General features: G+C 50.3%; 56 protein-coding genes and 3 pseudogenes (1 of these 59 running past the window's edge). 27 read left to right on the forward strand and 32 right to left on the reverse strand.

The features are described from left to right. Positions 1–187: 187 nt before the first annotated feature. The 8 genes from PI91_RS00370 to parM form a co-directional block, all read right to left on the reverse strand. The gene (locus PI91_RS00370; RefSeq protein ID WP_039265204.1) at positions 188–610 is read right to left on the reverse strand and encodes a DUF1380 family protein; all 423 of its coding nucleotides are present in this window, start codon (positions 608–610) and stop codon (positions 188–190) included. A 56-nt stretch (positions 611–666) separates the two neighbouring features. Beyond that, positions 667–888 (reverse strand): hypothetical protein, encoded by a 222-nt coding sequence (locus PI91_RS00375; RefSeq protein WP_039265205.1) that lies wholly within the window; start codon positions 886–888, stop codon positions 667–669. Next, complete coding sequence (locus PI91_RS00380; RefSeq protein WP_039265206.1) at positions 885–1,577, reverse strand: DNA methylase; 693 nt, start codon at positions 1,575–1,577, stop codon at positions 885–887. Before PI91_RS00380 ends, PI91_RS00375 begins: the two co-directional genes overlap by 4 nt. Positions 1,578–1,973: 396 nt before the next feature. Next, positions 1,974–2,441 (reverse strand): hypothetical protein, encoded by a 468-nt coding sequence (locus PI91_RS25255; RefSeq protein WP_039265207.1) that lies wholly within the window; start codon positions 2,439–2,441, stop codon positions 1,974–1,976. A gap of 384 nt (positions 2,442–2,825) precedes the next feature. Then, positions 2,826–3,029, reverse strand: a complete 204-nt coding sequence (locus PI91_RS00390; RefSeq protein WP_039265208.1) for a hypothetical protein — start codon at positions 3,027–3,029, stop codon at positions 2,826–2,828. 28 nt (positions 3,030–3,057) lie between these two features. Continuing rightward, positions 3,058–3,321 (reverse strand): hypothetical protein, encoded by a 264-nt coding sequence (locus tag PI91_RS00395; RefSeq protein WP_039265209.1) that lies wholly within the window; start codon positions 3,319–3,321, stop codon positions 3,058–3,060. Between the two features lie 3 nt (positions 3,322–3,324). Further along, positions 3,325–3,990: a plasmid partitioning/stability family protein gene (locus tag PI91_RS00400; protein ID WP_039265210.1), complete on the reverse strand. Its 666-nt coding sequence runs from the start codon at positions 3,988–3,990 to the stop codon at positions 3,325–3,327. A gap of 2 nt (positions 3,991–3,992) precedes the next feature. Next, entirely contained in the window at positions 3,993–4,964 is a 972-nt protein-coding gene (parM, locus tag PI91_RS00405) for a plasmid segregation protein ParM domain-containing protein (RefSeq protein ID WP_084635667.1), read from the reverse strand. Between the two features lie 229 nt (positions 4,965–5,193). Between parM and umuD the strand changes: the two genes are divergently transcribed. The 3 genes from umuD to repE all read left to right on the forward strand — a co-directional run bounded on the left by umuD (position 5,194) and on the right by repE (position 8,095). Beyond that, on the forward strand, positions 5,194–5,625 hold the full coding sequence (gene umuD / locus PI91_RS00410) for a translesion error-prone DNA polymerase V autoproteolytic subunit (protein ID WP_039265212.1): 432 nt from the start codon (positions 5,194–5,196) through the stop codon (positions 5,623–5,625). Continuing rightward, positions 5,625–6,896, forward strand: a complete 1,272-nt coding sequence (locus PI91_RS00415; protein ID WP_039265213.1) for a Y-family DNA polymerase — start codon at positions 5,625–5,627, stop codon at positions 6,894–6,896. The genes umuD and PI91_RS00415 overlap by 1 nt, the downstream gene beginning before the upstream one ends. A gap of 443 nt (positions 6,897–7,339) precedes the next feature. Continuing rightward, entirely contained in the window at positions 7,340–8,095 is a 756-nt protein-coding gene (gene repE, locus PI91_RS00420; protein ID WP_039265214.1) for a replication initiation protein RepE, read from the forward strand. Positions 8,096–8,369: 274 nt separating this feature from the next. Here the strand turns inward: repE and PI91_RS00425 are convergent, their stop codons facing one another. Beyond that, positions 8,370–9,722, reverse strand: coding sequence for a hypothetical protein (locus tag PI91_RS00425; RefSeq protein WP_039265215.1), 1,353 nt, complete (start codon positions 9,720–9,722; stop codon positions 8,370–8,372). A 266-nt stretch (positions 9,723–9,988) separates the two neighbouring features. On the opposite strand from PI91_RS00425, the gene PI91_RS00430 reads away from it, so the two are divergent. The 3 genes and pseudogenes from PI91_RS00430 to PI91_RS00440 all read left to right on the forward strand — a co-directional run. Then, positions 9,989–10,615, forward strand: coding sequence for a ParA family plasmid-partitioning AAA ATPase (locus tag PI91_RS00430; protein ID WP_039265216.1), 627 nt, complete (start codon positions 9,989–9,991; stop codon positions 10,613–10,615). Then, positions 10,612–10,914: a hypothetical protein gene (locus PI91_RS00435; protein ID WP_039265217.1), complete on the forward strand. Its 303-nt coding sequence runs from the start codon at positions 10,612–10,614 to the stop codon at positions 10,912–10,914. Before PI91_RS00430 ends, PI91_RS00435 begins: the two co-directional genes overlap by 4 nt. A 273-nt stretch (positions 10,915–11,187) precedes the next feature. Then, positions 11,188–11,925 (forward strand): annotated as a pseudogene (locus tag PI91_RS00440) (IS5-like element ISKpn26 family transposase); the annotation flags it as partial. Between the two features lie 67 nt (positions 11,926–11,992). Here PI91_RS00440 and istB read toward each other — a convergent pair. Next, a complete protein-coding gene (gene istB, locus PI91_RS00445; protein ID WP_001531258.1) occupies positions 11,993–12,775 on the reverse strand; it encodes an IS21-like element ISSen3 family helper ATPase IstB in 783 nt (260 codons plus the stop codon). Then, positions 12,772–13,794, reverse strand: coding sequence for an IS21-like element ISSen3 family transposase (gene istA / locus PI91_RS00450; RefSeq protein WP_000627495.1), 1,023 nt, complete (start codon positions 13,792–13,794; stop codon positions 12,772–12,774). The genes istB and istA overlap by 4 nt, the downstream gene beginning before the upstream one ends. 86 nt (positions 13,795–13,880) lie before the next feature. On the opposite strand from istA, the pseudogene PI91_RS00455 reads away from it, so the two are divergent. After that, positions 13,881–14,129 (forward strand): annotated as a pseudogene (locus tag PI91_RS00455) (IS5/IS1182 family transposase); the annotation flags it as partial. Positions 14,130–14,317: 188 nt separating this feature from the next. Here the strand turns inward: PI91_RS00455 and PI91_RS00460 are convergent. From PI91_RS00460 to PI91_RS00470, 3 genes are all read right to left on the reverse strand, one after another. Next, complete coding sequence (locus PI91_RS00460; protein ID WP_039265218.1) at positions 14,318–14,608, reverse strand: hypothetical protein; 291 nt, start codon at positions 14,606–14,608, stop codon at positions 14,318–14,320. 37 nt (positions 14,609–14,645) lie between these two features. Next, a complete protein-coding gene (locus PI91_RS00465; protein WP_039265219.1) occupies positions 14,646–15,017 on the reverse strand; it encodes a hypothetical protein in 372 nt (123 codons plus the stop codon). Positions 15,018–15,512: 495 nt separating this feature from the next. After that, on the reverse strand, positions 15,513–16,046 hold the full coding sequence (locus tag PI91_RS00470) for a carboxymuconolactone decarboxylase family protein (protein WP_039265220.1): 534 nt from the start codon (positions 16,044–16,046) through the stop codon (positions 15,513–15,515). A 121-nt stretch (positions 16,047–16,167) separates the two neighbouring features. On the opposite strand from PI91_RS00470, the gene PI91_RS00475 reads away from it, so the two are divergent. Continuing rightward, the gene (locus PI91_RS00475; RefSeq protein WP_231591592.1) at positions 16,168–17,145 is read left to right on the forward strand and encodes an AraC family transcriptional regulator; all 978 of its coding nucleotides are present in this window, start codon (positions 16,168–16,170) and stop codon (positions 17,143–17,145) included. A 144-nt stretch (positions 17,146–17,289) separates the two neighbouring features. On the opposite strand, the gene PI91_RS26315 is transcribed toward PI91_RS00475, so the two are convergent. From PI91_RS26315 to PI91_RS00500, 6 genes are all read right to left on the reverse strand, one after another. Continuing rightward, positions 17,290–17,433: a hypothetical protein gene (locus PI91_RS26315; RefSeq protein ID WP_232764368.1), complete on the reverse strand. Its 144-nt coding sequence runs from the start codon at positions 17,431–17,433 to the stop codon at positions 17,290–17,292. A gap of 116 nt (positions 17,434–17,549) precedes the next feature. Then, on the reverse strand, positions 17,550–18,485 hold the full coding sequence (locus PI91_RS00480) for a GlxA family transcriptional regulator (protein WP_039265221.1): 936 nt from the start codon (positions 18,483–18,485) through the stop codon (positions 17,550–17,552). Between the two features lie 10 nt (positions 18,486–18,495). After that, positions 18,496–19,695, reverse strand: coding sequence for an MFS transporter (locus PI91_RS00485; RefSeq protein ID WP_039265222.1), 1,200 nt, complete (start codon positions 19,693–19,695; stop codon positions 18,496–18,498). Positions 19,696–19,737: 42 nt separating this feature from the next. Beyond that, positions 19,738–20,499 (reverse strand): SDR family oxidoreductase, encoded by a 762-nt coding sequence (locus tag PI91_RS00490; RefSeq protein ID WP_039265223.1) that lies wholly within the window; start codon positions 20,497–20,499, stop codon positions 19,738–19,740. 28 nt (positions 20,500–20,527) lie between these two features. Continuing rightward, positions 20,528–21,343: an SDR family oxidoreductase gene (locus PI91_RS00495; protein ID WP_039265224.1), complete on the reverse strand. Its 816-nt coding sequence runs from the start codon at positions 21,341–21,343 to the stop codon at positions 20,528–20,530. A 304-nt stretch (positions 21,344–21,647) separates the two neighbouring features. Next, entirely contained in the window at positions 21,648–22,289 is a 642-nt protein-coding gene (locus PI91_RS00500; protein WP_039265225.1) for a recombinase family protein, read from the reverse strand. 167 nt (positions 22,290–22,456) lie between these two features. On the opposite strand from PI91_RS00500, the pseudogene PI91_RS00505 reads away from it, so the two are divergent. The 3 genes and pseudogenes from PI91_RS00505 to PI91_RS00515 all read left to right on the forward strand — a co-directional run bounded on the left by PI91_RS00505 (position 22,457) and on the right by PI91_RS00515 (position 26,226). Continuing rightward, positions 22,457–25,434: pseudogene (locus PI91_RS00505) on the forward strand (Tn3 family transposase). Between the two features lie 34 nt (positions 25,435–25,468). After that, positions 25,469–25,822 carry a hypothetical protein gene (locus PI91_RS00510; protein WP_039265227.1) on the forward strand — a complete coding sequence of 118 codons (354 nt, stop codon included), beginning with the start codon at positions 25,469–25,471 and terminating at the stop codon, positions 25,820–25,822. A gap of 86 nt (positions 25,823–25,908) precedes the next feature. Then, the gene (locus tag PI91_RS00515; protein ID WP_039265228.1) at positions 25,909–26,226 is read left to right on the forward strand and encodes a hypothetical protein; all 318 of its coding nucleotides are present in this window, start codon (positions 25,909–25,911) and stop codon (positions 26,224–26,226) included. Positions 26,227–26,454: 228 nt separating this feature from the next. On the opposite strand, the gene PI91_RS00520 is transcribed toward PI91_RS00515, so the two are convergent. Next, positions 26,455–27,252: a hypothetical protein gene (locus PI91_RS00520; RefSeq protein WP_039265229.1), complete on the reverse strand. Its 798-nt coding sequence runs from the start codon at positions 27,250–27,252 to the stop codon at positions 26,455–26,457. A gap of 486 nt (positions 27,253–27,738) precedes the next feature. Here PI91_RS00520 and PI91_RS25980 point away from each other — a divergent pair, with 486 nt between their 5' ends. Continuing rightward, positions 27,739–27,978 (forward strand): hypothetical protein, encoded by a 240-nt coding sequence (locus PI91_RS25980; protein WP_141227227.1) that lies wholly within the window; start codon positions 27,739–27,741, stop codon positions 27,976–27,978. A gap of 80 nt (positions 27,979–28,058) precedes the next feature. On the opposite strand, the gene PI91_RS00530 is transcribed toward PI91_RS25980, so the two are convergent. From PI91_RS00530 to PI91_RS00545, 4 genes are all read right to left on the reverse strand, one after another. After that, positions 28,059–28,589, reverse strand: a complete 531-nt coding sequence (locus PI91_RS00530; RefSeq protein ID WP_039265231.1) for a hypothetical protein — start codon at positions 28,587–28,589, stop codon at positions 28,059–28,061. Positions 28,590–28,923: 334 nt separating this feature from the next. Then, on the reverse strand, positions 28,924–29,703 hold the full coding sequence (locus PI91_RS00535; protein WP_039265232.1) for a site-specific integrase: 780 nt from the start codon (positions 29,701–29,703) through the stop codon (positions 28,924–28,926). Then, positions 29,700–30,266 carry a hypothetical protein gene (locus tag PI91_RS00540; RefSeq protein WP_048213826.1) on the reverse strand — a complete coding sequence of 189 codons (567 nt, stop codon included), beginning with the start codon at positions 30,264–30,266 and terminating at the stop codon, positions 29,700–29,702. Before PI91_RS00540 ends, PI91_RS00535 begins: the two co-directional genes overlap by 4 nt. Positions 30,267–30,328: 62 nt before the next feature. After that, positions 30,329–30,691 carry a hypothetical protein gene (locus tag PI91_RS00545; RefSeq protein ID WP_039265233.1) on the reverse strand — a complete coding sequence of 121 codons (363 nt, stop codon included), beginning with the start codon at positions 30,689–30,691 and terminating at the stop codon, positions 30,329–30,331. 661 nt (positions 30,692–31,352) lie between these two features. On the opposite strand from PI91_RS00545, the gene PI91_RS00550 reads away from it, so the two are divergent. Then, positions 31,353–33,563 (forward strand): AAA family ATPase, encoded by a 2,211-nt coding sequence (locus PI91_RS00550; protein ID WP_008322826.1) that lies wholly within the window; start codon positions 31,353–31,355, stop codon positions 33,561–33,563. A 631-nt stretch (positions 33,564–34,194) separates the two neighbouring features. Here the strand turns inward: PI91_RS00550 and PI91_RS00555 are convergent. After that, positions 34,195–35,169, reverse strand: coding sequence for a diguanylate cyclase (locus PI91_RS00555; RefSeq protein WP_039265234.1), 975 nt, complete (start codon positions 35,167–35,169; stop codon positions 34,195–34,197). Positions 35,170–35,805: 636 nt separating this feature from the next. On the opposite strand from PI91_RS00555, the gene PI91_RS00560 reads away from it, so the two are divergent. After that, positions 35,806–36,714: an HNH endonuclease gene (locus tag PI91_RS00560; RefSeq protein ID WP_001372261.1), complete on the forward strand. Its 909-nt coding sequence runs from the start codon at positions 35,806–35,808 to the stop codon at positions 36,712–36,714. Positions 36,715–37,101: 387 nt separating this feature from the next. On the opposite strand, the gene PI91_RS00565 is transcribed toward PI91_RS00560, so the two are convergent. From PI91_RS00565 to silR, 4 genes are all read right to left on the reverse strand, one after another. Next, on the reverse strand, positions 37,102–37,452 hold the full coding sequence (locus tag PI91_RS00565; RefSeq protein WP_000694953.1) for a DUF305 domain-containing protein: 351 nt from the start codon (positions 37,450–37,452) through the stop codon (positions 37,102–37,104). A 143-nt stretch (positions 37,453–37,595) separates the two neighbouring features. Continuing rightward, a complete protein-coding gene (gene silE / locus PI91_RS00570; protein WP_000790483.1) occupies positions 37,596–38,027 on the reverse strand; it encodes a silver-binding protein SilE in 432 nt (143 codons plus the stop codon). A 250-nt stretch (positions 38,028–38,277) separates the two neighbouring features. Continuing rightward, positions 38,278–39,753 (reverse strand): copper/silver sensor histidine kinase SilS, encoded by a 1,476-nt coding sequence (gene silS, locus PI91_RS00575; RefSeq protein WP_032638115.1) that lies wholly within the window; start codon positions 39,751–39,753, stop codon positions 38,278–38,280. Further along, on the reverse strand, positions 39,746–40,426 hold the full coding sequence (silR, locus tag PI91_RS00580) for a copper/silver response regulator transcription factor SilR (RefSeq protein ID WP_039265235.1): 681 nt from the start codon (positions 40,424–40,426) through the stop codon (positions 39,746–39,748). The genes silS and silR overlap by 8 nt, the downstream gene beginning before the upstream one ends. 189 nt (positions 40,427–40,615) lie before the next feature. Here silR and silC point away from each other — a divergent pair, with 189 nt between their 5' ends. The 7 genes from silC (at position 40,616) to PI91_RS00620 (ending at position 50,285) form a co-directional block, all read left to right on the forward strand. Beyond that, positions 40,616–42,001, forward strand: a complete 1,386-nt coding sequence (silC, locus tag PI91_RS00590; RefSeq protein ID WP_039265236.1) for a Cu(+)/Ag(+) efflux RND transporter outer membrane channel SilC — start codon at positions 40,616–40,618, stop codon at positions 41,999–42,001. A 28-nt stretch (positions 42,002–42,029) separates the two neighbouring features. Beyond that, on the forward strand, positions 42,030–42,383 hold the full coding sequence (gene cusF / locus PI91_RS00595; RefSeq protein ID WP_001246153.1) for a cation efflux system protein CusF: 354 nt from the start codon (positions 42,030–42,032) through the stop codon (positions 42,381–42,383). Between the two features lie 113 nt (positions 42,384–42,496). Next, the gene (silB, locus tag PI91_RS00600) at positions 42,497–43,789 is read left to right on the forward strand and encodes a Cu(+)/Ag(+) efflux RND transporter periplasmic adaptor subunit SilB (protein WP_001485328.1); all 1,293 of its coding nucleotides are present in this window, start codon (positions 42,497–42,499) and stop codon (positions 43,787–43,789) included. A 10-nt stretch (positions 43,790–43,799) separates the two neighbouring features. Next, positions 43,800–46,946, forward strand: a complete 3,147-nt coding sequence (gene silA / locus PI91_RS00605; protein WP_000574021.1) for a Cu(+)/Ag(+) efflux RND transporter permease subunit SilA — start codon at positions 43,800–43,802, stop codon at positions 46,944–46,946. Between the two features lie 86 nt (positions 46,947–47,032). Further along, positions 47,033–47,473 carry a DUF411 domain-containing protein gene (locus PI91_RS00610; protein WP_008322815.1) on the forward strand — a complete coding sequence of 147 codons (441 nt, stop codon included), beginning with the start codon at positions 47,033–47,035 and terminating at the stop codon, positions 47,471–47,473. A gap of 126 nt (positions 47,474–47,599) precedes the next feature. Continuing rightward, entirely contained in the window at positions 47,600–50,047 is a 2,448-nt protein-coding gene (gene silP, locus PI91_RS00615; protein ID WP_023327683.1) for an Ag(+)-translocating P-type ATPase SilP, read from the forward strand. Between the two features lie 40 nt (positions 50,048–50,087). Further along, entirely contained in the window at positions 50,088–50,285 is a 198-nt protein-coding gene (locus tag PI91_RS00620; protein ID WP_004388331.1) for a DUF2933 domain-containing protein, read from the forward strand. Between the two features lie 33 nt (positions 50,286–50,318). Here the strand turns inward: PI91_RS00620 and PI91_RS00625 are convergent, their stop codons facing one another. Together PI91_RS00625 and PI91_RS00630 are read right to left on the reverse strand one after the other, a co-directional pair. Then, positions 50,319–51,056, reverse strand: coding sequence for a peptidoglycan DD-metalloendopeptidase family protein (locus tag PI91_RS00625; RefSeq protein WP_039265237.1), 738 nt, complete (start codon positions 51,054–51,056; stop codon positions 50,319–50,321). A gap of 288 nt (positions 51,057–51,344) precedes the next feature. After that, complete coding sequence (locus PI91_RS00630) at positions 51,345–51,794, reverse strand: hypothetical protein (protein ID WP_039265238.1); 450 nt, start codon at positions 51,792–51,794, stop codon at positions 51,345–51,347. Between the two features lie 234 nt (positions 51,795–52,028). Between PI91_RS00630 and pcoA the strand changes: the two genes are divergently transcribed. The 6 genes in view from pcoA to pcoS are tightly spaced (at most 55 nt apart) and all read left to right on the forward strand, a layout consistent with a single transcriptional unit that may run on beyond the window. Continuing rightward, positions 52,029–53,846 (forward strand): multicopper oxidase PcoA, encoded by a 1,818-nt coding sequence (gene pcoA, locus PI91_RS00635; protein ID WP_000925242.1) that lies wholly within the window; start codon positions 52,029–52,031, stop codon positions 53,844–53,846. Between the two features lie 5 nt (positions 53,847–53,851). Next, positions 53,852–54,742 carry a copper resistance outer membrane transporter PcoB gene (gene pcoB / locus PI91_RS00640; RefSeq protein WP_198527850.1) on the forward strand — a complete coding sequence of 297 codons (891 nt, stop codon included), beginning with the start codon at positions 53,852–53,854 and terminating at the stop codon, positions 54,740–54,742. A 39-nt stretch (positions 54,743–54,781) separates the two neighbouring features. Further along, positions 54,782–55,162: a copper resistance system metallochaperone PcoC gene (gene pcoC, locus PI91_RS00645; protein ID WP_000025662.1), complete on the forward strand. Its 381-nt coding sequence runs from the start codon at positions 54,782–54,784 to the stop codon at positions 55,160–55,162. Between the two features lie 55 nt (positions 55,163–55,217). After that, positions 55,218–56,096, forward strand: a complete 879-nt coding sequence (pcoD, locus tag PI91_RS00650; protein WP_229692861.1) for a copper resistance inner membrane protein PcoD — start codon at positions 55,218–55,220, stop codon at positions 56,094–56,096. Positions 56,097–56,150: 54 nt separating this feature from the next. After that, the gene (pcoR, locus tag PI91_RS00655; protein ID WP_001188930.1) at positions 56,151–56,831 is read left to right on the forward strand and encodes a copper response regulator transcription factor PcoR; all 681 of its coding nucleotides are present in this window, start codon (positions 56,151–56,153) and stop codon (positions 56,829–56,831) included. Beyond that, a protein-coding gene (pcoS, locus tag PI91_RS00660) for a copper resistance membrane spanning protein PcoS (RefSeq protein WP_032638101.1) crosses the window boundary here: on the forward strand, positions 56,828–57,435 show its 5' end (the start). The gene runs 793 nt beyond the window's last position; the window shows 608 of its 1,401 coding nt (coding positions 1–608); its start codon is at positions 56,828–56,830; its stop codon lies beyond the right edge, outside the window. Before pcoR ends, pcoS begins: the two co-directional genes overlap by 4 nt.

A 57,435-nucleotide genomic window follows, 5' to 3' on the forward strand; every position in this document is an offset into this window, starting at 1 on the left:
CCCTTGTGGCCGATGCGGCCGGGCTACAGTGAAGTCACGGCGCATGCCGTCACCGCACGGAGCTTCAGGGGAGTTTCATTGTCCCGACGTGGCCCGCAGGGCGGCGGCGGATAAAAGCGGAAGGCACTGACATCCTTATTCGCTTTGGATGGCCACGGTTGCCGGGGGGCTCTCCCCCGGCTCGTTCTTAGGCAGCCAGCACGTCTTTCAGCGCGTAAACATCGTTTCTTGCTTCCTTTACAGAGTCCGGTTCAGGCCGGCCAGCTTCCCAGGCCATTCCGGCCCGATGCTCCAGCTCACACTCATAGTCACGCAGGACGCGGGACAGGAGGGCTGCCGGCACGCTTACCTGGCGGTTTGCAGCTTCCCGCTGACGGGTCAAAAGGTCGCTGATGGTCAGATTAGTCACCCCCTCCTGGCGGTATTGCGTCATTTTCATCTCGCCCAGCGCCTTCATCACGGCGCGGATTTCAGCCCCGTCCGGTTTTGGCTGGGCTTCACGGCAGGCCACGCTAATCCCCTCTTCCGTCCAGATAAGCAGGACCAGGAGTTCGTCGAACGTGAACATTTTTTCAAGCTGTACACAAAGTTCTTCGCGGGTTCCGTACATTGTTTTTTTCTCTCTTGTAAGGGGTTACAGGCCGGGCATCAGCCCGGCAGGGTCAGTCAGTCCTGAAAGGTTTCGTCCAGCACCAGGGCTTCGCGGTAGGCCTCCAGAAGCAGGGTGTTGATCCGGCGCAGAGTCTGGGCGGCCATACGTTCGGTAAGCGTTGCCGCGTCGTGCCGGTGCTGCGATTCAAGGCGATTCAGCAGCATCCGCGCGTCACACATAGCATTACTGAGCGCGGCCACGTCCGCGCGCAGGGTTTCAAGGCCCGGGTAGTTCATGCCGCCTCCGGATAGTCGGGGTAGAACGCGCCGTCATTGGCTGCCGGCATCCTTCTTGCCCGTTCAACCTGCGCCAGACGGCGAACGCCGGCGGCGTGGTACTGCTCAAGCATCTCGATCCCGATGTAGCGCCGACTGGACTCGGAGGCGGCCACGCAGGTAGAGCCGCTGCCAGCAAACGGGTCAAGGACAATGGCACCCGGACGCGTGAGCGATTCAATCAGCGGGCGCAGGCTCTGCACCGGCTTCTCCGTTGGATGGTGTCGGTTGCCCGTGTATTTCCAGGGGATCACATCAGGGATGGGACGGTCCGGGGTTTGCGGCCTCCCCTTCGCCAGCAGGTAGGCGCTCTCATGGGTGTAACCCACGAACGTCGATTTTGAGGCGTAACTCTTGGCAAAGACGATATGGCCTACAACCCGGAAGCCGGCCGTTTTCCACGCATTCAGAAACAGATCCGCGCGGTTCCAGGCATAAAAGCTCACCATGAGACTGTCATTTTTCAGCACGCGGTACATTTCATGACAGGCGGGCTGGAGCCATTCGGCTGAGTTGTCACCGGCCAGGGTGCGGCCGGTACGGTCCTTATAGCCAACCAGATAAGGCGGATCGGTAAGAATAAAATCGACGACACGCGCCGGGAAACGGGACATCACTTGCACGCAGTCACCCAGAATAAAACGGGACATAGACACACTCCTCTCTGATATGCGGCACCCTCTTGCGCCGTGCCGCCACAAAAACCCGGCGGAAAGCGGAGGACGCAGGGGCGACGCCGCAAGCCGCAGCGCAAGCCTTTCAAGGGCTGAATGCGCCGTGAAAGGCGCGAACGGGTGAGGACGGAGACGACGTGAACCCTTGCGACCGTAGCGGCCGGGTTAGCGTGAAGGCACGGCGTTGAACACGCCGCCGGCTGGCGGCAATAAGGCGGAGGGAACCGACATCCTTCGGTGCCGGTTCTGGTAGCTGATGAGTCCAACAGGGTATGGCAGAAGGTTCAGTGATAATGTATTCGCGCCGTTATCTGTGACATGTGTACCTTTGATTTCAGGACACCCTCCTCCCCGGAAGGTGCCTTTTTTTCGTCAGCGCCCCTTCACCCTGTCAATGGCAAACTGTAGTGTGTCCCAGTTAAATCCGATCCCGGCATCGTGGTTGTGGTCGCAGATACGCATGGCTTCTGCAATTTCCTCTTCAGAAAGACTGTCATCGAGCGTCAGAAAATCGTCTGCCAGCCAGAACGTCCCCATACACAACGCATCCTGCGGATACTGCTGTAGTCTCGCGGTGAGCGCCGCCACCGTCACATCATCACGGCAGGCAGGAAGCGACGGCAGCACGCGATCGGCGATGTCGTTCCAACACCAGTCATCGTCCTCCGGCACAGGTTCAAGCAGGGTCTGTAATTCCACACCCGGGAGTTGTGAAAGCTGCTCCAGAATTTCGCCCAGGCAGAGTCGTTCACTGCTTGCATCCTCGCTCCCCAGGTAATGGTGGTTGATATATACGGCAAACTCGCCGTTATCGAGTTCAATACAGGTAAGTCTGAACATGGTTGTGTCCTCAGCATTCGGCACCCTCTTGCGCCGTGCCGCCACAAAAACCTGGCGGAAAGCGGAGGACGCAAGGGCGACGCCGAAGCCGCAGCGCAAGCCCATCACGGGCTGAATGCACCGTGCTGGGCGCGAACGGGTGAGGAAGGAGGCGACAGCTTCCCTGGCGGCCAAAGCGGCCGGGTTAGCGTGAAGGCACGGCGGGTAATCTTTCCGGGGAGACGTTAAACTGAGGGAGAGAAATTTCACATTAGATAAAAATGTAATTTAAATCACAAAATGACGCTTTATAATTGCTGAAAAAAAATTAAGCATTTAGTTTTGACGGCAGGGATGAGATGTCACCCTGCCGTTTTTTTAGTCCTGAAGTGCACGGGGTAAGATTTAACGCACAGGAGCAGAACCAATACGTCTCAGCGCATCCTGAACTTCACGCAGCCCAAAAATATCTTCCGGCGGTTGATCCTTTCCGGCCATGCTACAGACCGTAAAGACCGCATTTGATGCGGTTAATCTCTCACGGTATAGCGCCTGCAAGGCCAGAACAATCAGCGTGCGTTCGTCACCTTTAAGCTCTTCAATTTGCATGCTTTTTCCTTCAGGTTAATTTTCATATTCATCTCCGCCCCTTTGGTTTTTTCTCGTCAAAAGCCAGGAGAACACCGAGACAAATCAACGAGGCGTAGCAGACCTGTATTGTGATTGTCACCGGCAAGGAGATGTTATCAACCAGAACGCCGGGAACCACGATGGCTACGCCTGCCAGTATCATTCCCCTGCCGATCTTTTTGACCAGATCCGGCCACTGAGATTCAGGGACATTCCGGGCGCGCAGAAAGTTGTGAATGAACTGCTCTGCCGTTCGTTTAATCACTGACATGTTTTAGTCTCCGAATGCCCGTCGCATATTTTTCTTTATCCCGGCAGTTTCAGTTCCGGATACCGGCTCGGCAGACGCTGTCGGTTTCTCCGGTACTGCTGCCTTATTCACGCCAGCAGTACCGGCCATCTGCTGAACCAGAACCTGCAGCTCGCTGATCGTGGCGGGCGGTACCGGCATGCTGGCCAGCAGACGCGGCAGCTCTGGTGCTGTCGTGTGCAGGGCCAGACCGGTGATAATCAGATTTCTCAGCAGCTCTCCACGCAGGCGGGATGACACTCCCGTCAGCACACTTTCCACCCGTTCACTGCTCCGGTCCTCCTGAAGCGTCAGGGTGTAACGCCGGCGCTGGTATTCCGTCTCCGGTGACATAGCCAGAGCCGCCACGCCGCCATCCGGCTCATCAGGAAGTCCGGAGAGTGAAGACCAAGTGCCGGAGACCAGGGCCATCACGGCGCAAAGCCGGATGGTGCTCAGTTTCCCGTCAAAAAACACCGGGATCAGCGCCGGTAAACGGGCATCAGTCTGGTACATTACCGCCCCGGCGGTGGCGGCGGTCCGGATGAAGTCACCGCGCAGGGGCTGTGAGATGGTGCTGATGGTCGCCATCGCTGCAATGTCGGTATGGTCATCGCTGTGCAGATAGAAAGAATACTGGCCGTCCGGCACGTTTAGTCCTCTTTGTTGTAAAGGGCAATCTCTCTGGCCAGCGCCAGCTGCGGATCGCCTATAACTTCAATACGGTCAGGAGCCAGAGGCCAGGCCTGACGGATAGCCTCTTCAATGAGGGACGCCCCTCCCCCGACCAGAAATACCCGGTTAACGTTCCTGAAGGCCGTCAGCTCACTGGTGACGCGCGCGCCCAGAGAGGTGATTGCCTCTGTAATTTTGCTCAGGACATCGTCAATTTTACCGGCATCGTTGATCACACGCTGCAGATACTGACGATCATTGCGGTTGCGGATGACCGTGTCAGCAATGAGCGCGCTGGTTTCGCTGTCTGCAGCACGCAGCGCGCCTGCAGTTGCACGGGTGACCTGTGACACGCCAACAGACGGATTACCGTGTACCGCACTAATATCATCAAACTGTCCAACTATCACGCCGGCATCGAGTGTGGTTCCACCGAGATCGATAATCAGGGTGGTCTCAGCTGGTCCGGGCTTCAGCTCAGCGAGACGGGAGAACGCCGCCGGCAGTGATTCCGGCATAACCTTCACATCCGTTACGGTAAATGCCCTGCCCTTGTTCAGAACCAGCTCACGCATCAGGTTTTCCCGTTTGCGTCGAATGTTCTCCTCGTTCCGCTGGCAATCACCGTCATAATACTCACTCAGGGGCAGCGTCACGGTCAGGCTCACCGGTTGCGGCTCAAGTCCACTGTTCAGCAGCGCATGATGAACGGCCAGCAGGTTGAGATCACCGTACTGATATTCCACGTTTGTTGTCGGGATCGCATCACGACTGACGCTGTCCCAGGTGTATTTCAGCGTGCCCACCTGATAGTTGAACGTTGCTGCACTGAATTCCGCCACTTTCCAGCCATGCCGGAAGGAGTTAGCAGAGACCCGGGTCTGCAGCTTGTTTCCTTCAAACCATGCCAGCTTAACATTAGTTGAACCATCATCGCAGTAAATATTCATCATTATGCTCCGTCAATTAAACTCAATTTGATACCAATTATAAGAGCAAAATGGAAAAAAAAGTTTTATTTCTCATTATGAGCAATATAAAAACATCAAAATGATATTTTGTATCTTTTTGAGCATCTTAAGTTACTCACTATGTAAGTATCGCAGGTGATCTGGATTATCGTCTCACTGTTAAATATACTGTATACATAACCAGTATTTTTAGACGTCTGGAGGAAAGATGAAACTGCAACTTTTCAGCACCGGGAAAGAACTCCCACCACAGGCCCATCCGTTGTTTGCAGACCTGGCCAGTTGCGGTTTTCCAAGCCCTGCAGCTGACTATGTCGAGTCCGATCTGGATCTCCATGATTACTGCATACGGCATCCGAGCGCGACCTACTACCTGCGTGCCAGCGGTGACAGTATGTCCGACGGCAGCCTTTACAATGGCGATCTGCTTGTTGTGGACAGTGCAGAGAAGCCCCAGCACGGCGATATCGTTGTGGCCAGCGTGCAGGGGGAGTTTACGGTCAAACGGCTTCTGCTGACGCCACGACTGACGCTGCAGCCCATGAACGCCTCCTGGTCGCCGATTTATCCCAACCCGGACGATCTGGATATCTTTGGCGTAGTGACGCACATCATCCACCGTCCCAGGGAGATGTACTGATGTTTGCCCTGGCCGATGTGAACAGCTTTTATGCAAGTTGTGAACGTGTTTTCCGACCGGATTTGAAGGGAAAGCCGGTTGTCGTGCTCAGTAATAACGATGGCTGTGTAATCGCAAGAAGTGCCGAGGCGAAGCCCTGGATACGAATGGGTACGCCGTGGTTCCAGATAAAAAACGAGCGGTACCCGGAAAAAATAAACGCATTCTCAAGCAATTATGAACTTTATGCCTCGATGTCGGCGCGCGTAATGAATTGCCTGGAGGAGCTGGCCCCTAGAGTGGAACAGTATTCGATTGATGAGATGTTCCTCGATCTGACCGGCGTGGAGCACTGCATGGATCTGGAAGACTTCGGCCGCCAGCTGCGCCAACACGTGTATGACTGTACCCGCCTGATCATCGGCGTTGGAGCTGGACCGACGAAAACGCTAGCAAAATCAGCACAATGGGCCTCAAAAGAGTGGAAACAGTTTCGTGGTGTGCTCGCCCTGACCCGGGGGAATCCTCAGCGAACGCGTAAACTGCTTTCACTGCAGCCGGTCGAAGAGATCTGGGGCGTTGGAAATCGCATTGCACGCAAACTCAATGTACTGGGTATCAAGACCGCGCTCGATCTGGCCCTGACAAATCCGGCCTTCATCCGGAAAAATTTCTCCGTAGTTCTAGAGAGAACGGTGCGCGAACTGAACGGGGAAAGCTGCATGTCGCTTGAGGAAGCCCCACCAACAAAACAACAGATTGTCTGCAGTCGCAGTTTTGGCGAAAAGATCACGGAGTACGATTCGCTCCGCCAGGCTATCTGTCAATACGCAGAGCGGGCCTCTGAAAAACTGCGTAAAGAACACCAGTATTGCCTGCATATTTCCGTTTTCATCAAAACATCTCCGTTCGCCGTTAAAGAGCCTTACTACGGCAATGTGGCCACGGAGAAACTGCTTACCCCCACTCAGGACACTCGTGACATCATTGCAGCCGCCACGACGGCTCTGGAGCGTATCTGGAAGGATGGACACCGGTATGCCAAAGCCGGCGTTATGCTGAATGACTTTACCGGCTCCGGTATTTCGCAGTTGCAGCTGTTCGACGAACGTCCGCCACGCCCTCACAGCGCCGAGCTGATGAAAGTGCTCGATGGCATTAATCATTCCGGCCTTGGGCATGTCTGGTTTGCTGGACGAGGGATTGCGCCATCCTGGCAGATGAAACGCGACATGCTGTCCCCAGCGTACACAACCCGCTGGAAAGATATCCCCATTGCACGGATCAGTTAAATTTCGCCTTTCAGAGAGAGCCAGCAGTGCTCGCCGCAGCCGAACGACAGGGCGAAGCCCGCGAGTGAGCGAGGAAGCACCAGGGAACTAAACGGATATATTCTGCTTACGCTCAGTGTTTAATGGATATCCCACTCTGGTTTATCCACTTATCCACGGGCATATTTTTTAAAGATCTTTTTAAAGGGTTGTTAGGTTTATCTTTTTAGAATACCTCTTAGCCCTTTATTCATGCGGGTTTGAGAAGGATCTGTGTGACAATCTGCCCTTTCAGTGTGACAAATCACCCTCAAAACCCCTGTTAAAGTGTGACAGATTGCCCTTAACCCTGTGACAAATTGCCCTCATGATTTGCTGTATTCCACAAAGTTATCCCTACCTGTTGACTCTTTTTCATTTAGTGTGACAATCTAAAAATCTGTCACACTTAACACGGATCTGTCATGTCGGAAATTGCGGTTATCAACCATAAAAAACGTAAGAATAGCCCGCGTATTGTCCAGTCAAACGAATTGACTGAGGCGGCATACAGTTTATCTCGCGATCAAAAGCGTATGCTTTATCTTTTTGTGGACCAGATTAGAAAGTCTGACGGTACGCTGCAGGAGCATGACGGGATCTGTGAGATTCAGGTTGCAAAGTATGCTGAGACCTTTGGCCTTACTTCTGCGGAAGCAAGTAAAGATATTCGGCAGGCGCTAAAGGGCTTTGCCGGGAAAGAGGTTGTTTTCTACAGGCCTGAAGAGGATGCCGGAGAAGAAAAGGGATATGAATCTTTTCCCTGGTTTATTAAACGCGCCCACAGCCCATCTAGGGGACTTTACAGCGTTCACATTAATCCTTACCTGATACCGTTCTTCATTGGCCTGCAGAACCGCTTCACGCAGTTCAGGTTGAGTGAAACGAAAGAGATCACCAATCCCTATGCCATGCGCTTGTATGAATCCCTTTGTCAGTACCGTAAGGCTGATGGTTCTGGTGTGGTTTCGCTGAGAATTGACTGGATTATGGAGAGGTATCAGTTGCCGCAAAGCTATCAACGCATGCCTGACTTCCGCCGTCGCTTCCTGCAGGCCAGCGTGGATGAGATCAACAGCAGAACCCCGATGCGTCTGTCCTACATCGAGAAGAAGAAAGGCCGCCAGACCACACATATTGTATTTACTTTCAGAGATATAACGTCTATTACTTCTGAATAATCAGAGGGCTGTTTGTCACATTTTCGAGGGCAGGTCGTCACACTTTAACAGGGGTTTTGAGGGTGATTTGTCACAGAACACCATTCTGAACCCAGTAGTTGACAGGTATGTGTTATACACATTCCCATCAAAGCCTCATTTCCATTCCTCCACTGAGGGCAAATTGTCACAGATAGCTGAAGGCATTTTGTCATACATCCCTGCAATAAAATGAGTGTCGTTTGTCACAGATGGCGTGGTAGAACGTCTGTGCTCTGGGCGTGAGGGTGAATTGTCACACTTTGCCTGCGCTGAAGATATGTCTGAGCAGAACACTGTTAAACGTTTTATCTGAAGCCGCTGGCCAGCCCGGGGGATCGGTTAACAACACCCCTTCTTGCTCCATCAAACTGTGCGTATTCTTTTTGCGCGTTATATAGTCCTCGGACTCATATCCCATTGTTTCAATGATGAACGTCGTCACTGCACGTTCGTCGGCAGGTGCTACATTCAGGATGAAATCAGGATGAATTACATCCTCCACACCATCTTTGATGCTTTTCATCGTGAATAGAGGTTTGGTGAGACTAATTGTTTCTGGGTGATTTGGCTGGCGACCGGCATAACTGCTGGCATTGATGATTACCTTCAGGGTATCACGCTCCTTATTGCTGTCGACAGGTACCGGATTATCCAGCGTATAAGCAGCATGGGCGTAGCTTTCATGGCAATAAACATTACCATCCCTCCCCCTTCTATATTCAATAATCGCCCAGTAGGGAGCTCGGCTGCCGGCATTATAACTATTTTCGCCATTAATACTGACTCGTGCCTCTGGCCGGTGCGTGAAGGTTTTCCTACGAACGCTAAAGGTCACTTCTTCCCGGCTGACTTCTGTCGCTATCCCGATGATATATACGCACAGTTCTTTTTCCTCGCTGTTGATACCCTGTATTGATTCCAAATTTGTGAGCATTTCATCGATGCGATCGATGCTCAGCCAGGGTGAGCAACTGAATAATTGGCTCAGAGGTGTGCCATTTCTCATTGAGTGCTCTTCCAGCACTTCTTTTAGCCTGAAGATCGCACCTGTCAGCCCTGGACTTTGATACTCCGGAACCAGCTCAAGCTGGTTCAGGCCTGCGGCTTCAATGAGCGTCAGTAATTTTCGCCCAAGGGCCGGGACGGGTTTCAACGTTTTGCGCCTGCGCTTACGTGGCACTACCGGTCCCTCCACTGCGACCGCTCTTGCTTCCTTCTTCTTATCCGGGAGCCAGTCATCGCCTCCGACAGGGTTCAGTGGGCTGGTTTTCCCCTCCCCAACGGTGTTGTCTGCGTCTTTTTCTTTTTTTAGTCGGTACAACGGACACTGTTCGTTATGTGGCCTTGTTGTTTTTACATGGCGTAACTTGGATACGTTTACTTCACAATTAAAGGGGCCTTCTGCTTTTGGGTCCGAGTCAACACAGTCACACTTGATCCAAAGTTCTTGTCGGTCCATCTCTTCAAGAACGGCATTAACAATGCGTAAATCCGCCTGACTTGGTTTTCGACCGTTACTGAATACGTGCAGCAGGGCTTCCTTTTCAGCCAGATTCAGTTTCCGCTCAAATCTTCCTCTCGGATTTTTCTTCCGGACCAGCTCCATATAACCTCCAACTTACCATCTTGTTATTTTACCATGTTAACATCTTACTATCTTATTTATTTGTTATCTTACTAGATTACTATCTTACTATGTTGTTATCTTAGTTTTAATCAGTGATCATAATCTTATGAATATATAACTAATTGAAACGTATATATTTTATAGTTCTTATTGTATTAGCTTGTTATCTTAATAAGATAATATGTTGCTTTTGTATCGAAACTATATCATTATCTTAATAAGTTAACATGATTGAAGGTGCAAAGATGATCATAGTTCTTGGAAGTCAAAAAGGCGGTGTTGGCAAAAGTACGCTGGCTGTTTCCATCGCGGCGTATCTTATGTCTCTTGGTAAAAGAGTTCTTATTGTTGATGCAGATGACCAGAAATCAGTATTAACCTGGTATAACAACCGTCCTGAAGAACTACCCCATATACCGGTTACAGGCGCGACTGGCAACATCAAAGCAATGTTAAAGGAACACGAAAAATCCTATGATTTTGTCATTGCAGACTGTGCTGGTCGTGATAGTGCAGAAATGCGTAGTGGATTGATGGCCGCAGATGTATTCATTTCTCCTTTGCGCCCTTCACAGATGGACCTGGATGTTGTGCCTCATACATGCTCTGTATTTACGGCAGCAAAAGATTTTAATGAGGATGTTCGAGGATATCTCGTTTTAAACATGACTCCCACTAACATGTTTGTTAATGAAGCCAATCAGGCAGCTGAAGTACTCAAGGATTACCCAGAAATGCATCTGGCAAGCTCCCGAGTATGCGATCGTAAAGCACATCGAGATGCCTGGGCAGAATCAATGACAATTTTTGAAACGCAGAACAATAAAGCTAAAGAAGAAGTTGAGGCACTGGTCAAGGAAGTTATTTTATGAGGAATCGCAGCCATACCCCTCCAAAAGACGAAGCGGCATTCATTCATGGAGGTTCTGCAGCTCTCAGTTCGACAGAAGAGTTGTCCGCTAAAAAACACACAGCAGGAAAAGCTAAGCCAGTTAGTATTTCCTTGGCTGATGAGAACTTACGTGCAATTGATGACGTTATCAGAGATGAAATGTTATCTGGACGAACAAGAGTAAATAGATCAGACGTAGTGAGAGCTGCTCTGATGGCGTTAGATCGGTTAACGAAAGAAGAACTATCTCAACTTATTGAAAAAGCGAAACTTAAGTAATGGAGAGATAACTGGTTATCTTGTTATCTTGTTATCTTGTTATCTTGCTATCTTGCTATCTTGCTATCTTGTTATCTTGTTGCGATATTGTAAGTAATAAACCTTTTTATATTGCAACAGCGTCAGTGCCTATAGAACTGAGCGCGATGCTGGATAAAACAAAGGAGAACACTTAAAGTGAGCCGAAAAAGACGCGGTTTACTAGGGAAGGTGCGAACAAGTTCCTGATATGAGATCATCATATTCATCCGGAGCGCATCCCAGAGGGACATCATGAGCCATCAACTCACCTTCGCCGATAGTGAATTCAGCACTAAGCGCCGTCAGACCCGAAAAGAGATTTTCCTCTCCCGCATGGAGCAGATTCTGCCATGGCAGAATATGACCGCTGTCATCGAGCCGTTTTATCCCAAGGCGGGCAATGGCCGACGGCCCTATCCGCTGGAGACCATGCTGCGTATTCACTGCATGCAGCATTGGTACAACCTGAGCGACGGTGCCATGGAAGATGCCCTGTACGAAATCGCCTCCATGCGCCTGTTTGCCCGATTATCCCTGGATAGCGCCCTGCCGGATCGCACCACCATCATGAATTTCCGCCACCTGCTCGAGCAGCATCAACTGGCCCGTCAATTGTTCAAGACCATCAATCGCTGGCTGGCCGAAGCAGGCGTCATGATGACCCAAGGCACTTTGGTGGATGCCACCATCATTGAGGCACCCAGCTCTACCAAGAACAAAGAGCAGCAACGCGATCCGGAGATGCATCAGACCAAGAAAGGCAATCAGTGGCACTTTGGCATGAAGGCCCACATTGGTGTCGATGCCAAGAGTGGCCTGACCCACAGCCTAGTCACCACCGCGGCCAACGAGCATGACCTCAATCAGCTGGGTAATCTGCTTCATGGAGAGGAGCAATTTGTCTCAGCCGATGCCGGCTACCAAGGAGCGCCACAGCGCGAGGAGCTGGCCGAGGTGGATGTGGACTGGCTGATCGCCGAGCGTCCCGGTGTCAACAACGGGTAAAAAGTGATCCACTTACCGCCACCACCAACGGTTTAATATTGATCCACCTTGTTTACTCAGGATTAGCTTCAGCTATAACCCCGGCCTTTCGTTTCTGCTTCAGTCGATAGCTTTCCCCTTTTATTTGCACGACGTGTGAGTGATGTAAGATCCGGTCCAGCATCGCCGATGTCAGCGCTGCATCACCGGCGAACGTCTGATCCCACTGCCCGAACGGCAGGTTGGAGGTCAGGATCATCGCGCTCTTCTCGTAACGTTTGGCGATGACCTGGAAGAACAGCTTGGCTTCCTCCTGACTGAACGGCAGATAACCTATTTCATCGATGATAAGCAGCTTCGGGGCCATGACACCACGATTGAGAGTCGTTTTGTAACGGCCCTGACGCTGTGAAGTGGACAGCTGTAGCAGCAGGTCCGCTGCTGTTGTGAAGCGAACCTTGATGCCCGCCCGTACTGCTTCGTAGCCCATGGCTATCGCCAGATGCGTTTTTCCCACGCCCGATGGCCCCAGCAACACGATGTTTTCGTTACGCTCTATGAAGCTCAGGGATCGCAGCGACTGGATTTGCTTCTGAGGAGCGCCGGTGGCGAAGGTGAAGTCGTACTCCTCGAACGTCTTTACCGCCGGGAAGGCTGCCATCCGCGTGTACATCGCCTGTTTACGCTGATGCCGGGCCAGTTTCTCCTCATGTAACAGGTGCTCCAGGAAGTCCATGTAGCTCCATTCCTGATCCACCGCCTGTTGCGACAGCGCCGGCGCTGCGCCGATAAGACTGTCCAGCTGGAGCTGTTCGGCAAGCACCATCAGCCGTTGATGTTGCAGTTCGACCATCATGCGGCTCCTCTGCAGAACGTGTCATAGATGGAGAGCGGATGATGCAACGGCTGCCTGTCGAAGGTCATCAGGCTTTCATCAACCTGCACGTCATACTGTTTTTTCTCCGGTGGCAGTGCCAGCATGGATTGCTGTTCCTCCACCCAGCGATCGCAGGGGCGGGTCTGGATAGTTTCATGCTTACGTTGATTGGCCACATCGTACAGCCAGCGCAGGCCGTAACGGTTTGCGGTTTCAACATCGACGGTGATCCCCATCGGACGCAGGCGTGTCATTAACGGGATATAGAAGCTGTTGCGGGCGTACTGCACCATCCTCTCCACCTTGCCTTTAGTCTGCGCCCTGAAGGGACGGCACAGGCGGGGAGAGAAGCCCATCTCTTTGCCGAACTGCCACAGGGAAGGATGGAACCGGTGCTGCCCGGTCTGGTAAGCATCACGCTGCAGCACCACCGTTTTCATATTGTCGTACAGGACTTCCTGCGGTACACCGCCGAAGAAGCTGAACGCATTGCGGTGACAGGCTTCCAGCGTGTCGTAGCGCATGTTGTCGGTGAACTCGATGTAAAGCATTCTGCTGTATCCCAGAACAGCGACGAACACATGCAGGGGTGACTTGCCGTTTCGCATGGTCCCCCAGTCAACCTGCATCTGCCGTCCGGGCTCGGTTTCGAAGCGAACGACCGGTTCTGCCTGTGCTGGCAGGGTCTGTTTACGGATGAACTCTCTCAGGATAGTAAGCCCTCCACGATAGCCCAGCTCCATGATTTCCCTGGCAATAACGGTCGCCGGGATTTTGTAGGGATGCGCATCGCTGATCCGCTTAGAGATGTAATCACGGTATTCATCGAGCAGTGATGATGGTGCCGGGCGTGGTGAATACTGCGGCTTTTCAGATTTGGCTTTCAGGTGGCTGCGGACAGTATTGCGCGAAATACCCAGCTCCCTGGCAATGGCCCGGATACTCATTCCCCGCTTGTGCAGGACTTTAATTTCCATACGAATCTCAAAAGTGATCATAAGCTCCCCTGTATTCAGAGGAGCAGATTAACCCCTGGATCAATTTTCAACCGCTGGGGTGGATCAGTTTTGCACCGTTGGTAACACCCGGCAAGGTAAAAACCTTGAAGCAGCATCCGCGCAAGAACAAAACGGCCATCAACATCGAATACATGAAAGCCAGCATCCGTGCCAGGGTGGAGCACCCGTTTCGCATCATCAAGCGGCAGTTCGGCTTCGTGAAAGCCAGATACAAGGGGCTGCTGAAAAACGATAACCAACTGGCGATGTTATTCACCCTGGCCAACCTGTTTCGGGTGGACCAAATGATACGTCAGTGGGAGAGATCTCAGTAAAAACCGGAAATAACGCCAGAAATGGTGGAAAAAATAGCCTAAATAGGCTGATTCGATGTGTTTGCGGGAAAAAAATCGGCCCAGATCCGCGAAATTTTAATCAGCGAGTCAGCTTGGGAAGAAATGACCTGCTTATTCGCACCTTCCTTAACTGATGACGAGCGAAGAACGCGAGGTTACACCCTTCTTCACTCTGGCTTTATTTCCAGAAGAAGGAATTGAATACGATTCAGTACATCAAGAATGTACAGTTTGTCGGAGCCCAACAGGATATCCAGAGCCATTGCCTGTAGTGCTGGCTCCTGAAGATCCAAACCAACAGCCTGAGCATGCAGGGCCAGTACCACTCGTCCTTCCGTTGAAGGCTTCTTTTTATCATCAATATAAAGGGAAAGAACTTCCTGTCTGGCATTTTCCTCAAGATAAGAAAGATCTCTGTCGCGAAGTAAACGAACTGCATGCTCGATTATCACGTCCATACTTTTCTCTCCCTAAAGAACTTGGGTCGGAAATATTTCATCGTTTAAACCAACTTTTCGGAAAGTTATGTAATTTATCAGGGTTGCATGGGCTTGCCGGAACTCCATACTCTTCTTTATCCAGTAACCAACGAGCGTCTTCAATATCCTCGAACGAAATAACACCAGGTTTCTCCAGGAGGCCATAAAAAGCCATGAGCAACAAAGTACGGCCCAGATAGGGTGCAGGCATCGCTGATAACGCAATCTTATCGAGTTTACGCATCACACAATACTTTAGGTCGTCGTCGGATATGATGTTTCTGGAGGTGTATTCATCACTCAGCCATGCGGCCACATTCGTTACTTCACTTTTGACTTTTTCATTAAACTGGATCGGAAAAGTGTCCCAGGCAATATGTTGTGTCATCTGTTAACGCTCCATTCACATGCAATATTCATTTAATCGGCATATTGAGCTAAATCTTGAATGATATCGGCCAGAATTATTACCCATATAAATAAACAGGCTAATCATGAGGGAGCGTTCCAACACCCTTGCTAACAAGGTAAATTTGAGTTCAAAGTTCTAATCCAAAACTGGTTGAGCGCCGGCCTTGACGGCAGTTAAAAACTTCTTCTGGCTTGTAATACCTGAGACATCATTAAGGGGTCAGTTTGGATATCGAAAATTATTGTACGTTAAGGTGATTTTTTATACCCCTGGTCTGCGATAAGGGAGCTTGACCACGTTGACAGGCAGCTATGAGCGAGGAGCGGACCTTGATAGATCACCATAACTGTTGTCGGTTCACGAGATAATTTATCGTTACTCAAATTCAATTCTCGCTGACGACTGAGGCTAAATGGTCCATTTAGCATAATTGTTGTGGCAGAAAGAGATGCCTTTCTGCCACATGTGGGGTTAGTTTACTTTTGGAAAGTCCACCAGGGTGTCATTCACACGGTTGATCATATTCGTAAACAGAATCGCACTGACTGCACTGATGACTTCCACCACCTGCCGATCGCTAAAGCCTGCTGCCAGAAAACGACTGACGGATTCTTCTGGTAAGGTGTTGCGGGTCGTCACCAGCGTTTTTACAAATTTGACCAGTGCATCAATGTGCGGATCTTCCGGGAACTCTCCCCGGCGTAATGCCTGAATTTGCTCAACGCTGTAACCTGCCATTTTTCCGGTCAACGTATGCGCCGCCAGACAGTAATCACACCCTGAGACTTCACTGACCACAAGGTTAACGGCTTCAATTTCCTGTTTGCTCAACTGACTTTTAGCCAGCGTGGCGTTGTGTTGCAATGCATGACCTAGAATGTCGGGGGCGATGCCAATGGTCTGGTAGGCATTCGGGACTTTACCCATCGCCCGTTTAATGGCGCTGAAGAGTTCTGCTGTCGTGCCAGTGGCATTTTCAGGTTGTACGGAAGTTAAACGGCTCATCATTTTTTCCTTTCAGTTTAAGGGTTTCGCCGTATCGGCGATGAGCACATAATAGAGCGCAGCCGGCGGGCATGCAGGCCGTATCGTCTCGATTATTTGTCTTATCGTCTCAGGAGTCAGAGTGGACAATCTCAGCCGCTTGCTTTCCTTACTGGCACCAACATGTAGCGTCAATCTTCACTGTCGTTTTACCGGGCGCTGGGATGCCGACCATCCGCAACAAGCCGCCGGTATTGTGCCTTGGCACGTCATTCTTCGTGGCGAAACCCGGCTGATTGTTGGGGGGAAGACGTTCGACGTGCGTGCGGGTGATATCATTCTTTTCCCGCACGGATCGCCACATTTACTGCAAAGTCTGGTGGACTGGGGGCAGGTCGTACCTGCTCAGGTCAACAATAATGGCATCGTCACTGAAGTGTGGACGGAAGGACTGGGGCCTGCGGTCGAGGTATTGTGTGGCGAGTTTCATTTCGGGCCGGGTTATCGCTGGATGTTCGCCGATGAAACAACGCTGATCCATCTCCATGCCGATGAGCAACACGATGTCCCTGAACTGGAAACACTGCTGGGTATGCTGGTACGCGAAAGTCTTGGCGGTTTGCCGGGCAGTACGAGTATCGTGAAGGGGCTGGCAGATACGTTGCTCGCGCTAATCCTGCGTATTTTGCTGTCGTTGCACGAGCCTCCCGCGGGTGTGTTACGGCTGCTGAGCGACACACGTCTTGCTCCCGCCATACTGGCCGTCATCGCCGATCCTGCGTCGCCATGGACGATGGAATCGATGGCGAAACGCTGTTTTCTGTCCCGTGCCACTTTCGCCCGCCACTTTTCATACAGCTATCATCAGACGCCCCAGGTCTGGCTCAACCAGTTACGTATGGTGCTGGCGGCAAGACTGCTTTCAGAAGAGAAAAACCTGACAACGGAGAGAGTAGCCGAACAGTGTGGTTTTTTGTCGCTGTCGTCTTTTTCTAAAGCGTTCAAAAAAACCTGGGGCATAACGCCTGCTCTGCACCGTAAACGTGGGTACAGCACAACGATCACTGGCAACGAGCCCACCGAGGTGGATAAGATTAACGGTCAACAGGCTGAGAATTAGACTGCAGAGATTAGCGAAGTAACCTGCAGCTCGGCCATACCGTCAATTGCGTGGACCAGTGTGTTGAACGGTGCTGCCTGGGTATGCTTTTCCAGCATCAGGGCTGACTGTCAGCGTTCAATCATCATAAACTGGTGATCATTTTCACGGTTCATGTACAACTGATACTGTAAACACCCGGGTTTCCCCCTGCACATCGTGTTCGACAGTTTTAAGTGCCAGAAGTACCTTTTCGCGTGCGCCCTGCCGGGCGGTAATAGTGGCAACAAGTGTAATATTATCGTGCATATTCGAACGTCCTTTCAGTGATAAACCAGGCGGCTAGCCTACGCTCATGGGAAAGAAAAATAACCCCATGAACCTGGTTAACACCTTCACTGGATGAGTGAAAACAGCCGTACGGCTTAACGCCCTGCGCGAAGCGACTGAGGTGGAATGCCATACCCGCGAATAAACACCTCCCGCATATGCCGTCTGTCGCGAAAACCGGACTCGCGGGCAATGGCATCCAGTGACAGGCGGCTTTGCTCAATCATCAAGCGCGCGGCCTCAAGCCGCAGCCCTTCAATTGCTTTCGCCGGAGATTTGCCTGTCTCCTGACGAAACAGGCGGCTGAGCTGGCGAGCACTGACATGCACCGCATCGGCAAGCATTTCCACCGTCAGCGTTTTGCGCAGATTGTGGCGGGCATATTCCAGCGCCGTTTGCAGGCGATCTGAGCGCGGTGCCAGAGCAAGCATTTCCGAATGCTGTTTCTGACCGCCGGAGCGACGCTGATTCATCACCAGGCGATGCGCGACCGTACGGGCAATATCTGCACCGAGATCTTTCTCCACCATACCAAGCGCCATATCCAGCCCCGCGGTCATGCCTGCAGACGTCCAGATAGTGTCATCAATAATAAAAATACGATCATCTTCAAGCTGAATCGTGGGATGCCGCGATGCCAGGCTCTGTGAGTGTGCCCAGTGCGTGGTGGCACGTTTTTGCTCCAGCAGGCCAGCCTGTGCCAGCACAAATGCACCGGTACAGACTCCGGCAATCCTGCGTGCCTGACGGGCGGTGGTTTGCAGAAAATGAATCACGCCGGGGCTGGCGGGATCCTCAACAGGTGAAAGCACGCCTGCTACCAGCCAGGTATCTACCAGAGTTTCCTCAGTCAACTTCGTCGAATCCACGCCGATACCCGAAGAAGAACGTACGGTTCCTCCGTGTTCGGAGTAGACCACCGGCTGGTAAAACGGATGTTCAGCCACCAGATTGGCAAACTCAAATACCGTCAGCGTAGACAGCGCCAGCATCTGAAAATGATCGGCAATGATTAATCCTATACGGTGCATTGGAACTCCTTTATGACAGGCGGACTGATTGATATTCCGCGGAGCGGGCCCGTAACCGCTCAGAGGTCCACAGGCTGGCCAGTGCCAGCAGCAGGAACATTACTGAGCTTATCATTACACCGTAAAAACCCGACAGGGGATAAAGCCATGATGCTACCGCCGATCCAAACCCAATGCCGCAGAACATAAAGGCGCTGGTTAATGCCAGCGAAATTCCACGCGTTTCTGCGGTCGAGATCTCCACAATACGCCGCTGTTGAGTGGGCCATAACAGGTCAGTGGAAAAGGCCCAGACGACCAGCAGGAGATACAGCAATGACAGCTGAGCAGGCAGTAGCATGACGAGCAGCATATCCGTCACCAGTAACATCAGACCGGTAACCAGTAAGTGTTCCGCGCTGAAGTGGCGTGCTGCACGGGCAACAAAAAGATTCCCCACAATACCCGCCGCACCGATAACAGCCAGAGCGATAGAGATAGCTGATGCATCACCTTGCCAGCGATCGCGGATCATCGGTGAGATAAAGGCGTACATATCGTACACACCAGAGGTGATAAAAAAGACGACCAGAAAAGCGGCCAGTGATTTGCCCTCTTTTAGCACCACACCGACCTGGCGTAAGCGGATATCAACACCTTTGACGACGTCCGGTACCAGCAAAAAAACGGCACCTGCAGTGAGAACACTCACCAGCGCGATAAGCGTGAATAGCATACGCGCACCCCAGACAGTGGCCAGCCATGCCGCCAGCGGAATACCGACCATACTGGCCATAGATACACCCAGCAGGATCATGGCAATAGCACTGCCACGCTCCTCAGGGGCGACTAACTCTGCACCGAGCGCAATCAGTACCGGCCCGATCAGGGAGGCACCCAGACCCATTACAATCCGCGAAGCCACCAGTACTTTGTAGTCCGGCGCGATGGCAAAAATCAGGGCTCCCAGCCCAAATACCAGCATGCCTGCCAGCACCTGTGCTCTGCGCATGAACTTGCCGAACATAACCTGCGCCAGCGGCGCGCCCAGTGCAAACGTCAGACCGAAAATGGAGAGCAGGCGGGCACTTTGAGCGTCGCTGATGCCCCATTCCTGGGAAATGGGGACCAGACTACCCGCCACGGAAAGCGAACCGGTCGCCTGAATAAAATAGGCCAGGCTAAGCGCCCATAATGCACGCTTTTGAAATGCTGACAGGTGATTTTGCATCATAAACTCCAGAGAAGGGGCAGTTGCCTGCCCCAGAGCAGGTCAGGCAACCGGTATTGGGTTATCTACCATTGACTGATTAAACGCGTTCACCATCTCGTGTTCATTAGCACCCTGATTCGCACGGGCTGGCAGCACACTGTCGACAATCGCTTCAATGGAATCTGTCGCCAGTTTTTCAAAGGTCTGCTGGATAAAATCGGCTAATGGCATCGCACGTGAATCACCGCTTTTGTAGATCAAATCGGTATCGACCCAGGGGGGTGAAATTTCAATGACCTTCACGCCGGCATCGCGCAGTAGAAAACGCTGCGACAGGGTGTAAGAATGAATCGCGGCTTTAGTGGCTGAGTAGAGTGCATTCGTCACCAGGGGTAAAAAAGCCAGAATCGAACTGTTGTTGATCAATACTGCATCCGGTTGTTGTTTCAATTGCTCAACAAAAGCTGAACTGACCCGAACAGTGCCCAACAGGTTGGTATTCAGTAAGGTGGTGGCCATATCGTCATCCAGTTCGGCAGCAGCGTTATCGAAGGGCATAATGCCAGCGTTATTGATTACCACATTCAGTGCCGGATAGCGGGAGAGCACCTCTTTCGCCGCCGATTTAATGCTGGACGCATCGGTGACATCCAGTACCACGGAATCCATCCCCGGGTTGGCCGCCGTGACCGTGTCCAGAAGAGCCTTACGACGGCCTGAAATGATCACCTGATTACCCAGTTGATGAAATTTTTCTGCCATTGCGCGGCCAATACCTGACGTGCCGCCAGTGATAAAAATCGTGTTTCCTGTCAGTTTCATAGGGTTATTCCTGTTGGCAAATACAATGTTAGTGAGTCAGTCCGGTGCGATAACGGCTGGCGGGTACATTACTTGAGAGGTGCGGGATCATGGCCTGCCGATTCCGCTCCATGGCTTGCCAGTAAGCGTCGTTATGCAGTGAGGGGATGGTGACAAGTTCCCCGCTAAGAAAACCCGCCAGCGCCGCATCCACCAGGTCGTAAGCACTCATGACTATTGACTTATCGAGTTGTTCAAGGGGTAAACCGCCGTTGTCCCAGAACGGTGTTGCTGTCGCTCCCGGCAGCACGGCCTGAATGTGAATGCCCTTTTCAGAGAGTTCATGATGGAGTGACTGACTGAAGGCCAGAACAAAGGCCTTTGTGCCGCCGTACACGCCGTTAAGCAGTTCCGGCGCAAGGCTGACAATCGATGAAATATTGGTGATGGCACCCACACCTCGCGCGACAAAACCAGGAACCACGCTGTAAGTCAGACGGGTCAGGGCGACGACATTAAGATTAATCATCGCCTGCATTTGATCGACGTCGCTAGACAACAAAGGCGTATGTGTACCGACTCCGGCATTGTTCACCAACAGGGTAATGCTGGCATCGGAGCGCAGTTTCTTCTCCACTGCTGCCAGCTGTTGGGCATCACCCAGATCGGCTGCCAGCACTTCCACACTGCGGGCGGTGTCCGCAGTAATGTGGCTGGCCATCTGATTCAGGCGGTTATGATTACGGGCGATAATGATCAGGTCGTATCCCATGCGCGCCAGTCGACTGGCGTAAACAGCACCGATGCCGGTGGATGCACCAGTGATGACGGCAGTGCCTTTACCTGTTTGTGTTGCGAGACTCATTGCAGACTCCTTTCGATCACCATTGATTCGATGAGAGAATCATAAGTGAGAAAGGGATGTCGTAAATGACGAATATGGTAGTTATTTAGGTCATTTCGTATTTCGGTTCGGGTAGTGGGAAGGAGAGAAAATGACTATCGGGCTGCGGGTTCATTTCAGACACATAAGCCTGCTTACTGTGTACAGTAATGTCCGCACCTGGCACACAGTGGACTTTACTTACATAGATGATGCGTCAGGCTGCTAGTCACAGAGCGCTAACTATTACGCCATGACTGCAAATCAACACTGTTATTTCAGCTTTTCAGGAAGATGTATTATTTTTATGAAGCGCTTGTATCCGGCAAACCTGTGACGCACTGTAGCCCGTAGCATCAGCCGTTTCCTGGATACTCAGTTTCTTTACCTGCCGGTAGTACAGGACTTTCTGATGTCGCTCCTGATCGGCCTGTTTACCCCGGTATTTCCCGAGTGTATGTGCCCGTTCAATTCCCTGCTTCTGGCGCTGGCGGCGGCTCAGCCAGTCCTTATGCGACATCGCGGCCATCAGGTCGATGAGCATATTATTGATGGCGGTTATCACGGCGCGGGTGATTGGGTCAGCCTGCGAGGGGTCTTTATCTGACAGCGCCTGCCATGAGGTGGGCACATCCAGGCTGACAATCCGCAGCTCGTGTTGTTCTATCTGCTTTTTCAGCGTCATCCAGTCACTGTTGCTCAGACGGGTCAGGCGGTCTATCTGCTCGACCAGTAAAATATCATTGCGATGGCTGTCCATCAGTAAGCGTCCCAGCTCAGGGCGGTCAAGTTTTGTACCGCTGATGTTTTCCCGGTAGTAACTGGCTATTTTATGTCCCCGTTCCTGAACAAACTGCTCCAGCATCTCTTTTGCCCGATCGGCGAACTGATCTTCCGTCGATGCCCTTAAATAAGCTCTGATGAACATTTTTTCACCGTATTATCGCATTTAGGTTATTGCATTTATTCTATCGCATATAGGTTATGTCATTTATCGTGTGCCGTCACGTTTTGGTTATGGCGTCAGGGTGTACCCTTATGCGATAACCATTTTTGTTAAAAATACCGCATCAAATAATTTACGAGGGAAACTATATGGCAAGGAGGCAGATTCTTTCTCTGTCGGAAAGAGAATCATTACTGGCATTACCGGAAGATGAGTTAACGCTGACCCGGATGGCGTATTTCAGTGAACATGATCTTGCACTTATCAGTGCCCACCGTAAACCTGCCAGCCGTTTTGGTTTTGCCGTCCTTCTTTGCTATCTGAAAAATGTCGGCTTTGCCCCGGATAAAAAAATCCTACCCTCTGATGCGCTGCTGAAGCATATCGCCGGCAGGCTAAAACTTACCGGGGATCTCTGGCCTGCTTACCTTTCCGGCAGGGAAACCACGCGACGCGAACATTTAACTGAACTGTACCGCTATCTTGGCGTAAAAGCGTTTACCGGCAAAATACAGCAGGACTGTATTACACACCTGCTGCCGATGGCGACGCGCACCAATAAAGGTATTCTTCTGGCCGAAGAGCTGCTGGTCTGGCTCCGGAAGAACAACGTGATAATCCCCGCGATTGATGTCGTGGAGCGTACCTGTGCGGAGGCCATGGCAGGCGGCGATAAAATCGTATTTCAGACCCTGAATGCCCCGTTAACTCAGGCTCACAGGGATGCGCTGGATCGTTTACTTGAGTCATCGGATAATCAGTCTTCCAGGCTGACATGGCTTCTGCAACCGCCGGGTAAAATCAATGGTAAGAACGTGCTGCAACATCTTGATCGGCTCAGCAGCATTGAATCGCTGGCATTACCGGAAGGCATAGATCGTACCATTCACCAGAACCGGTTGCTGAAACTGGCGCGTGAAGGCCGAAAGATGAGCAGCCGGGATTTGACCCGATTTTCAGCAGCCCGGCGTCATGCGATCCTGGTGTGCGTGCTGGAAGAAGCCAGAGCCATACTGACAGACGAAGTGATTGAGTTGCATGAACGAATGCTGAGCAGCCTTTTCAGCAAAGCCAAAAGAACACAGGCTGAGCGCCTTCAGCAGACAGGAAAGCTGATCCAGTCAAAACTGAGGCAGTACATCGATGTCGGCCAGGCGCTGTCTGATGCCCGCGATTCCGGTGGCGATCCATGGCTCGCAATAGAAAACATACTCCCGTGGCCTGAATTTGTCGCCAGTCTGGAGGAAACACGTCATCTCGCCAGAAAAAATAATTTTGACCCACTGCATATTATTACTGAGAAATACAGCACATTACGGAAATATGCCCCGCGCATGTTGTCCGCTTTACAGTTAGTCGCAACCCCGGCAGCGCAACCTCTGGCTAATTCGCTGGTTGTGATCAAGGATATGTACCGGAAACAGTCACGTAAAGTTCCGGCGACAGCGCCGCTGGAGTTTGTCCCCGAAAGCTGGCGCAAGGTGGTAATTACACCCGCAGGTATTGACCGGCAGTACTATGAATTTTGTGCTCTCAGCGAGCTTAAGGGGGCGTTGCGCTCCGGGGACATCTGGGTTAAAGGTTCACGCCGCTACAAAAATTTTGATGATTACCTCATTCCCGAAAAGGACTTTGACAAACTCACACCGGCGCTGCCATTGCCCGTATCTGCTGATTTTCATGAGTACATTACCAACCGCATGACCCTGCTTCAGTCCAGACTTGAAGAGGTCAATGCCATGGCTGCCCTTGGTGAACTGCCCGATGTGGAGATTTCCGACAGGGGCGTAAAAGTCTCTCCGCTGGACAACAGCGTTCCGGCGCAGGTTTCACCGCTGGCAGAACTGGTTTACAGCATGCTACCGCGCCCTAAAATCACGGAAATTCTCGACGAGGTAAACAGCTGGACGACGTTTACCCGTCATTTTTCGCATATAAAAAATGACATTACCCGTCCCGATACCCGCCTGCTCCTCACCACCATCCTTGCGGATGGTATCAACCTTGGCCTGACCAAAATGGCAGAAGCCTGCCCCGGTAGCACCAAATCATCACTCGAAGATATTCAGGCATGGTACATCCGCAATGAAACCTATTCAGCCGCTCTTGCAGAACTGGTAAATGCGCAGGGAAAAAGACCACTGGCAGCATTCTGGGGCGACGGGACAACGTCATCATCAGACGGACAGAATTTCAGAACAGGCAGCTCAGGCCGCTACGCAGGGCAGGTTAACCCGAAATACGGGCAGGAGCCCGGACGTCAGTTTTATACCCATATTTCGGATCAATACAGCCCGTTTTACACCTGCATAATCAGTCGGGTCAGGGATTCAACCCATGTTCTCGATGGTCTGCTGTACCACGAAAGCGACCTGGAAATCAGGGAGCATTACACCGATACAGCTGGTTTCACCGATCATGTCTTTGCCCTGATGCATCTGCTGGGATTTGCGTTCTGTCCGCGAATCAGGGATCTCCACGACAAGAAGCTGTTTATCAAAGGGAAAGCGGACCAGTACCCGGCGCTTCAGTCACTGATATCAACTACCAGCCTGAATCTGAAAGAGATCGAAATTCACTGGCGTGAAGTGCTGCGTCTGGCGACCTCGATAAAGCAGGGAACCGTGACAGCATCCCTGATACTGAAAAAGCTAGCCAGCTACCCCAAGCAAAACGGACTTGCCAAAGCACTGAGAGAAATTGGCCGCATTGAGCGAACGCTGTTTATGCTCGACTGGTTCCGCGATCCTGCACTGCGTCGGCGGGTACAGGCGGGGCTGAATAAGGGTGAGGCACGTAACGCACTGGCGCGGGCGGTATTTATGCACCGGCTGGGAGAAATCAGGGACAGGAAGCCGGAAAATCAGAGCTATCGCGCCAGTGGACTGACGCTGCTGACGGCTGCGATCTCGCTGTGGAATACTATGTATATGGAAAGGGCGATCGATGCCCTGAAGCGTAAGGGACTAAAGATCAACGAACAACTGCTGTCGCATTTGTCTCCACTAGGCTGGGAGCATATCAATCTGACAGGCGATTACATCTGGAAAAGCAACCGGATACCGGCTTCCGGTAGGTTTCGTCGGCTGAGGCCCGCTAAAGTAGAAAGGTCAAAAAACAACCTTAACGTACAATAATTTTCGATATCCAAACTGACCCCTATGAAAGACATCAGAACCGGAGATCCAACGCTAGCGCTGCAAGTGGCTTATTTTGTGCCAGCGTTACTAAATGTTAAGTTGGGGATGCTAGAAAGTGCTATCCATCAGCAACTTGCACAAACTGTTGGAAGGATATCTTTCTATGATGAAGCCGTGTCTGAATGGTTTCATGGGGATGCGCGAAACGCCTGGTTAGAGATGAATATGATATTTGAAGAATTCGAGTTCACAGTTACAGATCACTATCAACCCGATGACAATAAAATTGTACGATTCTGGAGGGCAGATATGGAAACAGAGTATCCGCGCAGATTTGACTTATACAACGGAGATAATGGTGAAATAGATTGGTAAACTGGACATAAAGGTAATTCTGTCCAGTATCATTTTATGCTCCAATAAGCAATAATCAGAAAACCTCCGCAAATCAGGATTCACTAATGTACAACGATGTAATTACAGCTCTTTCAGGAGCAAGGACACTCAAAGATCACATTTCTAAGTTACAGAAAATACTGGATACGCCCCCTGTAGATCCAGCACTTGCAAGTGCGCTCAGGGCAGCTATTACTGATTTAATGCCTGAGCAAGCGCTAGCAATTAAGAAAAAACTATCTAGCCAAACAATCCGGCTGGATAACGCTCGTATAACGACTGTAAAGCAACTCTACACGTACTGTCACAAAAAGGCACTTACAGGTCTGCCACAATGGGTGATAGCCGCACAAAGCGCAGGGTGGACACCACCAACACCATAATAACAATATGGTCGCCATTACCTTTAGTATCATTTGATACCTATAAAATCTGTATTTAGTTCCTTACGCCCTATTATTCATGTTTTATTGCTCAGATGATTGGTATCAAATGATACCAATCGTTAAAATCAGCCCCCGCTGACAGCATCTGGCAGTGAGTGCTGGCTACCTATCATTAATTCCCGCACCACTTGGACGCTCCCGTCATTCTGTCCAGCATAGTGAAAATCAGAACTGAGCTATTACCACTCTTGTCTTTCCTTTGGTATCTTTCCCCTCAAGATCGTCTATCACACCTTTCGGGTTATTCACCCAACCTTCAGGGTCGTACACAAAGCAGACCAGCGTCTCACAGTACGGGTGTGCACGGTAACGGGCCATATCAATGAGCAGCTCCTCTCCAATTTTATTTGCCCCTAGAGACCGGCGAGTTTTCTTCACCTCAATGACTATCTTCTCCTTCTTCAGAAGAAAGTCCTGTCTGGATGAAGAACCTGCGAAGCTAGGCGAAGCCTCTTCGGGTCTGATGTCATCGAAATGCAGCGTCAGAAGCGCATGAACCAGATCCTGAACGTCATACTCGTCGTTCACCTCAATGGTTTTTCTGTCGTCATGTCGCTTTTTCAGCTGGCGACAGAACGCTGGAAACCTTTCAAGCACGTTAATTATCAGATCTAATCTGTCAGTTTCTTTAAATACAGGATTTGAATTCAGGGGGAGGGCATAAGCCAAGTCAGCTTTAGCTGCGTCGAAGGCCGGTTTTAATTGCATGGTAAGAACCTCATAGTTCGAGGCATAAAACCCTTTCTGAGCCTTTATAAAGTCATTATAAAAATCTGAATCTTTTCCGTAGCTGTCTTCAAGTAACTTTTTAACCCGGCCAATCCATGTCTTGTACTTTCCTGAATCAACATACATTTTGTTTACGTTCAGCATTGAGCTGAAATGCATAGATTTGGTTGATAAAACGTCCTGATAGTCTTTTTCAAGTGAGTCAAACCGTTCTGCTAAAGTCTTTTGCATCATAGTGCCGTCCATGTTTCTCTATAGCTGGATACGTCAGTGATACTCAAATTCTACCATGTTTTTCACTATCCTGACTCACACTGGACACTCAGTCAATTTCGTCCAATGCCGATAGCTACGCAGGAACTTGCCTTGTATACTAATCGGATAGTAACGTAATACAGCTAACGGTTGAGTACATGTCAAACGCGAATGATTAGGATGACTCCGCTATGTATTATTATAATCTCGATATTGACGAAAATGATGTGTTTATCTTCGAGCGATTTGACAGGAGCAATTGCAGTTCTGAGGAATGGTATTTCAATGATGACTTGTTCTTTAATCCTTCGGCCCCCACAGACGAGGAAATTGCTCTCCTTGATATGATTTATGCACACAAAACAAGTATTAAAACCGTGTGGATTGAATTTCAGGAAGTCCGTTTTCTTCAGAGCTTAAAATAAATGACAGCTCCACGCTTCCCAAATAACAAAGGTATTAAAAATGTCAGAACGTGAATTATGGTTAGCGACAGAAAACCAAATAGCCGCAAGAGCATGGAATATGATTAAAAGAATCAGTAAGTTAAACGAACCATTTGAATTAAGACCGTACCATCAGGTTCCGGGCTATATCGAATATATATTGCCATCAAGTATAGAATTTTTAGTGGTCAACAAATTCTTAGAACCACAAAATGAACTAAACATGTTTGTAAGATCGCAAAGCGGTGACGAAAGATAAACTGATATATCAGGCTCCTAAATGATCGCTTTAGCGGTCTTTCAGGAGCTTCCGGTTTAATTCCCCGCGCGGTTAGACATTCAGGTGATTCTGTCTACGTTTTTGCCCTGCCTCCGCCAGAATGACCACCACGCATGGGGTTTACCCTGAAGTGCTGCTTTTTCCTGAAGCAATTCAGCACTCACTGCCCCCTGAAGCAGTGAAACGGAGTCTCTCGCGGCATTACGGCAGGAATCAATAAGATCACTGGGCTTACTGAGCAAAATAAATTGCGATACTTTTGCCTGAGTATCAAACGCATAAACTCGTAACTCTGACGAAGAGGTAAGACTCACAATATTATGCAACCGCATATAATCGGTGTAATCCTCGCTACCCGGTTCACATGATTCATAAAGATATTTCTGCATTAGCGTTTGCGATGAAGAAAGGAAATCGATATAGCGGTCTGTTTTTTTATCTATATCCCGCAGTCGTTGAGCTAATGCTTCTTTCCTTATTTCATGACGATGTGTTAATTTCAGTGTAACCCAGCCGCCAATAATGGTGATTAACGCGCCCAGCCCGATTTTAACGGCACTGTCAGCCACATCCACCCACTCAACCGCCATCTGCTATCCCTTTTATTTCTGTGATGATCATGGCTATCAGTATAAATCCCCGGCGGATTGGACAGACAGCACTTTATGTCCAGTTAAATCAATACCTCGTCCTGGCACCTTTAAAGATGCACCAGTAATGTACAAAAAATGCTTTTCGCCCTAGACGTTCCGGCGCTATCGGAAAAAGTGTCCAGAAAATATTTCTGGTGAACGTATTTATTTTTGTTGACCCACATCGCAAACCGTGAGTCTGTTCAGAGCTTGTATCTGAGCAGGCGAAGGGTTGGACAAGCCCGGCGGGCGCGTCAGCCTGTCACATTGGGGTATACCTGAATGCATGCACTTAAATGTTCCCTTTCAGCATGGCCACCGCCTCAGCGCCGTCCATCGCAAACTGCACCCGGTGCCTTGCGGCCACGTCCAGCGCAAACACCCTGGTGTACACTTCCGTCGAGCTCACCGACTTGTGGCCCATCAGGCTCTGCAGCACCTTCAGCGGAATACCGGCATACAGCATGTGCATGGCGTAGGAGTGACGGAACGTGTGCGGCGTCACCGGCACGGAGAAGGTCACCCCGTCAGCGGCCGCGGCGGTGATGGCCTCATTCAGCCAGGTCCGTACCGTTCGGTCGGTGACCTCCCAGATGCGCGCCTTCTCCGTTCTGCCGGTGCGTTTATTACGGCGCTCCAGCGGAATTTTCAGTGTGGCCACCATCATCTCCAGCTGGCTGACATACTGGTGATCGGAGAGTGGAACCAGACGGTGAGCCTGACTGCCAGTCGGGGCCCGTCCTGCCGTTCTGGCCGCTTTTTCCGCACGTTGTTTGAGCGTGGCCAGCTGGACGAATGGCCAGGGCGACGCCAGCGAAAAATCGCCCCGGGTCAGGGCCAGCGCCTCGTTGATCCGTGCGCCGGTGTTCCACAGTGTCGCCAGCAGCATTTTGCGGTGCAGATCGGGAACGTAGTGGAGCAGGGCGCTCACCTCCGGCGCCAGCAGGTACTTCGGCAGCTCATCATGTACCAGGGCCATTTGGCGCAGCGCCAGCGCCGCCGGGTAGTCGATGGCCACCGGAAACTGCGTGGCAGAAACCATGACGCCCTGCCCGGGAACAGACGGCATCATCGTGTGTCTCCCGGTACTGACGCGTTCATGGCGGGTGCGCAATGCATGGATGGCGCACCGGGGTTATCCCTGCCCGGCAGGATCTCATAAGCCGGAAGTGCTGTGATGCGGTATGTACCGTAATCGGTGTAAGTCACTGGTTCGGCCTCCATGACTTCCCGTAATCCGCTTTCAAGATGGCGGGCTTTTGGCACCATGATTTTAAGAGTGCGCATATCAACCTCCATCTTCTGGCGCTCGTTTTCAAGGGTTGTGGTCAGAAGGTACTTTTCCGTATGGAATGGTTCGTCTTTTCCGTCATCTCTCTGTTCATACGTCACATCCAGAACCATCATGTCGCCGGTATTACTGACCACATATCCGCTGAGTCTCTCATCAATGGTCACCGGTTCTTTTTTGCCGTTAACAGGAATGACCGTCCTGCTCTGACAGACAATGGTCATTCCTGGTTTCTGAGTGGCGTTGAGCGCCCGCATTTCACTGAGGGTTGCTGCTCCGGGCCGGCCCTGGATCATACCGATCAGAAGCATTACCAGCAGGCCGCGTATTACTATCGTGTTCATTAACTGTTCCCTGATCAGACCGTTCGTAGCGCTGAGTACATACTGAGAAATCCCGCCCTTAGCTATCGTTGTTCAGTTGCAGCAGCTTTGGCGATCGCATCAACCGCTTCTCTGACTGAAAAGGACAATCCATCCGTATCTTTCGGTGAAAAATGTACCCAGTAGCACAAATACGTACCGTAGTTCTGGTCGGTATGACGAGTTTCATAATTTACGCTGAATGCGTAAATCTCCCGGTTGCCCAGTGGATAGTCTGTGATTTCGCAGTAACGCAGATAAAGGTCGCGCAATTCATCAAACAACTCTCCCTCTTTCAGCGGGCTCACTGCTTTGACTGCTTCACGCTGATCCATGAAATAGTCCACAGCGGCTTTTTTGGATTTAAATTCCTTCTGACCAATCTTCACCGGTATTGAACGTGCCATCCTAAACTCCTTTCTGGTTTGCTGATAAATAGTCACTCAGAGTAATCACACTTAGTGACATCATTGATTGCCACCTGATTAACTTTCCCTGCCACAATCATCACCCACCAGATAATACGCAGACATATAAATCCGTAACTAAATTACCGGATGGCGGTTTTCTGGTGATCCGATTTCTGGCGTATTCCAGATTTTCCGGAAGTGTAACACGGTCAGAGAATAAGCAAAGCGCCATTTTATGGTGGTGAGCGGGCGGTCACGGGGAAGGGGAGGGACACAACATATAGCGTCATTTACAGCTGAAAACACCGCTACATCTTGTGTTTCCTGGCAGCTGCGCGCCGGTGTGTCTGAAGAAGATCCGGGACTCAGGGTTTTCGGATCTTCAAGACGAAGGAAAGATACTGCTGCATATTAAGCAATAATGTAATGAGATTATTGTTATTAAGGTATTAATAACCAAAGCGCACAAAAACATTATTTTTGTTGCCAGTTCTGCATTAATACACCAAAACAAATTCCGCGATCTATCCCGTCCTGTCATGTCAGGTTTAGCGCGCAGGAGTGGTTAAGATAAATCTGATCGGGATGACATAACCCGAATGCAAAGTGGGCTACGATGGAAAGACTGGGCAAACTCAGGGACAACAAGGAGAAAAAAATGGCTCAACTCAGGATCCGGGGCGTCAGAAGCTACGCGCCTGACAGGGATATCTGCTTTGATCTCAGCAGTAAGGTGACACTCATCTATGGCCAGAACGGCTCAGGAAAATCCACGGTATCAGGCTATTTCTATGACCGGCAGGCGGATAAATACCGGCACTGCACCTTTGAGAGCCCGCACGTCAGCCACTTTCAGGTCTTTAATCAGGAATACATTGACAGTAAGTTCACCCGTTCTGACTATCAGCCCGGGATCTTCACCCTCAGCGAGGCCAATCAGGAAAGCCAGGACAAAATAAACAGTAATAATAAAGAAAGCGCAAAACTGAGTGCCCGGACAGATAAGCTGAATGAGGAGATCGCCGAGAAGGAAGGTATGAAGGAAACGGTCACTGACAGCTGTGCCAAAGATATTTTCAACCGGACAGTCAATGACAGGAAAATCCTCAGCGATTTCCTGGATGGCGCTAAAATTAAACGATCGTTTTACGAACGTATGGTGGCAACACCGCTGTCGGAGGTTAGCACCACGGCTGAGGCGCTGGCGGATAAATGGCGGATGTTAAGTCAGAGCGAAGGAACGCTTGTCGCCGAAATTCATATTCCCCCGACAACTGTTTTAACGGAAGACACCCTGACACTGATGCAGGAACCCGTGATGCCTGCAAGCAGTACGCAATTCTCTGCTCTCATTCAGAAGATCGGTAATGCTGACTGGGTGCGCCAGGGACAGCAGTATATACACGACGATATCTGCCCATTCTGCCAGCAGTCCCTGGATGTCACGGCCTTTTCGCGCGAACTCATTCAGATGTTTGATGAGTCATACCAGACGTCTCTCGGGGCGCTGAGCCAGGCCGCAGAACGACTTGCTCAGGACTGTGATGCCCTGGCCGAATTAGAACGCCGTGTTACGACCCATGCTTTCGTTGATGAGGACAGTCAGATTTTAAGCCTGGTGAAAACGGTCAATAAAGGCTTCCGGATCCTGTTACAGCAGCTCCTTACTAAAATTAAAGAGCCTTCCCGGCAGGTACAACCCGAGAACGTTCAGGATCCCCTGGTGCAGCTCCGGAAGGAAGTGGACGTTTTAAATATCCGGGTACGGGAAAACAACCGTCTTGCTGAAAACTTCAGTCAGGAAAAACAGAACCTGTATACGGAAGTTATGGCGCACCTCAGGGGAATTTGTGAGGAGTTCTTTGCCGGGCGTGACCGGCAGCTTGGCGAACTGCAGAACGAAATCGACACCAGATTGCGTGAAGTCGGCGCCCTGGCTGCCAGTAAGAAAACACTGGATGATGAGACGAACAGGCTGACCGGACAGCTCTCCGACATCCAGCCAACCATTAACAGTATCAATGCGAATCTCAGGCTGCTGGGGATCACCGGCTTTGAAATCATCTGCCATGATGCAGAGATGAAACTGTACCGTCTTCGCCGGGGAAGCGAGCCAGAAAAGGCGGAAGTCTTCAAATCCCTCAGTGAGGGTGAGAAAACAATGGTTGCTTTTCTCTATTTCATCGAATCGTGTTCGGGCAGTCTTACCCCGGAAACCATCCATCCGGAAAATAAACTCATTGTGATTGATGACCCGATTTCCAGCCTGTCACATAACTATATCTATGAAGTTGCAGCACTCATTAAGCGGAAGATAATTAAGGCCGCTGCAGCGAGACATGTGGTGATACTGACGCATAATATGTTTTTCTTCCAGGAGATGCTGCTGAACAGCGGCCGCCTGCAGGATGGCAGGAAAGCGCCAGCAAACTGGTCGCTGTTTCGCATCATCAAGTCGGATTACAGTTCCTGCGAAACGCTTTCCATGCACGAAATGCTCAATGAATATCAGGCGTTATGGCAGACACTGAAAGACGTCAGGGATGCGAAAACCCAGCCCGTGGTGCTGTTCAATACGATGAGGAATATTCTGGAGTATTATTTCAGCTTTTCCTGCAAGAATGAAAAGCTTAAAGAAGCCCTGGAGTCTCTGGCAACGGAACACAGCGATGCCGGAGAATATGATTCATTTTACCGGGCCATCAACCGCCACTCGCATTCGGACGGTAGAAATCTTTTCTCAACCGGCGTCATCGATAAGGAACGCTATCTGAACATGTTCAGGAAAGTGTTTATTCACACTGATGACCATGAACACTATCTTGCCATGATGGGTGAATCCGAAGAACGGCCGGAAACAGAGGCGTAAACAAAGAGTATCGTCACCTGCGGGTACCGTTCACTTAACGCGTCGGGAGCGAGCGCATGTGATTACGCACATGCTCTACGCGCCCGAAACGAAAACGTGTATACCGTACAACGGGTACAATTTTCGGTTTCATGGCGGGTTTCCTTTTACAGTCCGGCTACTGCCGGAAGTCCCTGTAACCATTTACAGGCGGTAAAAAGCGCAGAGGGGAACACCCGAGGTGACGACAGCTGATTATAAGCCCCGTTCCGGTTTGACGTAAATCATTTCCACATTTGAAAAAGGGAAAATCAGGGCTCCCATTCTGTCCGGGAGCTAACTGCGATGTGCATCCAGCTTTGAATAACCAAACCTAATGAAAGTCACTGCTCATGCTGTTAACGGCCGTCCCGCATTCAAGTTCCCTCCAGGCAGCCGAGCGTGATATTTCCGACTTTGCCTATTTTTCAGATCTCGGGAGAGGAAGAGAGGAATTATTGCAGCATGGACACAAAAAACGAGTAATTGTTGCGATGAGAGGATTATTGCTCCATGAGCAAATATAAATGACTTTATGCGCCATGAGGTTAAATATATTGTTCCTGCCGTCCGGCTGAACCCCGGGGCAGGGGATCAGCCGGGAAGGAAAGCGTCACGGTTCTGCTTTCCGGGAGAGGGTCTTTCGTTTTTTCTTCAGGTACATCACTTCGTCACATTTGCCGATCATTTCCGCCAGCGTCGCGTACTGGTCTGCGTTATTGATCAGTTCGCCAAAGGAATAATTGATGTTGTAGGGCTTACCCGAGGTGTCATTGTAATGACCCAAACTGGCACTCAGCGCTTGCAGAAAAGAACTCGTGTTCCCGTTTCGCCGGATCAGGGCGGCAAACTCATCCCCGCCGAGGCGGCCTGCTATTTCGCCCGGTTCGAGGTGCTGATGTAAAAAGCCGGCAAAAACCTTCAGCACCTCGTCTCCCTCTGCGTGTCCCCAGAGATCGTTCACCGGTTTGAACCTGTCCAGATCGAAATAGATGAGGCTGAACGACGCATCCTGCCGGTTCATCGCGCGGAAGAGTTTTTCGCCGGCGCGGTAAAACCCGCGCCGGTTGGGAATGCCCGTCAGGCTGTCCGTCATGGCCATGCTGATGGCCTCGAATTCGTCTTCCACGATACAGGCCAGATCCCGGAGGGACGCAATGTCATCATCCGTGAAGGCGCGGGGAACGGTGTGGATCAGGCACAGCGTGCCGGCCACCGTGCCGTCGGGCAGGTTCACCGGCTGGCCGGCGTAGAACCGGATGTGGGGCTCACCGGTGACCAGGGGATTGTCACGGAACCGCTCATCAGCAGCTGCGTCGTGAACAATGAAGGGCCCCTCCTGCAGAATGGCATGCCCGCAGAACGAGATGTTACGCGGGGTTTCGCGCACGCCGACGCCCTGGCAGGCGAGGAGCCACTGGCGCTCGCGATCCAGCAGGCTTATCAGGGCCACCGGGACCTGAAAGGCTTTGCGGGCCAGCCGCGTCAGGCGTTCAAAACGCTCATCGTCACGGGTATCAAGAAGGCCGGTAATATACAGGGACTTCAGCCTCTGTTCTTCATTCTCCGGTATACCGGGTGCCTGCATGTAATCTCCTGGTATGTACAAAGTATATATGCAGATGAAAAGGTGTTTGGATCTGACTGAGTGTAATTATAGTTCACGACTTATCTGCCAGCGGCTGAACTTCAGGTACAGGAATTCACGTTTATCACTCGTACTAGACTCTCCGGAGGACCAGGGGAATGACCGGGTCTGTTACGGTGAGGGAATCTGTAAACCTCAGGATTTTTGCCGGGAAAGTACGTACAACTGCTATCTTGATTAGTAAATGTTAAAATTTGTAGGTATCCACCCGTTAAACAAAATGATTAATATTTAAAAATACTCGTTGAACACCCGTGCCGTAATAATGAAGTACATTAAAAACGTTATCCGGTCATGTGAAGCTGAGACCGTCTCTTCGTCATGTAAAATGCCGTACTTTCTTTGTCGTGAAGAATGACCGGGTTAAGTCCATAAGGTTGAGAGGAAGTCTGCTGATGTGATACGCTCAAGGCGAGATTTATCTCAGTGAGAACTCACGGCAACAAAAAGTTTTTGGACAACAAAACACAAAGTTGTTTTGGACTGTAGGAGTCCAAGAGACAATGACATTACATACAACGCCGTGTAACGGATTTTACATTATTACAAAGCCTGTGTTACAAGAGAGTTATGGACATGATTGAAAAAATATGTGAAGTAATTGATGGTGAATACGTCTGTGATATAGATATTAGCGTTGAAGAATGGAAGATTTTATTAAGGGATAAAAAAGTTTTTGATGACAAAAGTATTGCAGCGTTAAAAAAATGGTTCATTGAGCCAGACCATTCCTGTACATGTTTCGATATCGGCAAGAAGTACGACCTGCACAGTATGAGTGCTAATGGTGTAATCAATGGGTTGGGTGGAAGAGTTCAGAAGCAGCTTGGCCGATTCGAGGTTAAAGGAGTCGGAAAGATTGCTTCCGGGACAAAATTCATTACAGTCATGAAAAGTAGAGAAATTAAAGGAAACCCAAAGCGAAATTTATGGACTATCCGTGAAGAACTTGTTCAGGCAATAAAAGAACTAGATTTTTTTAGTACGAACGAAAGCTCAAGCATTGATTTTTACTCAGATAATGATTTGATCACTGCTCTAGAAGAAAGTAATCACTTTGACGTTACTCAGACATTTGAGTATAGCGAAAAAGCGAAACCTAAGAAAGCTGCAATAGAAGTCAAAAATGGACTCTCATACCCAAGAAGTAAATCTGTTTCAAAAAATGCGCTTAACAAAGCTGATTATAAATGTGAAATTAATTGCGACCATCCAACGTTCAGAAGGCGAAACTCTCCTCTAAATTACACAGAACCTCATCACATTGTCCCGATGTCAAAGCAAGACTATTTTGAGAATTCACTGGATGTGGAAGAGAATATCATATCACTATGTTGCAACTGCCATAAACAAATTCATCTTGGCAAGGGGTTTGAAGATATGTTGAGGAAAATATATGCCGAGCGGAAAGATGTATTAAAAAAAGCGGGAATCGAGATATTATTAGAGGATTTGATTCTTTTTTACAAGATGGAAGGTAATTAATCTTCGAGAAGATGCATGCTTATTTTTATTTTTTTAGCAATGAATGTGAAATACTGCCTGACTATCAATCCTGTCATGTGGTTCAGATTTATGGGGGAGGATTTTAATATTTTACCAGCATGGCATGTCGATCAATCGGTTAAGTATAGCGCCAGGTAACCAGACGGATTTTCCCTCTCAGGCGGGAGTCGTTATCCATCGTCCAGTACCTGATTAAAAGTAGGAGTAATTACAAGAAAATTAAATTGTATGACTATTATTTCCGTTCAGAAAAGAAAGTTACATTAAAAACCCGAAATTATTAGGGTTATTAATTAGTTAAGTGCTATATATTTTCGTGTCCGGGGGTACCCTAAGAGGGTGCGCAAGACAACACTCCAGTGTTCATTATTTATGACTGTCAAGCCATTTATTCATCTGCTCAATTTCACCTTTTTGAGCTTTAATGATGTCCTGCGCAAGCTTTCTCATTTCGGGATCTTTTCCGTATTTGAGCTCGGTCTCAGCCATTGCGATTGCCCCTTCATGGTGTGCGATCATACCTTTTGCAAAGGCCTTATCGGGATTGGATTCATTAACGGCGGCCATCATTTTTTCATGCATATTTTTCATGCCAGCCATATATTCCTGTGATGATGCCGATGAGTGCATATCTGACATTTTCATTTCCGAATGTTCAGCAGAAATGGCTGGCAGGGATAACATTAATATTACAAAAAGGGTGTTTTTGATTTTCATATAATAATTCCTTTCAGACAGGTACCGGTTAAGTGTAGCTGAGTCAGACAAAAAAGCCCCCTGACGGGGGGCAAAAATGTAGCAACGTTGTTTCAGGAAAATCTATCAGGGAAAAGGTAACAGCACGGATACTACCGTCGCATTCAGCCTGCATTGATCATGCGGCGGTGCGCTTCGGCCATGGCCTGATGTGGGCCGGATTGCCCGTTATTCATGAATTCATGGGCAACCGCTGCTCTTTCATGCTCATTCATCGCCGCGTAAGACGTTGACGGGACGGTCGTGGATACCGTGTTATTTCCCATCATCTTCTGATGACTTTCCACCATTTTCTGGTGCGCATCCGCCGAGCCGTTCGTCATGGTTTCATGAGCAATAATGGCCTGTTCATGCTGGTCCATACCGGTCATACGAGGAGCAGTCCCCTGGATCCCGACAGGAGCCGCAGCAGACTGCATCTGGTGAGCAGGAGCCTGTGCATTGTTGACGCGATCATGGATATTCACGGTTTCAGTGGCCCAGGCCGATGAAATTAAACCAAAGCCCAGCAAAGATGCTAATACGATATTTTTCATGATAACTCTCCATTTCTGAATTAGTGATGTCCGGGGAAGTACAACCGGTGTTTTCAGTTCCATAACTGAAACAAGTTCGGCAGCGTTTATTTCTCCGGAAGAGGGCTGGATATTCATTTCCTGGCGTACTCTGACGCCGGGTATTGATGAAGCAATCCAGCCTTCCTGATAAGTTGCACTAATTATATCGAATGGCTTCTGTTTGCTGCATGACAGGCTAATGACATCTTTGTCATTTACATCTTTATTTTCAGCATTGGGTTTCCGGGATCATTTTCTCCAGTCTGGGCACGGATAAGATAAAACGCGTGGAGCGTACGTCTGATTCCACCTGCACTCTTCCGTGATGTGCTTCCACGATTGACTTCACAATCGCAAGGCCGATGCCGCTGCCTTCTCCTTTTCGTTGTCTGGATGGATCCACCCGATAAAAACGGTCAAACAGCCTTGATAAATGTTCTTCAGGGATCGGTTTCCCCGGATTTTCAATCACAAGGTCAAAAAAGCTCTCCTGCTCTCTTATTGAGACGGTGATTGCCTGTCCCTCCGGGGTATAACGCAGGGCATTGGATAACAGATTATTGATCGCCCTTCTGAACATTTGTGGATCTCCCTCAACCAGGCAGGGCATCCCGTCAAATTTGAGCGTGATATTGCGTTCTTCGGCCCAGGCTTCGAAAAACTCGAAGACTTTCATGACTTCCGCTCTGAGGTCAAACATGACCCTGTCAGGTATCAGCTGATTATTGTCTGCCTGCGCCAGGAACAGCATGTCGCTGACCATTTTGGTCATCCGGTTATACTCTTCCAGGCTGGAGTAGAGGACATCCTCAAGTTCCTTCTGGGTTCGATCCTGACTCAGCGCGATTTCAGTCTGTGTCACCAGATTGGTGATGGGCGTTCTGATCTCGTGCGCGATATCGGCAGAGAAATTGGCCTGGCGGGTAAAGACATCCTCAATCTTTCCAATCATATGATTGAACGAGATAACCAGTTGCTCCAGCTCAATGGGAACCCGTGTCGGTTCCAGCCGCGCATCAAGATTCTCGGAGGTGATGCTTTTAATGGCATTGCTGACATTACGAAGGGGCAGATGCCCCTGACGGACAGCGATGCGAATGATCAGAACAATCAGCAGGCTTATCACAACAGCGATTGCAATCAGATTTTTTTTCAGCGCATCAAGGTAATGGAGATGGAAATTAATGGAGAGGCCAGTCAGCATGACATAGTTCTGCTGTTTGCCCTGAAATATCGCCTGGCCAGAGGAGGCGATAATCCGGTATGTTTCCATCTTCATTCCGGACCCGGTATCCATCGGTCCCGCAGGATCCTCCACCGTCCAGAGAAAGACATCCCGTGCGCGGCTGTGCTCGCTAAAATCTGCTGAATTCACTGCCGGGCGTAGTGCCGCCCCCTGAGCTGAGCTCAAGAGCACTTCACCCCTGGGATTGAGGAGCAAAAGGGCAACGTTGCGGTAGCTGGCAATTGATTCCTTTATTTTGCTTACTTTTTTTTCATCCGGATCTGCCGGGGACTGGAGTATACGGCTCAGTGTGGTGCTGATTTGTTGCAGATCGCTGACATCCTGCTCGGCAAAATGCTTTTCAACAGAATGCAGCATAAACCAGGTGAAGGCGATAAACGCCAGTATTGTGGACAGGCTGATAAAAAAGGTCAGCCGCAGAGCGAGTGAGAAAGGTCGTCTGGACGGTTTGCTATGCATCCGGGATCTCCAGCATGTAGCCCACGCCCCGCACTGTCTGGATCAGTTTTGTCCCGTAATCGTTGTCTATTTTAGCGCGGAGTCGCTTTACTGCGACATCAATCGCGTTAGTGTCGCTGTCAAAATTCATGTCCCAGACCTGAGAGGCAATCAGGGAGCGGGGAAGAACTTCTCCCTGATGGCGAATGAAGAATTCCAGCAAGCTGAACTCTTTACTGGTGAGCACAATGCGGTTCCCGGCGCGGCTGACTTTTCTGGATACGAGATCAACCGAGAGGTCAGCCACTTTAAGCTGGCTTTCCGTGATCATCGTGTTTCCCCGCCTGAGGAGGGTTCTTACCCGGGCGAGCAGTTCAGCAAACGCAAAGGGCTTCACCAGATAATCGTCCGCACCCAGCTCAAGTCCTTTGACCCTGTGTTCAATCGTGCCAAGGGCCGTCAGCAGTAATACCGGCATCCCCTTTCCGGCACTGCGCAGCATACGGATGATATCCCAGCCGTTTACATCAGGCAGCATGATATCCAGGATGACTAAATCATACTCGGCTGTCATGGCAAGATGATATCCGTTCAGACCATTATCAGCGTGATCCACGACGAACCCCGCCTCTGTCAGCCCCTTGCTGAGATATTCACCTGTTTTAATTTCGTCTTCAACGATTAATATTTTCATCATGCTCCCCGGCTGGCTGCTAATGTCATTTTATTGCGCCCACGATCGTTATCAACGGATTACAGCAAAAATGACAACATTGTCATTATCCTGTCACCCGGCAAACAGAGAGCGTTCGGTAAAGTATCCCTATCAATACTCTGGACTTCGTTTGAACCATTTACCAGGTCTGCCTGTACGAGAAGCGTTATGTTCAAATTAAAATTACTCAGCATCAGTACCATATTCATCCTGGCTGGTTGTGTTTCTCTGGCACCTGAATATCAGCGTCCGCCAGCTCCGGTTCCCCAGCAGTTTTCATTGTCTAAAAACAGTCTGACGCCTGCGGTAAACCGCTATCAGGATACGGGCTGGCGAAACTTTTTTGTCGATCCCCAGGTCAGCAGGCTGATCGGTGAAGCCCTGAATAATAACCGTGATTTGAGAATGGCTGCCCTGAAGGTTGAAGAGGCCCGGGCCCAGTTCAACGTCACGGATGCAGATCGTTATCCCCAACTGAATGCCTCATCCGGGATCACATACAACGGTAGTCTGAAAGGTGACAAGCCGACCACACAGGAGTACGACGCGGGTCTGGAGCTCAGCTATGAGCTCGATTTTTTTGGCAAACTTAAGAACATGAGTGAGGCTGATCGCCAGAACTACTTTGCCAGCGAAGAAGCCCGTCGTGCCGTACACATCCTGCTGGTCTCCAACGTTTCACAGAGCTATTTCAGCCAGCAACTGGCGTACGAACAACTCCGTATTGCGCGGGAAACGCTGAAAAATTATGAACAGTCCTATGCTTTCGTTGAGCAACAGCTCGTGACCGGGAGTACGAACGTTCTGGCACTTGAACAGGCGAGAGGACAAATCGAAAGTACCCGCGCCGAAATAGCCAAACGAGAAGGCGATCTGGCTCAGGCAAACAATGCCCTGCAACTGGTGCTGGGAACGTACCGCGCACTTCCGTCAGAAAAAGGGATGAAAGGCGGGGAGATCGCACCAGTAAAATTGCCACCAAATCTATCTTCACAAATTTTGCTGCAGCGACCGGATATTATGGAAGCGGAATATCAGCTGAAAGCGGCTGATGCCAATATTGGCGCAGCGCGAGCGGCCTTTTTCCCCTCCATTACACTGACCAGTGGTCTTTCCGCAAGCAGTACGGAGCTGTCAAGCCTGTTTACGTCAGGAAGTGGAATGTGGAATTTTATCCCTAAAATTGAAATTCCTATTTTTAATGCTGGCAGGAATAAAGCCAATCTGAAGCTGGCTGAAATTCGCCAGCAACAATCGGTGGTTAATTACGAACAAAAAATTCAGTCAGCCTTTAAGGATGTTTCCGACACGCTTGCGCTGCGCGACAGCCTTAGCCAGCAACTTGAGTCACAGCAGCGTTATCTTGATTCACTTCAGATAACTCTCCAGCGTGCCAGAGGATTATATGCAAGTGGTGCTGTCAGTTACATCGAAGTGCTGGATGCAGAACGTTCCCTCTTCGCTACGCAGCAAACCATTCTCGATCTTACCTATTCCCGACAGGTTAACGAAATTAATCTGTTTACCGCGCTGGGTGGCGGTTGGGTAGAGTAAATTTATTTAATTAATCAGGAAATTAAAAATGCGTAATTCACTTAAAGCCGTTTTATTTGGTGCCTTCTCTGTCATGTTTTCTGCCGGTCTTCATGCTGAAACACATCAGCATGGCGATATGAATGCTGCCAGTGATGCTTCGGTACAGCAGGTTATCAAGGGCACCGGTGTCGTTAAAGACATTGATATGAATAGTAAAAAGATTACCATTTCGCACGAAGCAATCCCTGCTGTGGGCTGGCCTGCAATGACCATGCGCTTCACTTTTGTTAATGCAGACGACGCTATCAATGCCCTGAAAACCGGCAACCATGTCGATTTCTCGTTTATTCAGCAGGGCAATATCTCCTTACTCAAAAGCATTAACGTTACGCAATCCTGATTATCAGTCCGGAGCGAATACATCCAGTGCGCCTGAACATTCATTAAGGGATTACTGTGAATGAATGATCGGGCGCATATGCCAGGTGTTTTGATTTTTCAGCGAGAAATTGTATGGCTTCTTTAAAGATAAAATATGCTGCAATAATTATCAGCAGCCTCATAGCAGGGGGGCTGATATCGGTTACTGCCTGGCAGTATGTAAACTCATCACAAAAAACAGTACAAACCGAACAAAAGGCACCGGAGCGAAAGGTACTTTTCTGGTATGACCCGATGAAACCGGATACCAAATTTGATAAACCCGGAAAATCTCCCTTTATGGATATGGACCTGGTGCCGAAATATGCTGATGAAAGTGGCGATAAAAGCAGTGGCGGGATCCGTATCGATCCAACCCAGGTTCAGAATCTGGGATTAAAAACGCAAAAAGTTACGCGAGGAATGCTGAATTATTCCCAGACAATCCCGGCTAATGTCAGTTACAACGAGTATCAGTTTGTCATTGTGCAGGCGCGTTCTGACGGTTTCGTCGAAAAAGTGTATCCCCTGACGATTGGCGATCATGTGAAGAAAGGCACTCCGCTTATCGATATCACCATTCCTGAATGGGTTGAGGCACAAAGTGAGTTCCTGCTGTTATCCGGTACAGGCGGTACGTCAACCCAGATAAAAGGGGTTCTGGAGCGACTTCGTCTGGCTGGTATGCCGGAAGAGGATATTCAAAGGCTGCGTTCAACCCGCACAATCCAGACCCGTTTTACCATTAAAGCACCTATTGATGGTGTCATTACTGCGTTTGACCTGCGCACCGGAATGAATATTTCGAAAGATAAAGTAGTGGCTCAGATTCAGGGGATGGACCCGGTCTGGATCAGCGCTGCAGTGCCAGAATCTATCGCCTATCTGCTGAAAGATACGTCGCAGTTTGAAATTTCGGTACCGGCTTATCCGGATAAAACATTCCATGTCGAAAAATGGAACATTCTTCCCAGCGTGGATCAGACAACCCGTACGCTTCAGGTCCGTCTCCAGGTTTCTAATAAGGATGAGTTTCTCAAGCCGGGCATGAATGCCTATCTGAAACTGAATACCAAGAGCCAGGAGATGCTGCTGATACCAAGCCAGGCCGTTATCGATACCGGCAAAGAACAGCGCGTGATTACTGTTGATGATGAAGGCAAGTTTGTGCCGAAACAGATCCACGTTCTGCATGAATCACAGCAACAGTCCGGCATTGGCTCCGGCCTGAATGAAGGCGATACCGTGGTGGTCAGTGGCCTGTTCCTCATTGACTCCGAAGCCAATATTACGGGCGCGCTGGAACGTATGCGCCACCCTGAAAAAACAGAAAACAGTATGCCAGCAATGTCTGAGCAGCCTGTAAATATGCATTCAGGGCACTGAGGAGACGACGATGATTGAATGGATTATCCGGCGCTCTGTCGCCAACCGTTTCCTGGTCATGATGGGCGCACTGTTTCTCAGCATCTGGGGCACATGGACGATAATTAACACGCCGGTCGATGCGCTGCCTGACCTGTCAGATGTGCAGGTCATTATTAAAACCAGCTATCCCGGACAGGCCCCGCAGATTGTAGAAAACCAGGTCACCTATCCGCTTACCACCACCATGCTGTCCGTACCTGGCGCAAAAACCGTGCGTGGCTTTTCACAGTTCGGTGATTCGTATGTGTATGTCATTTTTGAAGACGGCACCGATCTGTACTGGGCCCGTTCGCGCGTGCTGGAATACCTGAATCAGGTTCAGGGCAAACTGCCTGCGGGTGTGAGCTCTGAAATCGGCCCGGACGCCACGGGAGTGGGCTGGATATTTGAATATGCCCTTGTCGATCGCAACGGAAAACACGACCTTTCAGAACTGCGCTCTCTGCAGGACTGGTTCCTGAAATTTGAGCTGAAAACCATCCCGAACGTGGCTGAGGTCGCTTCGGTTGGCGGCGTGGTGAAACAGTACCAGATTCAGGTCAATCCGGTAAAACTGTCCCAGTACGGTATCAGCCTGCCCGAAGTGAAACAGGCACTTGAATCGTCTAACCAGGAGGCCGGTGGCTCATCCGTTGAAATGGCCGAAGCGGAGTATATGGTCCGTGCCAGCGGTTATCTTCAGAGCATTGATGATTTTAATAACATCGTCCTGAAAACAGGTGAGAACGGCGTGCCGGTTTATCTGCGGGATGTTGCCCGCGTGCAGACCGGGCCCGAAATGAGGCGTGGTATTGCCGAGCTGAACGGCCAGGGAGAAGTCGCTGGCGGCGTGGTGATCCTGCGGTCGGGTAAAAATGCGCGCGACGTTATCACGGCAGTGAGGGATAAACTGGAGACGCTGAAGGCCAGCCTGCCGGAAGGCGTTGAAATCGTGACCACCTACGATCGCAGCCAGTTAATCGACCGGGCGATTGATAACCTCAGTTCCAAACTTCTGGAAGAGTTTATCGTGGTGGCCATCGTCTGTGCTCTGTTCCTGTGGCACGTACGTTCTGCCCTGGTGGCGATTATCTCTCTGCCGCTTGGCCTGTGTATCGCCTTTATCGTCATGCACTTCCAGGGACTGAACGCCAATATCATGTCGCTGGGAGGGATAGCGATTGCCGTCGGTGCGATGGTGGATGCCGCCATTGTGATGATTGAAAATGCGCACAAACGGCTTGAGGAGTGGGATCATCAGCATCCGGGTGAGCAGATTGACAACGCCACCCGCTGGAAGGTGATTACCGACGCCTCCGTGGAAGTGGGACCCGCGTTGTTCATTAGCCTGCTGATCATCACCCTGTCCTTTATTCCTATCTTTACCCTGGAAGGGCAGGAAGGTCGTCTGTTTGGCCCGCTGGCATTCACGAAAACGTACTCCATGGCGGGAGCGGCCGCACTGGCCATCATCGTCATTCCTATTCTGATGGGATTCTGGATCCGGGGGAAAATTCCTGCCGAGACAAGTAACCCCCTGAACCGGGTGCTGATCAAAGCGTATCATCCTTTGCTGCTGCGGGTCCTCCACTGGCCAAAAACAACCCTGCTGGTTGCGGCCTTGTCCATTTTCACGGTTATCTGGCCACTGAGTCAGGTGGGCGGTGAATTTCTGCCGAAGATTAACGAGGGCGATCTGCTGTATATGCCGTCGACCTTGCCTGGCGTCTCTCCGGCAGAAGCTGCAGCGCTCCTGCAGACAACAGACAAGTTAATCAAAAGCGTTCCTGAAGTGGCTTCTGTATTTGGCAAGACCGGTAAAGCAGAGACCGCAACGGATTCCGCGCCGCTCGAAATGGTGGAAACCACGATCCAGCTCAAACCTGAGGATCAGTGGCGTCCCGGCATGACAATTGACAAGATTATTGATGAACTCGACAGGACAGTCCGTTTACCGGGTCTGGCAAACCTCTGGGTGCCGCCTATCCGTAACCGTATTGATATGCTCTCAACCGGGATCAAAAGCCCGATAGGTATCAAAGTGTCCGGGACTGTTCTGTCCGATATCGACGCGACGGCGCAGAGTATCGAGGCGGTAGCCAAAACCGTGCCTGGCGTGGTGTCTGTCCTGGCTGAGCGACTTGAGGGCGGGCGCTACATCGATATCGATATCAACCGGGAGAAAGCCTCCCGCTACGGGATGACGGTAGGTGATGTCCAGCTGTTCGTCTCTTCAGCAATCGGAGGTGCTATGGTGGGTGAGACGGTTGAAGGGGTGGCCCGGTACCCTATTAACATTCGCTACCCGCAGGATTACCGGAACAGTCCGCAGGCGCTGAAACAGATGCCGATCCTGACCCCGATGAAGCAGCAGATCACGCTGGGCGATGTCGCGGATATTAACGTCGTTTCTGGACCAACCATGCTGAAAACCGAAAATGCCCGGCCAGCCAGCTGGATTTATGTTGATGCCCGCGGCAGGGACATGGTGTCGGTGGTTAACGACATTAAGACGGCCATCAGCGAGAAAGTGAAACTGAGACCGGGAACCAGTGTGGCATTCTCCGGACAGTTTGAACTGCTTGAGCATGCCAACAAGAAACTGAAGCTGATGGTGCCGATGACGGTGATGATCATTTTCATCCTGTTGTATCTGGCATTCCGCCGGGTTGACGAAGCCCTGCTGATCCTGATGAGCCTGCCGTTCGCCCTGGTTGGCGGAATATGGTTCCTGTACTGGCAGGGCTTCCATATGTCAGTGGCGACCGGAACCGGGTTTATCGCCCTGGCCGGGGTGGCAGCAGAGTTTGGCGTGGTCATGCTGATGTATCTGCGTCATGCCATTGAAGCGCACCCGGAATTGTCCCGTAAAGAGACGTTCACACCGGAAGGTCTTGATGAAGCCCTCTATCATGGTGCCGTACTGCGTGTCCGGCCGAAAGCCATGACCGTGGCGGTGATCATTGCGGGTCTGCTGCCAATACTCTGGGGAACCGGCGCAGGTTCAGAAGTCATGAGCCGTATTGCGGCACCCATGATTGGTGGGATGATCACGGCTCCGCTGCTGTCCCTGTTCATTATTCCTGCCGCCTACAAATTAATCTGGCTGCGCAGACATAAAAAAAGCGTGTCCTGAACCTGAAAGGGCACCCCCTGTGGGTGTCCTTCTTTACTGATTCACCCTGACGTCAGGGTTTATATCGATAATATACAGAGGTGAGTATGAAAAAAGTGGTTCTAATGGCGCTGGCTCTCGGCCTTTCACTACCCGCGATGGCGAGTGAAAAAGTGATTGATATGTACAAATCTGAAAACTGTGGCTGTTGTTCCCTGTGGGGCAAAGCGATGGAAAAAGACGGGTTCGAAGTACGAACTCACGTCATGAATGATCAGGCGCTGTCAGCCCTGAAAGAAAAGCATGCTGTTCCTGCAGGACTACGAAGTTGTCATACCGCGGTTGCCGGTAATTTGATCATTGAAGGCCATGTGCCTGCGACAACGATACATAAGGCAATGCAGTCTGGTTCGGGTATATACGGTCTCGCCACCCCCGGTATGCCAGCAGGAAGTCCTGGAATGGAGATGGGAGCCCGAAAAGAGGCTTACGATGTTATCGCATTCTCACCGGATGGAAGTAAAAAAGTCTTCCAGCGAATCGAATAGTCAGCGGAACGGCTGATAACGGGACGCCGGTAGCAGGCACTCCTGTGCCGGCGATATTCGTGGTAATCGCATCCATGACATACCCTGAAGACAGAAGATGCTTCGGTATGCATAAGGAGAGTTACTGTGAAAAATGACAATGCAGTGCAACACAACAACCAGACTGCTTCTGAGCAGACATTATCCCCGGACGAGGGCCACGTATTGCATAAGGTGAGAGATCCCGTGTGCGGGATGGTCATCCTGCCTGACAAGGCGCACAGCAGCATTCGATACCAGGACCATCAGCTTTATTTCTGCTCCGCCAGCTGTGAGAGCAAATTTAAAGCCCATCCCGATCATTATTTTACCGAAGATGCCAGTGAACATTCCCATCACCATCACCACGATCATCACGAAGTCAGCCCTGATCAGATAAAACAGCCTCACAACCAGGCGGAAAAAGAGAATTCTGAAGGTGTGTGGACATGTCCGATGCACCCGGAGATACGCCGCAGTGGTCCCGGAAGCTGTCCTGTCTGTGGAATGGCACTGGAGCCGCTCGTAGCTACGGCATCCACGGGGCCGAGTGATGAACTTCACGACATGACAAGACGCTTCTGGCTGGGGTTGTTGCTGGCGTTTCCGGTTCTGGTACTCGAAATGGGATCTCATCTGTTTCCCGACTTGAGGAATACAGTACCGCCACAGTACAACACATGGCTGCAGTTGCTTCTGGCCTCCCCTGTCGTGTTGTGGTGTGGCTGGCCATTCTTCGCCCGGGCCGGAATGTCGTTACGTAACCGCTCCCTGAATATGTTTACCCTTGTTGCAATGGGGACCGGCGTAGCCTGGGTTTACAGCGTCATTGCAACCGTCTTCCCCTCCTGGTTTCCTGCATCGTTCAGAAACATGGATGGCCTGGTGGCCGTTTATTTTGAAGCCGCAGCAGTTATTACGGTGCTTGTTCTGCTGGGACAGGTTCTTGAGCTGCGGGCACGGGAACAAACCTCAGGCGCCATTACTGCGCTTCTGAACCTTGCCCCCAAAACCGCCAGACGGCTGGATCATGACGGTCATGAAACGGATATTAATGCGGAAGATGTCCTGCCTGGCGATAAGCTCCGCATCAGACCTGGAGAGAGTATTCCGGTCGACGGTATCGTGATCGAAGGCAAAACAACCGTGGATGAATCGATGGTGACCGGGGAGTCTATGCCGGTTACCAAAACGAAGGGTGACCCTGTCATTGGGGGGACGATTAATCAGACAGGTAGTCTTATCATCCGTGCAGAGAAAGTCGGTGATGAAACGATGCTCTCACGAATTGTTCAGATGGTCGCTGATGCACAGCGTTCGCGTGCCCCCATCCAGAGAATGGCAGACAGCGTTTCAGGCTGGTTTGTTCCTCTGGTGATACTTATCGCGGTTGTTGCTTTCTTGATCTGGTCTGTCTGGGGGCCCGAGCCCAGGATGGCGCACGGTCTCATTGCGGCTGTGTCGGTCCTGATTATTGCCTGTCCCTGCGCGCTGGGACTGGCCACGCCGATGTCGATAATGGTGGGGGTGGGCAAAGGCGCCCAGGCCGGGGTGTTAATCAAGAATGCCGAAGCCCTTGAGCGTCTTGAAAAAGTGGACACGCTGGTTGTCGACAAAACAGGCACGCTCACGGAAGGTTCGCCTACGGTGACAGGGATTATCAGTCTCAGTCCGGGTGGGGAAATATCTCTTTTACGTGTAACAGCTGCAGTGGAAAAAGGTTCGCAGCATCCGTTGGGTATGGCTGTTGTCAGAGCCGCGCATGAAAAGGGGATCGTGATACCTGCCGTCAGTAATTTCAATGCCCCGTCGGGGAAAGGTGTCTCAGGCGATGTCGAAGGTCAACGGGTTGTTATTGGTAATGAACTGGCTATGCAGGAAAACAGTATCGTTATTGATAATCAAAAGGCCGTTGCGGATACGTTGCGGATGGAAGGCGCTACCGTTATCTATGTGGCCACAGACGGGAACCTTGCAGGCCTGATAGCTATCTCGGATCCCGTGAAAGCAACCACGCCGGATGCGCTTAAAGCTTTGCGTCAGGCGGGGATCCGCATTGTTATGCTCACCGGGGATAACCAGCTTACTGCTGAAGCAGTCGCACGGAAACTGGGAATAGATGAGGTTGAAGCCGGGATTCTGCCGGATGGCAAAAAAGCAGTGATAACCCGACTGAAAGAGTCTGGCCATGTGGTTGCGATGGCCGGAGACGGTGTGAATGATGCCCCGGCGCTGGCAGCGGCTGACGTGGGTATAGCCATGGGAACGGGTACAGATGTGGCAATAGAAAGTGCTGGCGTTACCCTTCTCAAAGGCGATTTGATGATACTCAACAGGGCCCGTCATCTGTCAGAGATCACCATGAAAAATATCCGGCAGAATCTGTTTTTTGCGTTTATCTACAATGCTCTTGGGGTGCCTGTAGCTGCAGGTCTGCTTTATCCTGTGTATGGAATACTGCTGTCGCCAGTTATTGCGGCGGCGGCCATGGCCCTTTCCTCCGTTAGCGTCATTGCAAATGCGTTGCGTCTGAAAAGTGTCAGGCTCGGGAAATAACACTGAGTGAAGGGGCTGTTACGAACAGAAGGAGTCCGGTATGAAAAGTACAACCTATGCGCTTATTGCTGTCGCCGCGATTGCGGCATTTGCTCTCCTGCGCGAACACTGGTCACATGTGGCAGGCTACTGGCCATATCTGTTACTGCTGCTTTGTCCGCTCATGCATCTTTTCCACGGTCACGGGGGGCATGGAGATCATCAACATCACGGAAGTGAAAACGATAAAAAAAATTAATCCGGCAGACGGGACCGCGTCGCGGTCCCGTTATCAGTCCAGGTATCGTTCGTAGTCTCTGGCATGCGCAAAGGCATGATGTTCGAGTTTGTTATCAGCGGGTGCCGCCGTCCGGAACGCCAGTGAGTTAACAGGATTGTTATTGATGACCAGCTCGTAATGCAGATGAGGACCGGATGAACGTCCGCTGTTACCGGATAACGCAATAGCGTCTCCCCGGGTAACCCTGGCCCCTTTAGTAACGAGTATTTTATTGAGGTGGAGATAGCGAGTTTTAACACCGGCTTTTCCCGTTACTTCAACAAAATATCCCATGGTACTGTTGTATTCGGCCCGGGTGATTTTTCCGTCGATGACGCTGACTATTTTCGTGTTCATGGGCATGGAATAATCAATGCCATTATGGGGACTCACTTTTCCCGATACCGGGTTAAGTCTTGCAGGATTGAAAGGCGAACTGAGTCTTGCTGTGGCCGGTAACGGATAATCGAGACTGCCTTTCCCGGAAGTATCGGAAAGGTTATAGAACTTTTTATCTGATATACGATACGCCGTGTAATTAAATGAACCGGACGTAAATTTATAGGCCACGACACGTGATTTTCCCGCTTTCTTTTGCAGTACGAGTTTTAATGATTCATTTTTTTTCAAATGCCGCAGATTAAACCGGGAAGGCAAGGAGCGCTGAAGAGTAGCGATCTCGTTCGATTCCAGCCCCGAGCGGGTGGCTGAAAGGTAGGCATTTTCTTTTACGACATCGGTAGAATACATTTACTGGAATTCGCCGTTAGCATGAACACTGCGGCGTATGCTAGGGGTTTTCAGGAGGCGTGTCATCTGTCAGTTAATCGGGAGCACCGTTGATGGTCGTCATTTTTGTAACATATCTTGTTTCCCGTTTGCTCCGGAAGCTCTGGGAACTGTATGACCAGCCCGACGGTGATGATTAACGGGACTGAAACAGGTTACGGCAGAGCAATATGGGGCTCATGTCCTGCTACGTAACCCGTCAGTAAAGCCCTGCTGCGCACCTGACGCTAAGCACTAACCCGCCTGCAGTTACCTGGTCGAATACAGCCTGCGAAGCTTTCTTGCCTGCGTCTGATGTGCTTCCGCACCGGCATTATTGACCTGCTCATGCACGAGAGCGGCTTTTTCTCCGGCATTCAGTTCGTTAAAAGAAGAAGACGAGGTCTTTGAATTTGCATCACTGCCGGACAGCATTTTTTTATGTTCCTCAATCATTTTCTGATGCGCATAGGACGCGCTGTTGTTCATAAATGAATGAGCAACAATGGCCCTTTCATGTTCATTCATTTCAGAGAATGAGGGCGTGTTGTTTTTATTAACCCTGTCCGGTAAGTTTTCATGCGTCGAGGAATTCACATGACTGACGGCTGAGGCATTATTAACAAATCGATGTGCTTCATGGGCAATATCACTGGACTGAGCAAAAGCTGCCCCACAAAATAAAGCTGTAAACGCAGTGGTCGTGATTAATATATTCATGTGTAATTACCTTCTGAGGTACATAAAAGATGTCCTTATGATCATATATAAAAATAATCAACCTGTGGGGAAGATGACGTAAATGTAATACAGCTATGTACATTACACGATTGTAATGAATTTGTTTCTTAAGGTGTGCTAGATTCATTTCATTGTAAGTGGATGAACCAGTAATTTAATTTAAATCGGTTCTCGAATTCTGTCAGTAACCATACTTTAAATAAGGGAATGCGCATGCTGTTGAAAACGTCTCGACGAACTTTCCTGAAGGGGTTAACCCTCTCTGGCGTAGCCGGAAGTCTTGGCGTATGGAGTTTCAATGCGCGTTCCAGTCTGAGCCTGCCAGTTGCCGCATCCCTGCAGGGTACTCAGTTTGACCTGACCATTGGTGAAACGGCCGTCAATATCACGGGCAGTGAGCGTCAGGCCAAAACAATCAATGGAGGCCTGCCGGGGCCCGTTCTTCGCTGGAAAGAAGGTGACACCATTACCCTGAAGGTCAAAAACCGTCTTAATGAACAGACGTCCATTCACTGGCACGGCATTATTCTTCCGGCCAATATGGATGGTGTTCCGGGGCTGAGTTTTATGGGCATAGAGCCTGATGATACCTACGTTTACACCTTTAAGGTTAAGCAGAACGGGACTTACTGGTACCACAGCCATTCCGGTCTGCAGGAACAGGAGGGGGTATACGGTGCCATTATCATCGATGCCAGGGAGCCAGAACCGTTTGCTTACGATCGTGAGCATGTGGTCATGTTGTCTGACTGGACCGATGAAAATCCTCACAGCCTGCTGAAAAAATTAAAAAAACAGTCGGATTACTACAATTTCAATAAACCAACCGTTGGCTCTTTTTTCCGCGACGTGAATACCAGGGGGCTGTCAGCCACCATTGCCGATCGGAAAATGTGGGCTGAAATGAAAATGAATCCGACTGACCTCGCGGATGTCAGTGGCTACACCTACACCTATCTCATGAACGGGCAGGCCCCGCTGAAAAACTGGACCGGACTGTTCCGTCCCGGTGAAAAGATACGCTTACGGTTTATCAACGGCTCGGCAATGACCTATTTCGATATCCGTATCCCCGGGCTGAAAATGACGGTCGTGGCTGCAGATGGCCAGTATGTAAACCCGGTTACCGTTGACGAATTCAGGATTGCCGTTGCCGAAACCTATGATGTCATTGTGGAGCCTCAGGGTGAGGCCTATACCATCTTCGCACAATCCATGGACAGGACCGGTTACGCTCGAGGGACACTGGCCACGAGAGAGGGGTTAAGTGCTGCCGTTCCCCCCCTCGATCCCCGTCCTCTGTTGACCATGGAAGATATGGGTATGGGGGGAATGGGACATGATATGGCAGGAATGGACCACAGCCAGATGGGAGGCATGGATAACAGCGGAGAGATGATGTCTATGGACGGTGCTGACCTTCCGGATAGCGGGACATCCTCCGCGCCCATGGATCACAGCAGCATGGCCGGTATGGATCATTCCCGGATGGCCGGAATGCCGGGTATGCAAAGTCATCCTGCGTCAGAAACGGATAACCCACTGGTTGATATGCAGGCGATGAGCGTCTCTCCGAAATTAAATGATCCGGGTATTGGTCTTCGAAATAACGGAAGAAAGGTTCTCACGTACGCGGATTTGAAAAGCCGCTTTGAGGATCCTGACGGACGTGAACCTGGCCGTACCATAGAACTGCATTTAACCGGCCACATGGAAAAGTTTGCCTGGTCATTTAACGGAATCAAGTTTTCAGATGCCGCACCGGTGCTGCTGAAATACGGTGAGCGGCTCAGGATCACGCTGATCAACGATACCATGATGACTCACCCCATTCACCTGCATGGTATGTGGAGCGATCTGGAAGATGAAAACGGTAATTTCATGGTTCGTAAACACACAATAGATGTTCCCCCTGGTACAAAACGCAGTTACAGAGTGACAGCAGATGCGCTTGGCCGCTGGGCGTATCACTGCCATTTGCTCTATCACATGGAAATGGGAATGTTTCGTGAAGTCCGGGTGGAGGAATGATGCGAATGAAGAGAAATTTGAAGGCCATACCTGTTCTGGTCGCCGGTTTGTTTACCTCACAGCTTTCTATTGCGGCGGGCTCCGTCTCTGCAGATCCCCACGCCGGGCACGACATGTCTGCCATGCAGATGCCAGCAGATGAGAATTTCACTGAGATGACGTCAATGGAGCCCATTGTAACTAAGAGCAGAACGCCAATTCCGCCTGTTACCGATGCCGACCGGAAGGCTGCATTCGGCAATTTACAGGGGCATGCGATTCACGACAGTGCGATTAATTATCTGGTTCTGCTGGATCAACTGGAATGGCAACGGTCGGATAACACCAACAATTTCAGCTGGAGTGTTAACAGCTGGATTGGAGGCGACACAGATCGGATTTGGCTAAAGAGTGAAGGTGAACGAAGCAATGGGGAAACGGAGGCGGCTGAAGCGCAGTTACTCTGGGGACATGCGGTTGGCCCATGGTGGGATTTGGTTGCGGGTGTCAGGCAGGATTTCAGACCTGCTTCTGCCCGGACCTGGGCTGCTGTCGGTTTTCAGGGGCTGGCACTCTATAATTTTGAGTCTGAAATTACGGGTTTTGTCAGTAATGGCGGAAAAGCAGCCCTTCGTCTGGGAGGAGAATACGACGTTTTACTGACTAACCGGCTCATACTCCAGCCATCCTATGAGGTGAATTTCTACAGTCAGGATGATGAATCGCGGGGTCGCGGCAGGGGACTGACTGACACAGAGCTGGGGCTCCGGCTGCGCTATGAAATACGCCGTGAGTTTGCACCCTATATAGGCGTTTCCTGGAATCAACTTTACGGGAAAACATCCGATATGGCGAAAAGAGAAGGTGAGAAAGACCATCAGGTAGTATTCCTGGCGGGAGCCAGAATCTGGTTTTAACGCACTGATATAAAACATTCAACTAAACAGGTAAATAAAATGTCGATTTTAAATAAAGCCATTCTTACAGGTGGCCTCGTTATGGGCGTTGCTTTCTCTGCTATGGCCCATCCGGAATTAAAAAGCTCTGTGCCACAGGCTGATTCAGCCGTAGCGGCCCCGGAAAAGATTCAGCTTAATTTCTCGGAAAATCTGACCGTGAAATTCTCAGGTGCAAAATTAACGATGACGGGTATGAAAGGCATGTCATCACATTCTCCGATGCCGGTCGCGGCAAAAGTGGCGCCAGGCGCTGACCCTAAATCGATGGTCATTATTCCGCGAGAGCCTTTACCCGCTGGCACTTATCGTGTTGACTGGCGCGCGGTTTCTTCAGATACGCACCCTATTACCGGTAATTACACCTTTACAGTGAAGTAATATTATGAACGACCTGATTATGATTGTTATTCGTTTTCTTCTTTATCTGGATTTGATGGTAATATTTGGATTGCCATTTTTTCAGATATATGGAATAAGCGGTGTCAGACATGAAACCTATAACCTGACTAATTTCAGGTCGTTTATAACCTTTGCTGTTGTTACAGGCATCATTCTTACTGGCATTAATATGCTCCTGGTATCTAATGCCATGAGTGGAGTAACTGACCTCAGAGAATTATCCATCCATGTTATCGAGATGGTGATAGAAGAAACTGATGTGGGTATTAGCTGGATTGTCAGGCTCTGTGCCCTGTTTACCACACTCGGTGCTTTGTTCCTTTACACTAATAAGAGAGTATTGTCCTGCCTGCTGATGACGATGAGTGGGGGCGTGGCGCTGGCTACACTTGCCTGGGGAGGACACGCCGTTATGCATGACGGTCTGCATTACTATCTCCATTTACTGAGCGATCTGACCCATCTCGGCGCTGCAGGTGCCTGGACAGGTGCTCTGGTTGCATTTGCTATCCTGCTGATGCGCAGAAACGAGCATAATGCACAGAGCGTCATTGTGATATCTGACTCCCTGGCAAAATTTGCCACGGCAGGAACGGTGATTGTTGTAGCCCTGATCCTGAGTGCGCTGGTCAACTATCTGTATATTGCTGAGGGTAACTTAACTCCCTTATTCAACAGTTCCTGGGGGAGGATATTGCTTGCCAAGACGGCTCTGTTTGTTCTGATGCTTCTTCTGGCTGCAGCAAACCGGTTTCACCTGGGTCCCCGGCTTGAAGTTATGGTCAGGGAAGGGAATTATGATCGCAGCGTTGCCCTGATGCGAAACAGCATCCTGACAGAATTCGTTGTTGCGATTATCATTCTGGGCGCCGTAGCGTGGCTCGGAATGCTTGCTCCGTCTCAGGTCAGCTAGGGGACATCCAAAGCTCATGCGTGAGATTTTTACTTTCATATCAGCGAGTTGACCATGCAGCGTATTTTAATCGTTGAAGACGAACAAAAAACAGGTCGTTACCTGCAGCAGGGACTGGTTGAGGAAGGCTATCAGGCCGATCTCTTTAATAATGGCCGCGATGGTCTCGGGGCCGCGTCGAAGGGACAGTATGATTTGATAATACTGGACGTGATGCTGCCTTTCCTCGACGGGTGGCAAATCATCAGCGCACTGAGGGAGTCCGGGCACGAAGAACCGGTCCTGTTTTTAACCGCAAAGGACAACGTGCGGGACAAAGTGAAAGGACTGGAGCTTGGCGCAGATGACTACCTGATTAAGCCCTTTGATTTTACGGAGCTGGTTGCACGTGTAAGAACCCTGCTGCGCCGGGCACGCTCGCAGGCCGCAACAGTCTGCACCATCGCCGATATGACCGTTGATATGGTGCGCCGGACCGTGATCCGTTCGGGGAAGAAGATCCATCTCACCGGTAAAGAATACGTTCTGCTTGAGTTGCTGCTGCAACGCACCGGAGAAGTGTTACCCAGGAGTCTTATCTCGTCCCTGGTCTGGAACATGAATTTTGACAGTGATACGAATGTGATTGATGTCGCCGTGAGACGTCTGAGAAGTAAAATTGATGATGACTTTGAGCCAAAACTGATCCATACCGTTCGCGGTGCCGGATATGTCCTGGAGATCAGAGAAGAGTGAGGTTCAAAATTTCCCTGACCACACGCCTGAGCCTGATTTTTTCTGCGGTGATGCTTACGGTATGGTGGTTATCAAGTTTTATCCTGATTAGCACCCTTAATGGCTATTTCGATAATCAGGACCGCGATTTTCTGACAGGTAAACTTCAGCTCACCGAAGAGTTTCTTAAAACAGAGACGTTCCGGAACAAAACGGATATTAAGTCATTATCAGAAAAAATAAACGATGCGATGGTAGGGCACAATGGTTTATTCATTTCTATAAAAAACATGGAAAATGAAAAAATTGTTGAACTCTATGCCAAAAATTCTGTTGTTCCAGCGGTCCTGCTTAATAAGTCGGGTGATATTCTCGACTATATGATCCAGACGGAAGAAAATAACACCGTGTACCGCAGTATCTCGCGGCGGGTTGCCATGACGCCGGAACAGGGTAAAAGCAAACATGTCATCATTACGGTTGCCACGGATACTGGGTATCACACCCTGTTTATGGACAAACTCAGTACCTGGCTGTTCTGGTTCAATATCGGTCTGGTCTTTATTTCTGTTTTTCTGGGCTGGCTGACCACACGTATTGGTCTGAAACCGTTACGGGAAATGAC

Origin of the sequence: Enterobacter sp. FB, from assembly GCF_000805795.1 — a bacterium.
Classification (GTDB): Bacteria; Pseudomonadota; Gammaproteobacteria; order Enterobacterales; family Enterobacteriaceae; genus Enterobacter; species Enterobacter roggenkampii.

Coding starts and splice junctions, on each gene's coding strand:
- PI91_RS00485 (WP_039265222.1), bottom strand. CDS start 19,695: ATGCAAAATCACCTGTCAGCATTTCAAAAGCGTGCATTATGGGCGCTT.
- pcoA (WP_000925242.1), top strand. CDS start 52,029: ATGCTGTTGAAAACGTCTCGACGAACTTTCCTGAAGGGGTTAACCCTC.
- umuD (WP_039265212.1), top strand. CDS start 5,194: ATGAAACTGCAACTTTTCAGCACCGGGAAAGAACTCCCACCACAGGCC.
- pcoR (WP_001188930.1), top strand. CDS start 56,151: ATGCAGCGTATTTTAATCGTTGAAGACGAACAAAAAACAGGTCGTTAC.
- PI91_RS25980 (WP_141227227.1), top strand. CDS start 27,739: ATGTCAGAACGTGAATTATGGTTAGCGACAGAAAACCAAATAGCCGCA.
- PI91_RS00625 (WP_039265237.1), bottom strand. CDS start 51,056: ATGTATTCTACCGATGTCGTAAAAGAAAATGCCTACCTTTCAGCCACC.
- PI91_RS00380 (WP_039265206.1), bottom strand. CDS start 1,577: ATGTCCCGTTTTATTCTGGGTGACTGCGTGCAAGTGATGTCCCGTTTC.
- pcoC (WP_000025662.1), top strand. CDS start 54,782: ATGTCGATTTTAAATAAAGCCATTCTTACAGGTGGCCTCGTTATGGGC.
- cusF (WP_001246153.1), top strand. CDS start 42,030: ATGCGTAATTCACTTAAAGCCGTTTTATTTGGTGCCTTCTCTGTCATG.
- PI91_RS00520 (WP_039265229.1), bottom strand. CDS start 27,252: ATGATGCAAAAGACTTTAGCAGAACGGTTTGACTCACTTGAAAAAGAC.
- parM (WP_084635667.1), bottom strand. CDS start 4,964: ATGAATATTTACTGCGATGATGGTTCAACTAATGTTAAGCTGGCATGG.
- PI91_RS00390 (WP_039265208.1), bottom strand. CDS start 3,029: ATGCAAATTGAAGAGCTTAAAGGTGACGAACGCACGCTGATTGTTCTG.
- silC (WP_039265236.1), top strand. CDS start 40,616: ATGTTCAAATTAAAATTACTCAGCATCAGTACCATATTCATCCTGGCT.
- PI91_RS00565 (WP_000694953.1), bottom strand. CDS start 37,452: ATGAAAATCAAAAACACCCTTTTTGTAATATTAATGTTATCCCTGCCA.
- PI91_RS00490 (WP_039265223.1), bottom strand. CDS start 20,499: ATGAAACTGACAGGAAACACGATTTTTATCACTGGCGGCACGTCAGGT.
- PI91_RS00425 (WP_039265215.1), bottom strand. CDS start 9,722: ATGGAGCTGGTCCGGAAGAAAAATCCGAGAGGAAGATTTGAGCGGAAA.
- PI91_RS00535 (WP_039265232.1), bottom strand. CDS start 29,703: ATGATGCCGTCTGTTCCCGGGCAGGGCGTCATGGTTTCTGCCACGCAG.
- PI91_RS00430 (WP_039265216.1), top strand. CDS start 9,989: ATGATCATAGTTCTTGGAAGTCAAAAAGGCGGTGTTGGCAAAAGTACG.
- PI91_RS00415 (WP_039265213.1), top strand. CDS start 5,625: ATGTTTGCCCTGGCCGATGTGAACAGCTTTTATGCAAGTTGTGAACGT.
- PI91_RS00495 (WP_039265224.1), bottom strand. CDS start 21,343: ATGAGTCTCGCAACACAAACAGGTAAAGGCACTGCCGTCATCACTGGT.
- istA (WP_000627495.1), bottom strand. CDS start 13,794: ATGATCACTTTTGAGATTCGTATGGAAATTAAAGTCCTGCACAAGCGG.
- PI91_RS26315 (WP_232764368.1), bottom strand. CDS start 17,433: ATGCACGATAATATTACACTTGTTGCCACTATTACCGCCCGGCAGGGC.
- PI91_RS00630 (WP_039265238.1), bottom strand. CDS start 51,794: ATGAATATATTAATCACGACCACTGCGTTTACAGCTTTATTTTGTGGG.
- PI91_RS25255 (WP_039265207.1), bottom strand. CDS start 2,441: ATGTTCAGACTTACCTGTATTGAACTCGATAACGGCGAGTTTGCCGTA.
- silB (WP_001485328.1), top strand. CDS start 42,497: ATGGCTTCTTTAAAGATAAAATATGCTGCAATAATTATCAGCAGCCTC.
- PI91_RS00610 (WP_008322815.1), top strand. CDS start 47,033: ATGAAAAAAGTGGTTCTAATGGCGCTGGCTCTCGGCCTTTCACTACCC.
- PI91_RS00375 (WP_039265205.1), bottom strand. CDS start 888: ATGAACTACCCGGGCCTTGAAACCCTGCGCGCGGACGTGGCCGCGCTC.
- pcoB (WP_198527850.1), top strand. CDS start 53,852: ATGAAGAGAAATTTGAAGGCCATACCTGTTCTGGTCGCCGGTTTGTTT.
- silA (WP_000574021.1), top strand. CDS start 43,800: ATGATTGAATGGATTATCCGGCGCTCTGTCGCCAACCGTTTCCTGGTC.
- PI91_RS00620 (WP_004388331.1), top strand. CDS start 50,088: ATGAAAAGTACAACCTATGCGCTTATTGCTGTCGCCGCGATTGCGGCA.
- PI91_RS00500 (WP_039265225.1), bottom strand. CDS start 22,289: ATGTTCATCAGAGCTTATTTAAGGGCATCGACGGAAGATCAGTTCGCC.
- PI91_RS00395 (WP_039265209.1), bottom strand. CDS start 3,321: ATGTCAGTGATTAAACGAACGGCAGAGCAGTTCATTCACAACTTTCTG.
- istB (WP_001531258.1), bottom strand. CDS start 12,775: ATGATGGTCGAACTGCAACATCAACGGCTGATGGTGCTTGCCGAACAG.
- PI91_RS00530 (WP_039265231.1), bottom strand. CDS start 28,589: ATGGCGGTTGAGTGGGTGGATGTGGCTGACAGTGCCGTTAAAATCGGG.
- PI91_RS00560 (WP_001372261.1), top strand. CDS start 35,806: ATGATTGAAAAAATATGTGAAGTAATTGATGGTGAATACGTCTGTGAT.
- PI91_RS00435 (WP_039265217.1), top strand. CDS start 10,612: ATGAGGAATCGCAGCCATACCCCTCCAAAAGACGAAGCGGCATTCATT.
- repE (WP_039265214.1), top strand. CDS start 7,340: ATGTCGGAAATTGCGGTTATCAACCATAAAAAACGTAAGAATAGCCCG.
- PI91_RS00540 (WP_048213826.1), bottom strand. CDS start 30,266: ATGAACACGATAGTAATACGCGGCCTGCTGGTAATGCTTCTGATCGGT.
- PI91_RS00550 (WP_008322826.1), top strand. CDS start 31,353: ATGGCTCAACTCAGGATCCGGGGCGTCAGAAGCTACGCGCCTGACAGG.
- pcoD (WP_229692861.1), top strand. CDS start 55,218: ATGGTAATATTTGGATTGCCATTTTTTCAGATATATGGAATAAGCGGT.
- PI91_RS00465 (WP_039265219.1), bottom strand. CDS start 15,017: ATGACACAACATATTGCCTGGGACACTTTTCCGATCCAGTTTAATGAA.
- PI91_RS00515 (WP_039265228.1), top strand. CDS start 25,909: ATGTACAACGATGTAATTACAGCTCTTTCAGGAGCAAGGACACTCAAA.
- PI91_RS00470 (WP_039265220.1), bottom strand. CDS start 16,046: ATGAGCCGTTTAACTTCCGTACAACCTGAAAATGCCACTGGCACGACA.
- PI91_RS00555 (WP_039265234.1), bottom strand. CDS start 35,169: ATGCAGGCACCCGGTATACCGGAGAATGAAGAACAGAGGCTGAAGTCC.
- PI91_RS00480 (WP_039265221.1), bottom strand. CDS start 18,485: ATGCACCGTATAGGATTAATCATTGCCGATCATTTTCAGATGCTGGCG.
- silE (WP_000790483.1), bottom strand. CDS start 38,027: ATGAAAAATATCGTATTAGCATCTTTGCTGGGCTTTGGTTTAATTTCA.
- PI91_RS00545 (WP_039265233.1), bottom strand. CDS start 30,691: ATGGCACGTTCAATACCGGTGAAGATTGGTCAGAAGGAATTTAAATCC.
- silR (WP_039265235.1), bottom strand. CDS start 40,426: ATGAAAATATTAATCGTTGAAGACGAAATTAAAACAGGTGAATATCTC.
- PI91_RS00370 (WP_039265204.1), bottom strand. CDS start 610: ATGTACGGAACCCGCGAAGAACTTTGTGTACAGCTTGAAAAAATGTTC.
- silS (WP_032638115.1), bottom strand. CDS start 39,753: ATGCATAGCAAACCGTCCAGACGACCTTTCTCACTCGCTCTGCGGCTG.
- PI91_RS00510 (WP_039265227.1), top strand. CDS start 25,469: ATGAAAGACATCAGAACCGGAGATCCAACGCTAGCGCTGCAAGTGGCT.
- PI91_RS00460 (WP_039265218.1), bottom strand. CDS start 14,608: ATGGACGTGATAATCGAGCATGCAGTTCGTTTACTTCGCGACAGAGAT.